This window comes from Streptomyces sp. NPDC052396 (assembly GCF_044593195.1).
In the GTDB taxonomy this organism is placed as follows: Bacteria; Actinomycetota; Actinomycetes; order Streptomycetales; family Streptomycetaceae; genus Streptomyces.
The window spans coordinates 114,609-172,279 of the sequence record NZ_JBIUAW010000010.1; the positions used below are offsets into that span (position 1 = coordinate 114,609).

Annotated in this window: 31 protein-coding genes, 2 pseudogenes and 1 riboswitch (2 of these 34 cut by a window edge); of the genes and pseudogenes, 14 read left to right on the top strand and 19 right to left on the bottom strand. The window is 71.3% G+C overall.

The window, feature by feature from the left end; genetic code table 11:
* The 10 genes from ACIHFE_RS25285 to ACIHFE_RS25330 all read right to left on the bottom strand — a co-directional run.
* Positions 1-476 carry the beginning of an NAD-dependent epimerase/dehydratase family protein gene (locus ACIHFE_RS25285; protein ID WP_400109899.1) on the bottom strand. It extends 502 nt beyond the left edge of the window, so only the first 476 of its 978 coding nucleotides appear in the window; it begins with the start codon at positions 474-476; the stop codon falls past the left edge of the window.
* A complete protein-coding gene (locus tag ACIHFE_RS25290; protein ID WP_400109901.1) occupies positions 473-2,296 on the bottom strand; it encodes a condensation domain-containing protein in 1,824 nt (607 codons plus the stop codon). Before ACIHFE_RS25290 ends, ACIHFE_RS25285 begins: the two co-directional genes overlap by 4 nt.
* The gene (locus ACIHFE_RS25295; RefSeq protein WP_400109903.1) at positions 2,283-10,238 is read right to left on the bottom strand and encodes an amino acid adenylation domain-containing protein; all 7,956 of its coding nucleotides are present in this window, start codon (positions 10,236-10,238) and stop codon (positions 2,283-2,285) included. Before ACIHFE_RS25295 ends, ACIHFE_RS25290 begins: the two co-directional genes overlap by 14 nt.
* Positions 10,220-13,540, bottom strand: coding sequence for an amino acid adenylation domain-containing protein (locus ACIHFE_RS25300; RefSeq protein WP_400109905.1), 3,321 nt, complete (start codon positions 13,538-13,540; stop codon positions 10,220-10,222). Before ACIHFE_RS25300 ends, ACIHFE_RS25295 begins: the two co-directional genes overlap by 19 nt.
* On the bottom strand, positions 13,537-18,912 hold the full coding sequence (locus ACIHFE_RS25305; RefSeq protein ID WP_400109906.1) for an SDR family NAD(P)-dependent oxidoreductase: 5,376 nt from the start codon (positions 18,910-18,912) through the stop codon (positions 13,537-13,539). Before ACIHFE_RS25305 ends, ACIHFE_RS25300 begins: the two co-directional genes overlap by 4 nt.
* Entirely contained in the window at positions 18,909-22,085 is a 3,177-nt protein-coding gene (locus tag ACIHFE_RS25310) for an amino acid adenylation domain-containing protein (RefSeq protein ID WP_400109908.1), read from the bottom strand. Before ACIHFE_RS25310 ends, ACIHFE_RS25305 begins: the two co-directional genes overlap by 4 nt.
* Complete coding sequence (locus tag ACIHFE_RS25315; RefSeq protein ID WP_400109910.1) at positions 22,082-28,501, bottom strand: amino acid adenylation domain-containing protein; 6,420 nt, start codon at positions 28,499-28,501, stop codon at positions 22,082-22,084. The genes ACIHFE_RS25310 and ACIHFE_RS25315 overlap by 4 nt, the downstream gene beginning before the upstream one ends.
* A gap of 313 nt (positions 28,502-28,814) precedes the next feature.
* On the bottom strand, positions 28,815-30,803 hold the full coding sequence (locus ACIHFE_RS25320) for a condensation domain-containing protein (protein ID WP_400109912.1): 1,989 nt from the start codon (positions 30,801-30,803) through the stop codon (positions 28,815-28,817).
* A 39-nt stretch (positions 30,804-30,842) separates the two neighbouring features.
* Positions 30,843-31,565 (bottom strand): phosphatidylserine decarboxylase, encoded by a 723-nt coding sequence (locus ACIHFE_RS25325; RefSeq protein ID WP_400109913.1) that lies wholly within the window; start codon positions 31,563-31,565, stop codon positions 30,843-30,845.
* Between the two features lie 239 nt (positions 31,566-31,804).
* Complete coding sequence (locus ACIHFE_RS25330) at positions 31,805-32,944, bottom strand: PucR family transcriptional regulator (protein WP_400109915.1); 1,140 nt, start codon at positions 32,942-32,944, stop codon at positions 31,805-31,807.
* An 87-nt stretch (positions 32,945-33,031) separates the two neighbouring features.
* Between ACIHFE_RS25330 and ACIHFE_RS25335 the strand changes: the two genes are divergently transcribed.
* From ACIHFE_RS25335 to ACIHFE_RS25360, 6 genes and pseudogenes are all read left to right on the top strand, one after another.
* On the top strand, positions 33,032-34,087 hold the full coding sequence (locus tag ACIHFE_RS25335) for a ferredoxin reductase (protein WP_400109917.1): 1,056 nt from the start codon (positions 33,032-33,034) through the stop codon (positions 34,085-34,087).
* Between the two features lie 7 nt (positions 34,088-34,094).
* Entirely contained in the window at positions 34,095-35,213 is a 1,119-nt protein-coding gene (locus ACIHFE_RS25340; RefSeq protein WP_400109918.1) for a fatty acid desaturase family protein, read from the top strand.
* Positions 35,214-35,337: 124 nt separating this feature from the next.
* Positions 35,338-35,742: pseudogene (locus tag ACIHFE_RS25345) on the top strand (transposase); the annotation flags it as partial.
* Positions 35,743-36,230: 488 nt separating this feature from the next.
* Positions 36,231-36,884: a response regulator transcription factor gene (locus ACIHFE_RS25350; RefSeq protein ID WP_400109919.1), complete on the top strand. Its 654-nt coding sequence runs from the start codon at positions 36,231-36,233 to the stop codon at positions 36,882-36,884.
* The gene (locus ACIHFE_RS25355; RefSeq protein ID WP_400109921.1) at positions 36,875-38,143 is read left to right on the top strand and encodes a sensor histidine kinase; all 1,269 of its coding nucleotides are present in this window, start codon (positions 36,875-36,877) and stop codon (positions 38,141-38,143) included. The genes ACIHFE_RS25350 and ACIHFE_RS25355 overlap by 10 nt, the downstream gene beginning before the upstream one ends.
* Before the next feature lie 38 nt (positions 38,144-38,181).
* On the top strand, positions 38,182-39,456 hold the full coding sequence (locus ACIHFE_RS25360) for a hypothetical protein (protein WP_400109923.1): 1,275 nt from the start codon (positions 38,182-38,184) through the stop codon (positions 39,454-39,456).
* 253 nt (positions 39,457-39,709) lie between these two features.
* Here the strand turns inward: ACIHFE_RS25360 and ACIHFE_RS25365 are convergent, their stop codons facing one another.
* The 4 genes from ACIHFE_RS25365 to ACIHFE_RS25380 all read right to left on the bottom strand — a co-directional run bounded on the left by ACIHFE_RS25365 (position 39,710) and on the right by ACIHFE_RS25380 (position 43,100).
* Complete coding sequence (locus ACIHFE_RS25365) at positions 39,710-41,101, bottom strand: amidase (RefSeq protein ID WP_400109925.1); 1,392 nt, start codon at positions 41,099-41,101, stop codon at positions 39,710-39,712.
* Complete coding sequence (locus ACIHFE_RS25370) at positions 41,088-41,297, bottom strand: hypothetical protein (protein WP_400109927.1); 210 nt, start codon at positions 41,295-41,297, stop codon at positions 41,088-41,090. The genes ACIHFE_RS25365 and ACIHFE_RS25370 overlap by 14 nt, the downstream gene beginning before the upstream one ends.
* Positions 41,298-41,468: 171 nt before the next feature.
* Positions 41,469-42,401 (bottom strand): MBL fold metallo-hydrolase, encoded by a 933-nt coding sequence (locus tag ACIHFE_RS25375; RefSeq protein WP_400109929.1) that lies wholly within the window; start codon positions 42,399-42,401, stop codon positions 41,469-41,471.
* Positions 42,402-42,521: 120 nt separating this feature from the next.
* On the bottom strand, positions 42,522-43,100 hold the full coding sequence (locus ACIHFE_RS25380) for a TetR/AcrR family transcriptional regulator (protein ID WP_400109931.1): 579 nt from the start codon (positions 43,098-43,100) through the stop codon (positions 42,522-42,524).
* 297 nt (positions 43,101-43,397) lie between these two features.
* Positions 43,398-43,574: riboswitch (M-box (ykoK) riboswitch) on the bottom strand.
* 459 nt (positions 43,575-44,033) lie between these two features.
* Here ACIHFE_RS25380 and ACIHFE_RS25385 point away from each other — a divergent pair.
* Entirely contained in the window at positions 44,034-45,719 is a 1,686-nt protein-coding gene (locus ACIHFE_RS25385) for a ribonuclease J (RefSeq protein ID WP_400109932.1), read from the top strand.
* Positions 45,720-46,083: 364 nt separating this feature from the next.
* On the opposite strand, the gene ACIHFE_RS25390 is transcribed toward ACIHFE_RS25385, so the two are convergent.
* The 5 genes and pseudogenes from ACIHFE_RS25390 to ACIHFE_RS25410 form a co-directional block, all read right to left on the bottom strand.
* Complete coding sequence (locus tag ACIHFE_RS25390; protein ID WP_030052720.1) at positions 46,084-46,287, bottom strand: cold-shock protein; 204 nt, start codon at positions 46,285-46,287, stop codon at positions 46,084-46,086.
* A gap of 243 nt (positions 46,288-46,530) precedes the next feature.
* Positions 46,531-46,869 carry a helix-turn-helix domain-containing protein gene (locus ACIHFE_RS25395; RefSeq protein ID WP_400109934.1) on the bottom strand — a complete coding sequence of 113 codons (339 nt, stop codon included), beginning with the start codon at positions 46,867-46,869 and terminating at the stop codon, positions 46,531-46,533.
* Positions 46,870-47,945: 1,076 nt separating this feature from the next.
* A pseudogene (locus tag ACIHFE_RS25400) lies at positions 47,946-49,429 on the bottom strand (DEAD/DEAH box helicase); the annotation flags it as partial.
* 265 nt (positions 49,430-49,694) lie between these two features.
* Entirely contained in the window at positions 49,695-49,898 is a 204-nt protein-coding gene (locus ACIHFE_RS25405) for a cold-shock protein (protein WP_023586116.1), read from the bottom strand.
* A 526-nt stretch (positions 49,899-50,424) separates the two neighbouring features.
* Complete coding sequence (locus ACIHFE_RS25410; protein ID WP_400109937.1) at positions 50,425-50,913, bottom strand: GNAT family N-acetyltransferase; 489 nt, start codon at positions 50,911-50,913, stop codon at positions 50,425-50,427.
* Between the two features lie 574 nt (positions 50,914-51,487).
* Here ACIHFE_RS25410 and ACIHFE_RS25415 point away from each other — a divergent pair.
* The 7 genes from ACIHFE_RS25415 to ACIHFE_RS25445 all read left to right on the top strand — a co-directional run.
* A complete protein-coding gene (locus ACIHFE_RS25415; RefSeq protein ID WP_400110205.1) occupies positions 51,488-51,700 on the top strand; it encodes a cold-shock protein in 213 nt (70 codons plus the stop codon).
* 272 nt (positions 51,701-51,972) lie between these two features.
* The gene (locus ACIHFE_RS25420) at positions 51,973-53,316 is read left to right on the top strand and encodes an endonuclease domain-containing protein (RefSeq protein ID WP_400109939.1); all 1,344 of its coding nucleotides are present in this window, start codon (positions 51,973-51,975) and stop codon (positions 53,314-53,316) included.
* Between the two features lie 793 nt (positions 53,317-54,109).
* On the top strand, positions 54,110-54,427 hold the full coding sequence (locus ACIHFE_RS25425) for a hypothetical protein (protein ID WP_400109941.1): 318 nt from the start codon (positions 54,110-54,112) through the stop codon (positions 54,425-54,427).
* A gap of 2 nt (positions 54,428-54,429) precedes the next feature.
* Positions 54,430-54,666: a hypothetical protein gene (locus ACIHFE_RS25430; RefSeq protein ID WP_400110215.1), complete on the top strand. Its 237-nt coding sequence runs from the start codon at positions 54,430-54,432 to the stop codon at positions 54,664-54,666.
* A complete protein-coding gene (locus tag ACIHFE_RS25435; RefSeq protein WP_400109943.1) occupies positions 54,552-55,781 on the top strand; it encodes a radical SAM protein in 1,230 nt (409 codons plus the stop codon). Before ACIHFE_RS25430 ends, ACIHFE_RS25435 begins: the two co-directional genes overlap by 115 nt.
* Before the next feature lie 22 nt (positions 55,782-55,803).
* Entirely contained in the window at positions 55,804-56,910 is a 1,107-nt protein-coding gene (locus ACIHFE_RS25440; RefSeq protein ID WP_400109945.1) for a radical SAM protein, read from the top strand.
* Positions 56,907-57,671: the 5' portion of a 2OG-Fe(II) oxygenase gene (locus tag ACIHFE_RS25445; RefSeq protein ID WP_400109947.1), read on the top strand. It continues 411 nt past the right edge of the window; only the first 765 of its 1,176 coding nucleotides appear in the window; its start codon is at positions 56,907-56,909; its stop codon lies beyond the right edge, outside the window. Before ACIHFE_RS25440 ends, ACIHFE_RS25445 begins: the two co-directional genes overlap by 4 nt.

Consider the following 57,671-nt stretch of genomic DNA (forward strand, 5'->3'; position numbering starts at 1 on the left):
GCCTTGCACAGGAGTTCGGTGGTGAGCTTCTCCCAGCCGTACTCCATGTCGGGTTCGGCGGGGAAGACCCGGTGCTCGGCCAGTGGCGGGGCGTCGGGTTCGCGCTGGAGATAGCCGGGATAGACGCAGGCCGAGGAGGTGTAGAGGGTGGTGCGGACACCGGCCGCCCGGCAGGCCTCGATGGTGTGGGTGGAGATCAGCAGGTTGTCGTGGAGGATCTCGGCGGGTGCCTGGTGGGTCCAGCCGATGCCGCCCATGTTGGCGGCGAGCGCATAGACGGTGTCGGCTCCGGCGACGGCGCACCGGGCCTGCACCGGGTCACGGAGGTCGACGGTGACGAACTCCTGGGCGGCGGTGGGTTCATGGCGTGGGTGCGCCAGGTCGGCGCCGCGGACCCGGTGCCCCTCGCGGACGAGACGTCGTACGAGGTGGGAGCCGATGAAGCCGCCGGCTCCGGTCACCACGATCAGTGTCACGGTGTCTCTCCCTCAGTCGTCGTGGCTTCGGCCGTCGTGGCGGGCCGGCGTCGTGCCAGGGCCAGCCGGGTGCGGTCCGCCTCCCGGCGGGCGGCGCGGCCGACGTCGTCCCGGCGGGCACGGCCGCGGTCCAGGGCGGCCCGTAGCGCGGGCAGCGGGCGGGCAGGGTCGGCGGTCACCGCGCGGATGCAGTCGTCGAGGGCGGCCAGCCGGTCCCGTACCTGCCCGCCGTCGATGCGGCGGGGGTCGAAGCGGGCGCGCAGCACGGGGCGTTCGCCGGTGGTGGCCTCCAGGACGAGGGGGTAGCCCTCGTCGACGAAGGCCCGCGGTTCCTCCACCCGCAGCCCGCCCGCCTCATGGCCGTCGGCGATACGGGCGGGGAAGTTCTCGACGACCACGATGCTGTCGAAGAGCCCGTCGCCCCAGCCGAGGCCGAGGCCGCGTTCGACGCGGCTGAGCGGGACGTGCGCGTGCGCCGACAGGGTGGTCAGGTCGCGCTGGATGCCGCGCAGCCACTCCACGACGCCCTCGGCCCCGCCACAACGGACGTGCAGCGGAAGGGTGTTGATGAACATGCCCACGCATTCGGCGACGCCGGGCAGGTCGTCGGGGCGTCCGGAGAGGGTGGTGCCGAAGACCACGTCGTCCTGGTCGCAGTGGAGGGAGAGCAGGAGGGCCCAGCCCCCGTGGAGCACGGCGGCCGGGGTCAGCCCATGACGGCGGCAGAACGCGGTCAGTCGCCGCCCCGTGTCGGGGGCGACGTGGTGTTCGCGTTCGCCGCGCCGTACGGCGACGACCTGACCGTCCCGGCAGCCGGGCCCGGCGACGCGGGTGGGCGCGGGCACTCCGGCGAGGTGGCGTCGCCAGAACGTCTCGTCGATGCCTTCCTGTTCGGCCAGGCGCTGCACATGGCCGGAGAAGGGCGGCCGGGCGGGCGGCGCGGGGGTGCCTCCGGCGCGCAGGAGGGCGTAGCAGTCGAGGACATCGCCGAGGACGAGCTGCTGGGACCAGCCGTCGAGGACGAGGTGGTGGTGGGTCCACACGCAGCGGTACGCACGATCGCCGTCCCGGAAGAGCGCGAGCCGCATCAGGGGGGCGCGGGTGAGGTCGAATCCCCGCTCGCGGTCGGTGTCGAGGAAGCTGGTGAACTCCTCGTCCCGTACGGCCTCCGGGGTGCCGCGCCAGTCGTATGTGTCGACGGCGACGCGGGCGGCGGGGTCGGTGACCTGGACGGGCAGGGAGCCGGCGTCCCAGCGGAAGCGGGCGCCGAGCGCGGGGTTGGCGCCGACCACGGCCTGCCAGGCGGCGTCGAAGGCGGGAACGTCCAGGTCCCCGATGAGGCGGCAGCAGACCTGGACGACGTAGGCGCCGGGGGTGCTGCCGCCAACGGAGTGGTAGAGCATGCCCTGTTGCATGGGGGTCAGGGGGTGTTCGGCCGCATTGGGCTCCGGTACCGGATCCGGTGGTGCCACCGGCACGGCGCGTTCGGCGACCGCCGCGAGGGTGCGGGCGTCGAAGAGGTCCTGGGCGGCGACGGCGAACCCGGCGTGCCGGGCCTTGGCGACGACGACGATGGCGTGGACGGAGTCACCGCCGAGCGCGAAGTAGTCGTCGTCGGCGCCCACTTCACGGACTTCCAGCACTTCCTCCCACACAGCGGCGAGGACGCGTTCGGCGTCGGTACGGGGCGGGCGGTGGGGAGGCCGCTCCTCGGCCGGGACGCCGCCGGGGTCGTCGCCGGGGTCGTCGGCGAGCCACTGCGCGAGCAGGGCGCGCCGGTCCTCCGACAGACCGGCGATGCGGTCGTCATGCCCGGACATCGTCACCTCCTGGTGCGGGACGGCTCTCGCGGAGCGCCGAGGCCGCCTCGGCGTCGGTCAACGCCTCGACTCTGTCGAGCAGTTCGGCCAGTCGCTGCTCCCGGGCGGCGGCGTCCAGCCGGTCGTGGTCGACCTTGCCGTGGGGCGTGGTGGGCAGGGCGGGCAGCCGGACGAGCCGGGCGGGGACCGCGTACGGGGGCAGCCGGTCGGCCAGCAGGGCGGTCAGTTCGCGCTCGGGCGGCGGGTCCGCCGGGTCGGCCGGAACCCAGTACGCGACGAGCCGCCGCCCACCCCCCGCCACCGGCCGGTCCACGACGGCCGCCTCGCGCACACCGGCGTGGGCGGCGAGCACATGCTCGGCCTCCCCTGGTTCGACGCGGTGGCCCCGGATCTTCACCTGGCGGTCGGCGCGTCCCGCCAGGAGCAGGACGCCGTCCGGCCGGTGCCGCGCGAGGTCGCCGGTGCGGTAGCGGCGGGCGCCGGGCATGTCGGGGTCGGGGACGTAGGCGGCCGCGGTGGCCGCGGGCCGGCCGAGGTAGCCCCGGGTGACGCCCGCGCCGCCGACGTACAGTTCGCCGGGCACCCCGGGGGGTGCGGCAAGCGCGTCGTCGACCACGCGGGCGGTGAGCCCGGGAAGGGGGATGCCGACGGGGATCGGCTCCTCGCCGGGTACGACGTCGTGGGCGCAGCAGCCGACCGTGGTCTCGGTGGGGCCGTACTCGTTGACGAGCGTCGCGCCGGGGGCGAAGGACCGCAGGGCGCGGACGTGCCCTGCGTGCAGCGGTTCGCCTCCGGCCACGACGGTGCGCAGCGCGGTCGGCGCGGTGAGCCGGTGGCCGAGAGCGGCCAGGTGCGCGGGGGTGATCTTGAGCAGGGTGTGGTGGCCGGCGGCCAGGGCGTCGCCGAGGGCGGACGGGTCGTCGGAGTCGGCCAGTTCGGCCCGCCCGCCCGCGGCGAGGGGCGCCAGCAGCGCGGTGACGGTCAGGTCGAAGGCGAGCGACGAGTGGACGGGCGACACGGTGTCCGGACCGAGACGGTAGCGGTCGACTGCCCAGCGCAGGTAGTGGGCCAGGGCACGCTGAGGGACGCCGATGGTCTTGGGGGTGCCGGTGGAGCCGGACGTGGCCATCACCGCGGCCAGGTTCTCGGGGTGGACGGGCACGGGGGCGGCCAGGGGTGCGCCGAGGTCGTCCGGGTCCACGACGGGCAGGCCGCAGGTGCGCAGCGAGGTGTCCGCGTCGGCGGGCAGGACAAGCAGGCGCGCCCCGGCCTCGGTGAGCACCTGCCGCTGTCGCAGGGGCGGATGGGCCGGGTCGAGCGGGAGGTAGGCGGCTCCGGTGTGGAGCACGGCGAGCAGTGCCACTACGGTGTCGGTCCGGCGGCGGGCCCGGATCCCGACGACGGTGTCCGGTCCCGCGCCGGCGGCCCGGAGCGTCGCGGCCAGCCTGGCGGCCCGGCGGGCGAGGGCGCCGTGGCTGGTCTGCCCGTGCTCGTCGGCGACGGCGATCCGGTCCGGGTGCGCGGTGGCAGGGGCGGTCAGCAGGGCGTGGACGGACGCTTCCCCGCGCCCGGCCGCCGCCGGGGCTGGGCGATGTTCCGTCAACGGGGCATCGCGATAAGCACGGTGCGGGTGTTCGGCGGCTGCCGCGAGCGCCCGCGCGTAGTACGCGGCGTACTCCTCGATCTGGGCGTCGGGGAATTCGCGCGGATCGGACTCCAGCAGCAGCCGCAGTCCGCCGCCGTCCACGGTGTCGACGTTGAAGTGCGCCGTGAGCGGTACGTACGTCTGGTCGGGGGCCTGGAGGCCGGAGACCGTCATACCGTCCAAAGCGGCGAGTTCACGGTAGAGGCGGAAGTGGGTGAACACGAAGAGGGTGTCGAAGAGTTCGGCGGCCCCGGCGTCGCGCTGGGCTTGGACGAGCGGATAGCGGCGGTACTCCCCCGCGCGTGCCTCGGCGGCGTGTGCCGCGCGGGCCAGGTCCGCCCAGGTGCCGCCGTCGACGCGGTGCCGGAGCGGCAGGATGTTGTTGAACACCCCCACGACCCGGTCGCCGTCGTGCCGTTCGGGGCGGCCGTGGGTCTCGACGCCGGTGATGACGTCGGGATCGCCCGACAGCGCCCGCACGATGCGCAGGTGGACGCCGAGCAGAACGTGCTTGAGCCCGATGCCGAGTTCGGCGGCGAGGGCCGACAGCGCCGTGGCGACACTGTCCTCGACCGGCACCACGCGCCGGTGCCGACGGATCCCCTCGCCTGGCGTCGGGAGCGGTCGGCGGGGCAGGGGGTGGGGCCGGGCGCCCGCGAGTTCGCGCCGCCAGAACTCCCGGTGTGCGGGGTCGTGCCGGGCGGCCCGCTCCAGGGCGACGAACGTCCGGTAGCGGGTGACGGGAGCCTCGAGGGGTGCCCCCCAGTAGTCGCGGAGGAGTTCGGTGAGCACGATGGCCACGCACCAGCCGTCCAGGGCGAAGCTGCTGACGGTCAGCCGGAATCCGTCGGCACCCGCGTCATGGGCGGTGAAGCGCACGAGGGGCCCAGTGGTGACATCGAAGGGGCGGGCGCGCTCGTCGTGCAGCCACGCCTCGAAACCGGCCGGGCCAGGGTGGATCAACACCTCGAGCGGCACCGGCAGTTCGCCCCACACCAACTGCGTGGGTTCGGCGTAGGAGACGAGGTCGAAGGAGGAGCGCAGATAGGGGTGGCGCCCCAGCAGCCGCTCCACTCCCGCGGCGAGGAGCTTCCGGTCGAGCGGTGCGGAGACGGCGACGCTGGTGACATAGACCTCGTAGCCGGGGTCCTGTTCGCGGTGGAAGAGCACGGCGCGCTGCGCCATGGACATCGGGTACGCGTCCTCCAGGCCGGGGCGCCCGGCGGCTTCGGGACAGAGCGTGAACGGTGCGGGGTCGGCGGGCACATCACCGTGGTGCGGCCCCTGTTCGTCGAGGTGGCGGGCGAGGGCCCGTACGGTCGGCAGGCGCAGCAGGTCGGTGACGGTCACCGGCAGGCCGGCGTCGCGGCAGGCCGCGACCACGCCGAGGGCCCGGACGGAGTCGCCGCCCAGTGAGTAGAAGTCCTGGTCCACGCCGACGCCCGCGCGGCCGAGGCGGTCGGCCCACACGCGGGCGAGAAGGTGCTCGGTCCCGGTGGCCGGCGGCTCGCCGCCGTCCGCGGCGGGTACGGCCGGGCGGGGCAGGGCGCGGCGGTCGAGCTTGCCGGCGGCGGTGAGGGGCAGCCGGTCCAGCAACGTGACGGTGGCGGGCATGAGATGGTCGGGCAGTCGCTCGCGCAGCGCGTCCCGCAGCGTGTCCGCCGTGATGGCCGTGGATGCCGGTACCGCATAGGCCGCCAGGGTGCCGTCGTGGGCGACGACCGCGGCGTCGGCGACGCCGGGCAGGCCGCGCAGCATCCCTGCGGTCTCCTCGGGTTCGACCCTGATGCCGCCGATCTTCACCTGGTCGTCGGTGCGCCCCCGGAACACCAGCGCCCCGTCGGTCCGGCGCCGGACGAGGTCCCCGGTGCGGTAGCGGCGCCCGCCGCCGGGTGCGGGCAGAAAGCGGACGGCGGTACGGGCGGGGTCGCCGAGGTAGCCGCGAGCGAGGCAGTCGCCGCCGAGGTACAGCTCGCCGGGCACCGGGCGCGGCAGGGGCCGTAGCCGCTCGTCGAGCACGGCGGCGGTGGTGTTGGCGATGGGGAACCCGATGGGGACGGGCCCCGGTTCGGAAGCGCGGCAGTGCCAGGCGGTGACGTCGATGGCGGCCTCGGTGGGCCCGTAGAGATTGTGGACCTCGGCGTCGAGCAGCCGGGCGGCACGGACGACCTCGGGCGCCGGCAGCTCCTCGCCGCTGCACACGACGCGGCGCAGGACGGGCAAGGAGGCGCCGGATCGGGCCAGTTCGGTGAGGAAGGGGGTGAGCACGGATGGCACGAAGTGGACGGTGGTGGCCTCCTCGCGGGCGAGGAGCCGGGCGAGCCGGTCGGGGTCGCGGTGACCGCCGGGCGGGGCGATGACGAGCGTCCCTCCGGCGGTCAGGGGCCACAGCAGTTCCCACATCGAGACGTCGAAGGTCACCGGCGTCTTGTGCAGGACCCGTTCGCCGGGCGTCAGTTGATAGGTGTCCTGCATCCACAGCAGGCGGTTGACGATGGCCCGGTGTGGGACGAGGACGCCCTTGGGGGTGCCGGTGGACCCGGAGGTGTAGATCAGGTATGCGGCCTGCTCGGGGTGCACGGGCGCCGAGAACCGCTCATGGCCGCTGCTCGCTTCCCGGACGGTCAGCGTGCGCACACCGAGCTGTGTCGCCGCGGCTTCGGTGAGGACGAGGCGTGCCCCGGCGGAGGCGACGGTCGCGGCCAGCCGCTGCGGCGGGTCCTGCGGGTCCAGGGGAAGGACGACAGCCCCGGCGTGCAGGATGCCGAGGTAGGCGACGGGCAGCCACGGTCCGCGCTCGACGAGGACGGCCACGGGCTGCTCGGAGCCGACCCCTTCGCGGCGGATCCTGGCGGCGAGGGAGGTGGCCGCACGGTGCAGGGCGGCGTGACTGAGGTGGTGTGCGGTGCCGTCGTCGGCGGGTGCGACGACGGCCGTGCTCCCGGGATGGCGTCGGGCCGCTGCGGCGACCAGGCCGTGCAGGGAGGTGGCGGGGCGCGGAACGCGCGGGCCGGCGAGGGGACGCTCGCCGCCCGTCAACGCGAGGGATTCCACGGGTGCTTCGGGGTGATCGGTCGCCGCCCGCAGCAGGTGAACCAGCGCCTCGCCCAGGGCGTCGATCGTGGCCTCGGTGAACAGATCGGTCCGGTATTCCCAGACCCCTGTGATCCCGTCGCCGGTCCGGGCCATGTGCAGGGAGAGGTCGAGCTGCGACCACCGGCGCGGCAGCGGCAGCGACTCCATGTCGAGGGCGCCGACGCGCAGCCGCCCCGGAACGCCCAGCGCCAGCGCGCGGTATCCGTCGGCCTGGTCGCCGGACTCCCCGTATTCGCGCTGGAACACGAACAGGCTCTGCACGAGCGGCGGACGGTCCGGTGTGCGGTCGGGCGCCAGCCGGGAGACCAGCGTCCCGAAGGGGTGTCCGCCATGCTCGACCGCCCCCAGTACGGTCCGCCGGGTGCGCCGCAGCAGGGCGGTGAATGTCTCGCCGGGCTCCCGGGTGGAGCGCAACGGCACGGGGTTGACCAAGTAGCCGACAGCCCCTGCCGCTTCGACGGTGTCGCGCCGGGCCAGGAGGGTGCCGACGAGGAGGTCGGACTGTCCGGTGAGGCGGTGCAGGAGCAGTTCGTAGCCTGCGAGCAGTGCGGTGAAGAGAGTACAGCGGTGGCGCCGGGCGAGCTCGGTCAGCTGCGCGGTGAGGTCCGGGGGGAGCCGGAGGGTGCGGGTGGCTCCGGCGAAGGCACGTACGGCGGGGCGCGGGGTGTCGGTGGGCAGGTCCAGGGCGGGCGGTACGCCGTCGAGCGCCTGCCGCCAGTACGCCCAGTCGTCGTCCACCGTCGGCTCGCACAGCGGAAGATCTGCGCTGTCGCAGGGGCGGGCGAGGTCGGTGAGCAGTACCACCAGGGACCAGAAGTCGGCGACGAGGTGATGCGCCGCGAGGAGCAGGACGTGGCCGCCGTCCCTGCGGAAGAGCGTGAACCGTACGGGCGGTTCGCCGCCCGGAAGGTCGAAGGGCCGGTCGCCCAGCGCGGCCAGCTGCGCCCGGAACCCGGCGTCCGGCATGCCGGTGGCGTCGCGTATCTCCAGCCGTGGCCCGCCCGGCTCGGTCCGGCACACGGGCTCGCCGTCGCGGACCGCGAAGCGGGTGCGCAGCGCGGGGTGGCGGCGGACGACGCGGTCGAACGCCGCCGTCAACTCCCGCTCGTCGACCGTCCCGTGGAGGGTGAGGGCGCGGACGAGATGATAGGCGGCCGAGTCCGGGGCGAGGGCCTGCTCGTACCACAGGGCGCGCTGCCCGTGGGTGAGCGGCCGCCACTCGCCGGAGTCCGGGCGCCCCGGCTTCCCCGCCCGGGGGGCGGCGAGGACCAGCTCCGCAAGTTGCCGGTAGGTCAGGTCACCGAGGAGGGCGGTGGCGGGCAGGGTCACGCCGTAGGCGGCCTGGATGCGGTGGTGGAGGCGGAGGGCGGCCAGCGAGTCCAGGCCGAGGGCGCTCACCGGCTCGTCGATGCCGGGCAGAGATCCGCTCAGGCCCGCGGCGGCATTGTCCCGCAGCGCGGCGGCCAGGGTCTCCGGGTCGGTGGTGACCGGCAGTTCGGGCTCCGGGCCGTCGCCGGCCGGGAGTCGGACGGCCGTGTGGACGGGCAGGGAGCCGTCGAGGAAGGCGGTGCGGCAGCGGCCGCGACGGACCTTGCCGCTGGTGGTCTTGGCGATGCCGCCCCGGCGGAGCACCACGAGGGTGTGCAGGGCGATGCCGTGCCGGTGCGCGAAGGCGGCGCGGACGGCCTCGGCCACGGCGGCCGGGTCAGCAGTGCGATAGGAAGTCAACTCGCAGCAGAGGACCAGGTGTTCCTCGCCGTCCTCGGGCACGGTGAACGCGGCCGCGCAGGTGGGCCGGATCGCCGGGTGGGCCTCCTCCGCCGTCCGTTCGAGGTCGTGCGGGTGGTGGTTCTGGCCGCGGACGACGACAAGGTCCTTGAGGCGGCCGGTGAGGTACAGCTCGCCCTCGTGCACCGCGCCCAGGTCTCCGGTGCGCAGGAAGGGGCCTTCTTCGCTGCCGGTGAGGCGGGCGGCGAGCAGGGGCCGGGACTCCCGGGGGCGGTTCCAGTAGCCGCGCGCGATGCCCGGTCCGCGTACCCAGACCTCGCCGACCCGGCCGTCCGGGCAGGCGCGGCCGGTGGCGGGGTCGACGACACGGATGCCGGTGTCGAGGCCGGGGGTGCCGTTGCTGACGAGTTCGGCTCCGGGTTCCCCGGAGCCGGCCGGACGGATGTGCCCGGTACGCAAGGCGGCCCGGTCGGCGGTCAGGGTGCGGGGCGGGCGTCCCTTGGTGCCGGAGGCGACGAGCAGGGTGGCCTCGGCGAGCCCGTAGGTGGGGAAGTGCGTGCCAGGTGCAAAGCCGTGCGTGGCGAAGCGGTCATTGAAGCGGCGCAGCGTGTCGGCGCGTATGGGCTCCGCACCGTTGTAGGCGACCTGCCAGCGGGACAGGTCGGCTCCGGCGAGTTCGTCGTCGCCGATGCGGTCGACGCACAGGTCGTAGGCGAAGTTGGGGCCGCCGCTGGTGTGCGCGCCGTAGCGGGAGACGGCCCGCAGCCAGCGGGCGGGGCGCTGGAGGAAGGCCAGGGGCGGCATCAGGACCGACAGGGAACCCAGGTAGAGGGGTTGCAGCAGGTTCGCGACGAGGCCCATGTCGTGGAAGAAGGGTGCCCAGCCGACGAAGACGGAGTCCCGGTCGTGGCCGCAAGCCGCCTCGATGGAGCGCTCGTTGGCGAGCAGGTTGCCGTGGGAGACCATGACGCCGCGCGGCTGCCGGGTCGACCCGGAGGTGTACTGGAGGAAGGCCAGCTCGTCCGGGCCCGCCCCGGGGTCGCGCCAGGCGTCGGCGGCGGAGTCGGGGATGCCGGCAACATCCAGCGTAGCCGGCCCCGTTGGGGCTGAGGCCAGGGCGAGGGCCGGGCGGGCGTCGTCGCGGATGCCCGCCAGCCGTTCGGCGCCCGGTCCGGGGCGCGGCTCGTCGCAGGGCACGGCGACCGCGCCGGCGTACAGGCAGCCGAGGAAGCCCTGGACGTACTCCGCGCACGAGGGGTAGGCGACGAGCACGCGTTCACCGGCGAGTCCGCGGTCCTGGAGGATGGCGGCCACGGCGCGGGCGCGCCGGTCGAGGCCGGCGAAGGTGAGGCGGACGGTCTCCGTCTCGCCGTCGGGCAGGAAGGCGTAGGCGGGCCGGTCCGGGGTCAGCGCGGCATGCCGGCGGGCGACGTCGACGATGCTGCGCGGCGGGCTCATTCGGGACGCGGGCATGCTTCCCCCTCCTGTCCCATTTCCTGGCCCATCGCCTCGGCCTGCTCGAGGGCTTCGAGGATCGCGTCCCGCTCGGCGCGTTCGCGGAAGTCGTCCACGACCGTGGCGAGCGCCGCGATTTCGAGGGCCTGGTAGACCCGGCGCACGGGGAGGTCGACGGCGAACTCCTCGACCACGCGGGAGTGGAACTGGGTGACCATCAGGGAATCGCCGCCGAGGTCGAAGAGGTTGTCGTGCACACCGATGGTCGCCGGCGGCACCTTGAGCAGGGCGGCGAGGAGCCGGGCGAGGGTCCGTTCGGTCGCGGTGCGCGGTTGCTGTCCGGCGGGCGGACGGTGGGCCGCGGGGTCGGGCAGGGCCGCCGTGTCGACCTTGCCGTTGCGGGTCAGGGGGATGGCGGCGAGGGGGACCACGGCGGCCGGTACGAGGTAGCGGGGCAGCCGCTCGGCGAGGTAGGCGCGCAGCCCGGAGGCCTCCGCGTCACCGACCACGTAGGCGGCGAGGTAGGTGCGGTCGCCGTCGGTGCGCGGAACGACCACGCAGTCGCGGACGGCCGGGTGGGTCAGGGCGGCGGCCTCGGTCTCGGCGGGTTCCACCCGGTACCCGCGGATCTTCACCTGTGCGTCGGAGCGGCCCAGATAGCCGAGTTCACCGCCAGGCAGGACGCGTGCAAGGTCGCCGGAGCGGTAGCGCCGGCCCCCCGGAAGATCACCGGTGTCGTCCGGCAGGAAGCGCAGGGCGGTCAGGCCGGGCCGGCCGAGGTAGCCGCGGGCGAGCCCCACGCCGCCGACGAACAGTTCGCCCTGCCCTCCGGTCTCGGCGGGACGGCCATGGGCATCGAGCACGTCGACGTGTTGTCCGGGCAGGGGGACGCCGATGGGGCTGCCGGTCCGGTCGGCGGCCGTGAGGCGCCGGGCGGTGACGTGGACGGTGGTCTCGGTGATGCCGTACATGTTGACCACGGCCGGGCGCCGCTCGCCCATGGCCTCCCACCACGATGCCAGCCGGGCCGGGTCGCACGACTCCCCGCCGAGCACGACGAGTTCGAGCGCGGCCGGCGGGCGGGCAACAGGCAGGAGCTGCCGGAAGGCACCGGGCGTCCGGCTGAGGACGGTGACCTGTTCGTCGCGCAGGAGCGCCCACAGTTCGTCGGGGGCACGGGCGGTGTCCGGTGGCACCATGACGAGCCGGCCGCCGCCGGTGAGCGCACCCCACACCTCCCACACGTGGAAGTCGAAGGCCGCCGGGTGCGTCGCCGACCAGGTCCCGGATGCCGCAGGCAGAACTTCCCGGCAGGCGGCCAGCAGGCCGGTGATGTTGGCGTGGGTGACGAGCACACCCTTGGGGCCGCCGGTGGAACCGGAGGTGTAGACGACGTAGGCGAGGTTGCCGGGCCGGGCCTGAAGGACGGCCGGTACGGGGGTGTCGGCCGGGAGGACAGCACCGACGTCGATGCGCTGGAGCGGCGGGAGTTCGGTGTCGGAGACGACCAGCTTGAGTCCGGCGTCGGCGGCGACGGCGGCGCGGCGGGAAGCCGGGTCGCCGGGGTCGAGGGGCAGGAAGGCCGCACCGGACATAAGCACGGCCAGGGCGCCGATGACCCACTCCGGGCCCGGAGGCAGGCACACACCGACGAGCCGTTCCGGTCCGGCGCCGTGCGCGCGCAGGACGGCCGCAAGCCGACGGGCGTGCCTGACCAGCGCACCGTAACTGAGCTGCACTCCCCCGCAGCCGACCGCGATGGCGTCGGGGTGCCGGGCGGCAGCCTCGGCGACCAACCGGTGCAGGCAGTCGTGCCCTTCGCGCTCCTGGCGCGGAGACGGGGACCTGTGGCGAGCAGGGGTTTCGCGGTCCGCGAGGGCGTCATGGAGCCGGGCGAGGATCTCCTCGGCCACAAAGTCCGTGAGCCGGCCGGGATCGTACTCGAGCTCCAGGGCGATGGAGCCGTCGGGCCGCTCGGTGGCGGTGAGGGCCAGCGGGAATTTGGGCGCCACGGGCGGCGAGGGCAGCGTCTCGGCCTCCAGCCCGGGAAGGTCGACAACGGTCCGCGGAGTGTTCTGGAAGGCGAACGAGGCCGAGAACAGCGGGTGTTCGGCGAGGGACCGTTCCGGCCGCAGCGCCTCGACCAGGCGCTCGAGGGGAACATCCGGCCCGTCGAGGGTGTCCTGCACGTCCTGCTGCACGCGGGCGGCGAGCTGTATGAGAGCGTCGGCGGTCAGACGCAGCGGGACGATACCGGCGAAGCAACCGATCAGCGGCTCCAGTTCGCTGCGGGACCGCCCGGCCACCGGCACCCCCACGACCAGGTCGCGCTGCCCGGACAGACCCGCGAGGGCGAGCCCGTAGGCGGCCAGCAGCAGCGGGAACAGCGTCAGGCGGTGCGAACTGCCCAGCGCACGCAGCTCCTTGACCAGACCGGCCGGCAGTTCCGACCGCCGGACACCCGCCGACACGCAGGGTTCGGCGGTGGGCGGGCCGAGCAGGTCCAGGCCGGGCGGGGCACCGTCCAGTCGCTGCGCCCATGCGGCGAGCCGCTCGGCGCAGGCAGGGTCATCGGCCTGCCGGCGCTGCCAGGCGGCGAAATCAGCGTATTGCAGAGGGAGTTCGGCAGCTCCGCACGGCGTGCCCATGGAGTATGCGCGGTAGTACGTACCCAGTTCGCCGAGCAGGACGCCGAGGGACCAGCCGTCGGCGGCGATGTGGTGGCGGGTCAGCAGCAGCCGGTGCTCCCCGGGCGCCAGCCGGACGAGCCGGGCCCGCAGCACCGGCCCGGTGGCGAGGTCGAAGGGCCGCCGCGCCTCTTCGGTGGCCAGCCGGGCGAGGACGGCCGGACGGTCGCGGTCCGGGATCCCGGAGAGGTCGGTGAGGGGAAACTCCGGGGGGCGGAAGGGGTCGACGACGGGCCGGGGGCGTCCGCGGCTGATGGCGTAGCGGGTGCGCAACACCTCGTGGCGGAGTGTCACTTGGGCGAGGGCGAAACGCAGGGCGGCCGGGTGCAGCGTCCCATGGAGGGCGATCTCCAGGGGGATGGTGTACGCAGTGTCGCCGGGGTGGAACTGGTGCAGCAGCCAGAGCCGTTCCTGGGCGAACGACAGCAACGCCGGTCCGTCATGGCGCGGGATGCGCCGCTCGGCGCGCAGGTGGGCGAGGAGTTCGTCCCGGTGAGCGCGGATCGTCGCGAGCAGGTCGTCGGTCAGGACGCCCTGGGGGGCGCGGCAGCGGAGTTGGTCACCGTCCGCGGTGAGGGTGACCTGCCGGCCGCGGAGTTCGGTGAGGAGGTCTGTGATGGCGGGTGCGGTCACAGGATCACCTCTTCCTGGTCGGACGGTGCGTCGCCGGGCTCGCCGGGCGGCTGTTCGACGGCGGCGGCGAGCGCCGCGACGGTGGGTCCGGCGAACATGCGGGCCATGGGAATCTCCACTCCGTAGGAGTCCCGCAGATGCGACAGCAGACGCAGGGCGAGCAGCGAGTCGCCGCCGAGCTCGAAGAAGTCGTCCTCGGCGCCGACCTGTTCCAGGCCGAGCAGATCGCGGAACCAGTCGGCGATGGCGAGCTGGGCGGGCGTCTTCGGTGCCGCGTACGGTGCGGTGAGGGCGTCGCGGTTGCGGGCGGCGGCCGGGGCGATGCTCAGGCCGCCGATCACGGCGATGTGGTCGTCGGTGGTGTACGCCTCGTGCCGGGCGAGGAGTTCACCGAGGTCGCGGGTGGAGACGAGGACGCCCGGGCCGGTCTCCGCGGCGAGCAGCCGGGCGAAGAGCTCGACGCCCTCCCGTGGAGCGAGCGCGCCGAGGAGGTCCTCCCCGGGCCGTACGGGCAGATCGGCGCCGGTGCCGTACCGCTCGGTCAGGCGGCGCTGGGCGGAGGCCCACATGCCGGACTCCTGCCAGTCGGTCCAGGCGATGGCGAGCGTCCTGCCGGGGCGGCGGGCGGCGCGGTGGGCAGCGAAGGCGTTGAGGAATTCGTTGCCCGCGACATAGCCGACCTCACCGAACTTCAGCTTGTGCAGCACCGTCCCGATCGAGGAGCACAGGACGAGGAAGTCCGGCTCGCGACCGGCGAACACCTCGTCCAGAACGAGCGCGCCGGTCAGTTTGGCGGCGATGGCAGCGTCGGTGGCGGCCCGGTCGCGGCGTTGGATCATGCCGGCGGTGTCGGGCACCCCGGCAGCGTGCACCACGCCGCGTACGGGCCCGTGGGTGCGTTCCACCTCGTCGACGAGGGCCCGCATGGCGTGCCGGTCGGTGAGGTCGGCCCGGCGCAGGACCACGGTGCCGCCCGCGTCGGTGATGCCGCGCAGCCGCCGGACGATCGTCGTGTCCGGGTGGGTGGCGGGGAGAGCATCCCAGCCGGCGGGATCGGGAAAGGGGCGTCGGTGGGTGAGGACGACGGTGGCGGGTGCACGCCCCAGGTACTCCGCGAGGTGCAGCCCGATGCCGCCGAGTCCGCCGCAGACGAGGTGGACGCCACCGGGCGTCAACGGGACGGGCTCGGGCAGTGGTTGACGCGTCCAGGAAGGAACGAAGCGGCGCCGCCCGCGGTGGGCGGTGACCGTGCTCTCGCGTGCCGCCCCGAGTTCCGTGAGGACGAGCGCGGCCAACCGGTCGGCGTCGGTGTCGGGTTCGACGTCGAGGGCGGTGCAGGCGATCCACGGGTACTCGCGGGGGATCACCTTGACCGCGGCGGCGACCGTGGCGTGCTCCGGGTGCGTCAGGTCGTCGCCGAGCACGTCCTGCGCACCGGTGGTGACGGCGACGATGCGGACGGGGTGGCGTACCTCCAACGCGCCGAAGGACCGGGCGAGGTCGAGGAGGGTGTGCATGCCTGCGCCTTGGGCGGCCGGGGCTGTGTCGGGGCCAACGGGTCCGGCCCGGTGCAGGGCGTCCTGGAGGGGGCCGAGGTGGACTGCCAGCCGGGTGGCGGGGCCAGGGGCGTCGGCGACGGTGACCGGGACACCGGCGGCCTCCAGCCGCGCGGCGACGGCCTTGGCGAGATCGCCTTCACCCAGCAGCAGACAGTGACCGGCCAACTCGCTCCGAACCGGCGGTGGTTCATGGCGCCAGCCGGGGGCATAGCACCACGTGCCCACATCACGGGGTCCTGCCCCCGCCCGGGCCAGGATCAGCGCGGCGTCCCGGGGCCCGGCGGGCGGGACGAGCACGTCGGCGTCGGCGAGGCCGAGGTCCGGTGCGGCCAGGAGCGTACGCCAGCCGTCGGCGTCGAGCAGCGGGCCGTGGGTGCGATGGTCGGTGTGGTGCCACCAGCCGTCGGTCAGGCCCCAGATCATGGTCAGCCAGGGGTCGTCGGCGGTGGTCTCGATCAGGGCGAGGGTGCCGTCCGGGGCCAGGAGCGAGCGCAGCCGGGCGAGGGTGATCCTGAGGTCCGGGGTGGCATGGACGACATCGAGGCCGCACACGAGGTCGAAGTGCTCGCCGGAGAAGCCCTGTTCGCCGGGGTCGCGGGAGATGTCCAGGACCCGGGTGCGGACGAAGTCCAGGCCGCGCCGGGCGGCTTCCTCGCCGATCCCGGCCACGAAGTGCCGGGAGACGTCGGTGGCGTGGTAGTCGAGCCTGCCGGGGGCGCGGGTGACCAGGGCCTGGGTGAGGTTGCCCTCCCCCGCGCCGACCTCCAGCACCCGCAACGGCCGGTCCCGGTCGCGGCCGGCGGCGAGCCGGTCGAGCAGGGTGCCGGTCAGCCGGGCCAGCCGCCCGGCCGCGCGATGGTCGGCGGTGCGCTCGCCCAGGGTGCGCCGCAGCAGCGTGCTGTCACCGCCGGGGTAGAGCACGTCCAGTGCGGCGCCCGGGGTGGACAGGGCCTGCGGGTAGCTGTGGGCGCAGTGCACAAGGAGTTCGACGAGCCCAGCGAAGGGCGGGTGGGCTGCTGTCAGTTCTTCTGCGATGGCCGCGGCGGTGTCGCCCGCGGTCGCGTCGGCGGCCAGCGTACGCAGAAAGTCCTGGAACGGGCGGAATTCCGCGAGCACTTCGCGCTCCCCCGACGCGAGGTAGTCGCGGGCCAGGGCCGCGCACAGCCGGTTCAGGCCGTCGCGCAGTCCGGGCCGGTCGTCGATGCCGGCCGGCGGCGGGTCGTAGGCGGCGAGCAGGTCCTTTTCGGGTTCCGTACCCGCGGCAGGTGCGTCCAGCCAGTGCCGGGTGCGCTGGAAGGGGTGGCCGGGCACGGTGGTCCGCCGGGGACGGTGGGGGCGGTGGAAGGCGGCCCAGTCGATGTCGCAGCCGGATTGCCAGAGTTGGGCGACGGCCCGGGCCAGTCCGGTCTCCTCGTCCGTACCGGGCGGCAGACAGCGCACCGCCGGTCCGGCGACGCGGCGGGCGAAAGAGGTCAGCCCGGCGTACGGCCCGGTCTCCGCGAACGCGACGGGGCCGAGGCCCGGGCAGCGCCCCAGCCCGTCGGCGAAGCGGACGGGCCGGCGCATCTGGTCGAGCCAGTACGCGGGCGAGGTGACGGCCTCGTCGGCCCAGTCGCCGGTGAGGCAGGACAGATAACGCAGTTGGGGCGGGTTGAGCCGGACGCACTCCAGAGTTGCCCGGAAGTCGTCCAGCAGCGGTTCGACGGCCGCCGAGTGGAAGGCGTGCGCGGTGGCGAGGGCGGTGGTGGGCACTCCGCGCCCGGCCAGGGCCATGGCCACATCCCGTACGGCCTCCGGCGGGCCGCTGACCACGCAGCGGCCCGGGGCGTTGAGCGCGGCGAGCTCCGCACCCCCGCCCAGCAGCGGTTCGAGGTCCTCGGCGGGCAGCGGGACGGCCAGCATGCGGCCGGGCGGCATCCGGTGCTGCAGCTCGGCCCGCGCGTGGACGAGCGTCAGCGCGTCCGGCAGGGAGAGCACTCCGGCGAGGGTGGCGGCGACGTACTCGCCCAGGCTGTGCCCGAGCAGGGCGGCCGGTTGCAGGCCCCAGTCCATCAGCGTGCGGGCGAGGGCGTACTCGACGGCGAACAAGGCGGGTTGTGCGGTCCTGATGTCATCGGTCGCCCGCAGGTCGACACCGCAGGCATCGACGTGGCTGCGGAACAGCGGCACCCGGCCGTACAGCTCACACCCCATGCCCGGCGCGGCTGCTCCCTGGCCGGGCAGCAGGAACACTGCCTGCCGCCCCACCACGGCCTGTTCGCCCGTGGTCTCGCCCAGCAGCCCGGCGGCCTCGGGGAGGCTGCCGGCGACGACGGCGGCGCGGTACGGGAAGGCACGGCGTCCGGCGAGGGTGGCCGCGAGGTCGGCGAGCGAGGTGTCCGGTTCCGGCGGTGACCAGGCGGCCACGTCCCGGAGGGCGTCCGTCAGGGCGGTGGGGGTACGGGCGGACACGACCAGCGGCATGGCGCCCCCGTCAACGCCCGCGTCCCGCACGGATGCTGGCGGCTGCTCGATGACCACATGAGCATTGGTGCCGCCGATGCCGAAGGAGCTGACCCCGGCGCGGCGGGGGTGCCCGGCCTCGGGCCACTCCACGGTCTCGGCGTTGACGTGGAAGGGCGTGGCGGCGAAGTCGATGGCGGGGTGGGGTGAGTGGTAGTGCGGGCTGCCGGGGATGATGCCCTCGCGGACCGCGAGCACGGCCTTGATCAGCCCGGTGATGCCCGCCGCGGCGTCGAGGTGGCCGACGTTGGCCTTCACCGATCCCAGGGCGCAGAATCCGGTGCGGTCGGTGTGGGCGCGGAAGGCCCGGGTGAGCGCTTCGACCTCGACGGGGTCGCCCAGCCGGGTACCGGTTCCGTGTGCCTCGAGGAGGCCGACGGTGTCGGCGGGGATCCCGGCGACGGCCAGCGCCTCGGCGACGGCGGCGCTCTGGCCGGTGACACCGGGGGCGGTGTAACCGACCTTGTCCGCGCCGTCGTTGTTCACCGCCGAGCCGAGGATGACGGCATGGACGCGGTCGCCGTCGCGCCGGGCATCGGAGAGCCGTTTGAGCAGGACGAGCCCGATGCCGCTGCCGCCCACCGTGCCGTTGGCGTCGGCGCCGAACGGAGCGCAGCGCCCGTCGGGTGCGTAGATGCCGTCCTCGGCGTACACATACCCCTGGCCCTGCGGCACTTGGAGGGAGACGCCTCCCGCCAGGGCCGTGTCGCATTCGTGGGTGAGCAGGCTCTGGCAGGCCAGATGCACGGCGACGAGGGAGGAGGAGCAGGCGGAGCCGACCGCGTAACTGGGGCCGGTGAGGCCGAGCTTGTAGGAGACGGTGGTGGCGAGGAAGTCCTTGTCGTTGTGGACGATCAGCGGGAAGCCGCCGAGCAGGCGCTGTGCGGTGCCGCCGGGCAGGACGTTGCGGAAGAGGTACGAGCTGAGGCTCGCGGAGAGGAAGACGCCGGTCGTGCCCCCGGTCGCCGCCGGGTCGTAGCCGGCGGTGTCGAAGACGTGCCAGGCCTCCTCCAGGCACAGCCGGTGCTGCGGGTCCATGACGGCGGCCTCGCGCGGCGCGTAGCCGAAGAACTCGGCGTCGAAGAGAGCGATGTCGTCGAGGACGCCCTCGGCGCCGACGAACCGGGGGTGGTTCACCTGCTCGGGGTCGCGGCCCCGGGCGAGGAGTTCGGCGGCAGCAAAGTGGGTGATGGAGTCGGTGCGGTCGAGGAGGTTCTGCCAGAAGCGGTCGACTCCGTCGGCGCCGGGGAACCGGCCGCCGAGGGAGATCACGGCGATGCCGTCGTCGCCTGGTAACGCCATGTCGCTCATCGGCGCCCTCCTCCCTTGCGGCGCGCGGCCAGCGCCGTGCGCCGGCGGCCGGCGCGGCGCGCCGCCTCGGCGAGGGCGCTGTCGGCCGTGTCCTTGCCGTCCTTGCCGTCCCGGTGCCGTTCGACGAAGGCGGCCAGGGCGGCGACGGTCGGCAGCCGGAAGACGTCGACGAGCTGGAGCCCGGAGTGGATCTCGCCGGCCAGTCTGCGGTGGAGGCGCAGGAGGCTCAGCGAGGTGCCGCCGAGGTCGAAGAAGGCCTGGTGGATGCCGACTTGTCCGGTGCCGAGCACCTCGCCCCAGATCCGGGCGATCGCCTTCTCCGCCGGTGTGCGCGGCGGGGCGTATGCGCCGTGGTCGGGCCGGTGCCCGTCGGCCTGCCGGATCAGGGCGGCGCGGTCGGTCTTTCCGTTGGCGGTGCGCGGCAGGGTGTCGGCCACGATCAGCGCGGAGGGCACAAAGGCGGCGGGCAGTTGGGTGCGCAGGGCGGCGAGAGCGGCCTGGGGGTCGACGTGCTCGCCGGGCAGGGGGCTGACGAAGCCGACGAGCCGGTGGTTCTCGGGACCGTTCCCGGCGACCACGACGGCGGCCTCGGCAACCGGTGCGCTCTGCCGCAGGGCGGCTTCGACCTCGCCCGGTTCGATGCGGACTCCGCGCAGTTTGATCTGGTGGTCCGCTCGTCCGGCGAAGACGAACGCGCCGTCGGGGCGGCGCACGGCCAGGTCCCCGGTCCGGTAGAGCCGGGAGCCGGGCAAACCGTATGGGTCGGGCCGGAAGGCGTCGGCGGTCGGGCCGGGGCGGCCGAGGTAGCAACGGGCGGGGGCGATACCGCCGATGAGGAGTTCGCCGAGGGCACCGACGGGAACCGGGCGCCCCAGCACATCGGCGGTCCGGACGCGGGCGGGGCCGATCGCGGTGCCGATGGCCGGAGTTCCGGTGCAGCCGGGAGGCAGGAGGGCGGCGGTGGCGTAGGTGGTGGCTTCCGAGGGGCCGTAGAGGTTGCGGACGGCCGCCCGTGGCAGACGGGCGTGGAGGCGTCGTACGAGTTCGGCGGCGAGGGGCTCGCCCGCCAGATTGACCGCCGTGAGGGAGTCGGGCAGTCCGTCGGCGTCCAGCAGGGCGGCTGCGGCGGACGGCACGGTGTTGAGGAGGGTGGCGACCGGGGCCCAGGGCAGGCCGGCCACATGCAGGGCACTGTCGGCGAGGACGACGGTGCCGCCATGGGCGAGCGGCGCGAACATCTCGAAGACGGACAGGTCGAACCCGGTGGAGGTGGTGGCCAGGACGGCCGTCAACTCACCGGAGCCGAAGGCCTGTCCGGCCCAGTGCAGAAAGGCTGCGGCGCTGTCGTGCTGGATGGCCACCGCCTTGGGGCGGCCGGTCGAGCCGGAGGTGTAGAGGAGGTAGGCGAGGCTGCCGGGCAGGTCGGGGCCGTGGTGGTCGGCGTCGTCCCCGGGACGTGCCGGGGGTGCGGGCCCGTCGACGTGGTGGACGGGCAGGCCGTCGGGCACCGGCGGGGTACCGAGCGCGGTCTCGGTGAGCAGGAGCGAGGCCCGGGCGTCGGCGAGCATCAACCGTGCCCGTTCCGGCGGCAGTCCGGGGTCTACCGGCAGATAGGCGGCGCCCGTCTTGAGCACCGCGAGGAGCGAGACGAGGAGTTCGGGCCCGCGCTCCAGCCGTACCCCGGCGACCTGTTCGGGGCCGAGGCCCGCGCGGCGCAGGAGTGCGGCGCGCCGGTTGGCGCGGGCGTTGAGGAAGCGGTAGCTGAGGTGTGCGGTGCCACAGGCCACGGCGAGGGCGTCGGGACATCGCTGTGCGGTGCGTTCCACCAGCCGGTGCAGTGGGGGGTGCGGGGTGTCCGGCGTGGCGGTTCCGGCGAGGCGGCGGGCTTCCTCGTCCATGAGGAGGGGCAGCCGGCTCAGCGGGGTGTCCGGCGCGCGCAGGGCGGCGGTCAGCAGGGTGCCGAAGTTCCGGGCGAACGCGGCGACTTCGTCGGGGTGGCCGTGTCCGTGTTCCGCTTCGACGATCAGCCGCAGTCCGTCGGGCGTCTCGCCGGCGGTGACGCTCAGTTCGTACTTGGCGGCGGGTGCCGCCACGGGCACGACGCGGCAGTGCACGCCCGGCAGGTCCGGGGGTTCCGGGGGGCGTTCATGGGCGAAGAGGATCTGGAAGAGGGGGCTCAGGTCGGGTGTGCGGTCGGCGCCGGTCGCCTCGACGATGTCCTCGAAGGGGGTGGTGCGGTGCTCGAGCGCGCCGAGCAGCGTCTCCCTGGTACGGGCGAGGACAGTGGTGAAGCCGGGATCGCCGTCGAGCCGGATGCGCAGCGGCAGCACATTGAGCAGCGGGCCGACGGTGGCGAGCCCGGTGGTGTCCTCGCGCAGCCCGACGGGTGAGCCGATCACCACGTCCTGCCGGCCGGTGTACCGGCCGACCAGGCAGGCGAGTCCGGCGAGGAGCAGCATAAAGGCCGTAGTACCGGTCCGTTGGCAGAAGGCCGCCGCTTCCTGGGACCCGTAGTGCACGACGCTGCGGGCGGGCGGGCCGCCCGCCGGGTGGCCGGGGCTCCGGAAGACGGTGGTACGGGCCGGGGCTCCGGCCAGCTCGCGACGCCAGAACTCCCGCCCGTCGTCTTCCTGTTGGTGCTCATAAACCGGCGCGGGTGCGCCGAGGCCGTCGGGGCGGCCGGCGAGGGCCGCCGCGTATCCCTCCTCCAGGTCCCGGCAGACCACGGCGAGGGAGCCTCCGTCGAAGACGATGTGGTGGACGGAGAGGACCAGCAGGGCACGGCCGGGGCCGTGGTACAGCAGGGTCCACTCCGCCAGGGGTCCGGTGTCGAGCCGGAACGGACGGGCCGCGATGCGCCGCAGCACTTGCCCGGTTTCCTCTTCCCTTTCGTCTTCGCCGAGATGGCTGAGATCGACCGTCCGCAGGGTCGCCGCCCGGCCCGTGACCAGCTGCCAGGGCCCGTCGTCGGTCTCCACGAACACGGTGCGCAGTGCCTCGTGGCGGAGGCCGATCCGCCGCACCACGTCCCGCAGTGCCGCCGGGCGCGGCGCACCGGTGAGCTCGATGGCGGTGCAGATGTTGTACGCGGGCACCTCGGGCGCGAGCCGGTGCAGGAACCACATCCGGCGCTGGGCCGGGGCAAGGGGGCGTGGTGCGGCGGCAGGGGTCATTCGGCGGCACCTCCGGCCGCCGGTGCGGCGGTGCCGGTGATGCCGTCACCGTGACCCTTGCCTGCGAGCCGGGCCTGGTCGATCTCGTGGGCGAACTCGCGCAGCGAGGGCGCGTCGAAGAGGCGGCGTACGGAGACACGGGTCCGGAACACTTTGTTGGCCGCGGCGGTGGCCTGCATGGCGCGCAGGGATTCGCCGCCGATGTCGAAGAAGCTGTCGGCCGCTCCGATCCGGTCCAGCTTGAGGACGTCGGCCCAGATGGCGGCGAGGGTGCGTTCGGTGTCGGTGCCGGGCTCGATGTACTCCTGTTCCTGGGTGAGTTGGGCGTGGCTGGGGGCGGGGAGCGAGGCGCGGTCGACCTTGCCGGCGGCCGTGAGCGGGACGGCGTCGAGGACGATGACCCCGGTGGGCACCATGTAGCGGGGCAGCCGGTCACGTATGTACGCCTGGATGTCCGCGGGTTCGGGGCGTTTTCCGGGGGCGGGCAGGACGTAGGCGACAAGCACCTGGTCGCTTGGGTTGTCGCCGCGGGCCACGACGATGGCGCGCTGGAGGTCGGCGTGGGTGTCGAGGACGGCCTCGATCTCGCCGAGTTCGACGCGGAAGCCGCGGATCTTGACCTGGTGGTCGGCGCGGCCGAGGAATTCCAGCTGGCCGTCGGCCAGGTAGCGGCCGAGGTCTCCGGTGGCGTAGGCGCGTCCGCCGGGGACGGGCGACTCCGGGTCGGGACGGAAGGCCGCCGCGGTGTCGGCGGGGCGGCCGAGGTAGCCGCGGGCCACTCCGGCTCCGCCGACGACGAGTTCACCGGCGACGCCGAGCGGGGTGGTGCGGTTGCGGTGATCACGGGGGTGCACCCAGGTCCCGGCGACCGGGCGGCCGATGGGCAGGTGCGGGCCCTCGTATGTGTTCTCCCCGTCCCATGCGGCACTCCACACGGTGGCCTCGGTCGGGCCGTACTCGTTGTGGAAGCCGCTGCCGGGCAGCAGTTCGCGGCAGGTGCGTGCCAGCTCTGCCGGGCAGGACTCGCCGGCGGCGATGACGGTGCTCAGCGCGTCGAGGTCGCCGCGTCCGGCCTGGTCCAGGACGGGCGCCAGCAGCGAGGGGATGGCGAGGGTGTGGGTGGGGCGCTGGCGGGCGGCGGTCTCCACGAGGGCGGCGGGGTCGAGCTGTTGGCCCTCGCCGGGCAGGACGAGAGTGCCGCCTTCCGTCAGTGTCCAGAAGATGCCGGCGACCGAGCTGTCGAAGGCGAAGGAGGACAGCAGCAGGAACCGTTCGGGTGCGGCCGGGTAGTGGGCGCGCCGAGCGGCGAGCGAGGCGACGACGTTGCGGTGCTCGACGACGACGCCCTTGGGCTGCCCGGTGGATCCGGAGGTGTACATCACATACGCGGCGTTGCCCGGTGTGGCGACGCCCTCCGGGTTGTGGGTGGCGGTGCTGCCGTCGGCCGCGTCGGCGGCTACCGTCCGTACGCCCGCGGGCAGTTGAGGGGCGAGGCCGGGCTGGTGGACGACTGCGACGGCACCGCTCGCGGCGAGGACGGCGGCGGTGCGCTCCTCGGGCTGGGCCGGGTCGAGCGGCAGATAGGCGGCGCCCGCCTTGAGCACGGCGAGCAGGGCGACGATCTGGACGACGGACCGTTCGGCGTGGACACCCACCACGGTCTCGGCACCGGCGCCGAGGGTGCGCAGGTGGTGGGCGAGGCGGTTGGCGCGCCGGTTGAGTTCACCGTAGCTGAGCACCTCGGTGTCGAGCTGTACGGCGGGGGCGTCGGGGCGCTCGGCGGCTCGTTCCGCGACCAGGTCGTGCAGGCAGCGGTCCGAGGCCGTCGCAGCGGGGCCCCTGGTGAAGGCGGCCAGTGCCTCGAGGTCGGTGTCGGAACGGAACTCGGGCCGGTCGTAACGGCCGTCGGGGTCGGCGGCGATGGCGGCCAGCACACGGGCGTAGCTGTCGCGGATGCTCTCCATGAGGCTGTCGGAGAACTGCAGGCTGTCGTACTCGACGCGGACCTCGAGCGCGCCGGTCTCCCGGTTGAGGCGGAAGATGCCGCAGAAGGGGAAGGTGGACTCGCCGTAGAGCTCGTTGGCCACGTGGCCGACGCCCCGGTCGGTCCAGCGGTCGAGGACGTTGAAGACGTGGTAGTTGGTGAAGAAGAACAGCGTCTCGGCGAGGGGTTCGTTGCCCTGGTGGCGTTTGAGCTCGGCCATGGGCAGCCGCCGGTAGGGCATGGAGGCGCGTTCGGACTCCAGGGTGGCGGTGAACAGTTCGGCCCAGGTGCCGCCGCGCATCCGCAGGCGCAGGGCGAGGCTGTTGACGAACAGGCCGATGGCGGTGCTGCCGTCGGCGGTCTCGGGGCGGCCGTTGGTGACGGTGTAGGTGAGGGTGTCCTCGTGCCCGCCGTAGAGGGACATCACCGTCATATGGGCGGCCATCAGGACCGTCTTGAGCGGGACGGCGTGGGCGGCCGCAACCCGTTTGAGCCCGTCGGACAGCGCGGCGGAGACGGGGACGGCGATGCGGGTGATGTCGCGCTCGCCCTTGTCGGCCCGAGGCCCGGCGCCTGGCCTCGGCAGGCGCATCAGGGTGGCGTCCGCGAGGTAGGAGTCCCAGAACTCGTAATTGCGGCGGTCCTTGAGGGCCTCGAGTTCCAGCGCGACGGCGTCGCGCATGCCGGCGGTGGGCGGTTTGACGGTGATCGGCTCGTCGTAGATCACCGAGAAGTAGTGACTGAACAGCTCGGTGATCATGAGGGCTTCGCTCCAGCCGTCCACGATCTCGTGGTGGAAGCCGTAGGTGAACTGGAAGGCGTCGTCCGCCAGGCGCTGCACCATAAAGCGGATCAGCGGGTACTCGTGCAGTTCGAAGCCGCGTTCCTTCTCCCGCTCGATCCAGCGGTCGACACGGGCGTCCTGCCCGGCGGCGGTCAGGCCGCGCAGGTCCTCGTGGTGCAGCGGGTCGGCGAACTCGCGGTGCACCAGCTGCAGGGGGCGGCTGAAGCGGCTCATGTCGAAGGACGTGCGCAGCATCGGGTGCCGCTCGACGAGCTGGTGGACGACCATGCGCATGACCGCGAGGTCGAAGGGGGCGCGCAGCCGCACCGAGGCGATGGCGTGGTAGACCGCCGACTTGGCGGCGAAGTCCCGGTGGAAGATCATGCCTTCCTGGAGCAGGTTGAGCGGGAAGGCGTCCTCGACGTCCGGCGGCATCATCGCCCGGTCCTCGGCGGAGATCAGCGCGAAGGGCCCGGTGACCGGTGTGCCGGGCAGGTCCTCGTGGGCGTCCAGGTGAGCGGCGCAGCGCCGTACGGTGGGGTGCCGGTGCAGGTCGGCCACGGTGACGTCGACGCCACGGGCCTGGGCACGGCTGGCGATCATGACGCTGCGGATGGAATCGCCGCCGAGGACGAAGTAGTTGTCGTCGACGCCGACGCGCTCCACGCCCAGGACCTTGGCGACGGAGGCGGCGAGGATCTCCTCGGTTGCGGTGCGCGGGGCGATGTACTCGGCGGTCTCCCGGACCCGTTCGTGCGGTGCGGGCAGCGCGGCGCGGTCGACCTTGCCGTGGCCGGTGACGGGCAGGGCGTCCAGGGTGACGAGGGCGGCCGGGACACAGGGTTCAGGCAGTTGCTCGCGGCAGTGCGCGACGAGTTCGGCGTGTGTGGGGGCCGGGACGTCCCGGGCGGGGACGACATAGCCGACGAGCGTCAGCTCGCCCTTCAGCGGCGAGGAGCGGCCCGGGTCGTCGTCCAGCCGGGCCACCACCACGGCCTGGGCGACGCCGGGGTGCGCGGCGAGGACGCTCTCGGTCTCGGCGGGTTCCACCCGCACACCGCGGATCTTGACCTGTGCGTCGGTGCGGCCCAGGTATTCCAGGGTGCCGTCGGGGCGGCGGCGGGCCAGGTCGCCGGTGCGGTGGAGCCGGCCCTCGCCCGGGACGGCGCCGTCGGCGGCGAAGCGCTCGCGGGTGAGCTCCGGCCGTCCGAGATAGCCGTCGGCGACACCGGCCCCGCCGATCCACAGCTCGCCGGGCACCCCGTCGGGGACGGCCTGGCGCCGCGAATCGAGCACATGGACGGTGGTGTTGGCGAGGGGACAGCCGATGGGCACCGGCCCGGTGTGCGGAGTTTCGGCGTCGACGACATGGGCCACGCTGCCGACGGTGGTCTCGGTGGGGCCGTACTCGTTGACGATGCGCGCCCCGGAGGAACGGAACAGCTCCAGGCTCTCCGCGCGCAGCGCCTCGCCGCCGACGACGAGGGTGCGCACCGCGCCGTGCACTTCCTCGGGGGTGAGCAGCTGGTTGATCACGTCGAGGTGGGTCGGGGTGAGCTTGACGAGCGTGAGGTCCTTCTCGGTGCGCAGCGCGGCGATCAGACCGGTGATGCCCGCGCTCTCCGGGAGCATGACGACGCGCCCGCCCGCCAGGAGCGGCCCGAGGAGGGCGGTGAGGGTGAGGTCGAAGCCGATGGAGGTGTGGACGAGGGCGCCGCTGCCGCGGTCGAGTCCGTAGGATTCCCCGCACCAGGTGAGGTAGTTGACGAGTGCGCGGTGTGGGACGCGGACGCCGTTGGGCCGGCCGGTGGTGCCGGAGGTGTAGAGGATGTAGGCCGGGTCGCCGGGGTCAGTCGTGACACCGGTGGGGGTGGCGGGCTGCGCAGCGATGAGCGCCTGGTCGGTGTCCAGGGCGACGGGGACGGCGGTGCCGATGGCGCTGCCGAGCCGGTCCCTTACGTCAGTGGTACAGAGCAGAACGGGCGCGGCGGTCTCCCGGAGCGCGAACTCCAGCCTCCTGGCCGGGAATCCCACGTCCACGGGGACGAACGCCGCGCCCGCCTTGAGCACCCCGAGGAGGGCGACGAGGAGTTCGGCGGAGCGGCCGGCCGAGACGACGACGTGCTGCCCGGGCCCGACACCGAGCCCCGCGAGATGATGTGCCAATTGGTTGGCCCGGTCGTCGAGTTCGGCGTAGGTGAGGTCGTCCTGTCCGTCCGCGCTGACGGCGACGGCCCGCGGGGTCCGGGCGGCCTGCTCGGCGAAGAGCTCGTGTACGGCCCGCCGGGGTACCTCGGTGTGCGGGCCGCGGCCCGCTTCCCGGGTACGTGCCGCGGCCTCGTCCGTCAGTAAGGGGATGTCGCCGACGGGGCGTTCGGGGGCCTCGACGGCGCCGCGCAGCACGCGGAGGAGACATGAGGAGACATTGTCGGGGAAGGCCTCGTCGACGCGGCCCTCGTCGTAACCCAGCTCGATGCGCAGGCTGTTGCCGTCGCGTCGGGCGGTCATCCTGACGGGGACGCCGGTGGCGGCGTCCTGGTGGACGGTGGTGAAGGTGAGGCCCGCCCGCTCGAGCGGAGGTTCGGCCCGCTGCGCGGTGAAGGTGACAAACGGTCCCCGGGCGCTGCCGTCGAGGCTGCCGAGGAGTTCGGGGTCGCAGTGGTCGAGGCGGTCCTCGCTCTCGGCCACGAGCGCGGCAAGGGCGCGGACGTATTCCGCGAACGACGTGTCGTGGCCGATGTCGTGCACTAGGGGGAATTCCCGTTCGAACGCCCCGACGGCTCGCCGGAGTTCGGGGAAGGAGCGGCCGTCGCGGGTGAGGGCGACCGGCAGGTCCCGGTCGCCGGCCAGGCGCCGGACCACGATGCGCAGGGCCGCGTGCAGCACGGTCGCGGCGTCGGTGCCGAGCTTCGCGGCGACGCCGTCCACCCCCGCGACCAGTTCGGCGGGCAGCTCCGACTCCCGCACCCGCCACACGCCCGGGGCGGCGCCAGGCAGGGCGATGCCGGGCAAGGTACCGGGGTCCTCGGCGACGGCGTGGGTGCTCCAGTAGGCACGGTCCGGTGCCGCGTCCTCGGCGGTGAGCAGGTCATGGTGCCAGGCGGCGAAGTCGGCGTACTGCACGGGCGGTTCGCCTTCGGGGCGGTCCTCCTCCGTGCAGGCGGCGAGGATCTCCTCCGCCACGATGCGCAGGGAGGCCCGGTCGGCGACCAGGGCGTGCGCGGTGAGCACCAGGACCTCACGGCCGTCACCGGCGCGCGCGAGCGCGGCACGGAAGACGGAGCCGTCGCGCGGGTCCAGTGCGGTGCGTTCACCGAGGCGTATCTCGTCCAACCCGGATTCTTCCGGCGGAAGTTCGACGACGGTGAGCGGCGGCTCCCCCGGCTCGAGGACGACCTGGACGGGAGCGGTGCGCCCGGCGAGCCCGGTGAAGGCCGTCCGCAGCGGCTCATGGGCGGCCACCACGGCGGCCAGTGCGGTGCGCAGTCGCGTGACGTCCAAGGGACCGCCGGATATCGCCACGGTGGACTGGGTGTACGCGCCCTGCTCGCCCTTCTTCCCTCCCGCGGCCCGCAGTTTCTCTCCTGTGGCCCACAGGTGCCGTTGCTGGGGCGAGACCCGGTAGCCGGCGTTCACCGTCTCCGTCACGTTCCATCTCCCTTGGCGCGTTGGTGGAAGCAGCACTGAGCGCACCCCGGGCATGCCGAGGCGATTTCTCTGACATCTGGTCCGGCCGTCCGGCACCACAACGTGTCCGCCGCGCAGGCATGCAAGTAAAAGGCGACGGAGAAACAGCCCTGGAGAACTTGGAAAGGAGCGTACGCAATCACGCGCACGTCGCCATAAAGGGATCACCGACGCGCACCGGGGGTTTCCGGAACGTGCGCGACCGAAAGGGTCGCTGGTCGGCATCTTTCGTTTCCGACTATACCATCTGCACATTACACATTGCGGGGTTGCTTCACAACCAACCCCCCTTCAGGCCAAGGAGATTGGGTGCCTCGAGGAAGTCGGCGAGGGGGACGACGACCCCCAGGGCGGCGGCCACGCGGTCGAGGAAGACCGCGGCGTCCTTGTCGGAGACGCCGGGGCGGAAGAAGCACTCGGTCATGCTGTCCGGAGGGGCTCCCCGTACCTGGGCCCAGAGCGCGGCGAGTTGCCGATCCACCCCGGGCTCCGGGGGCGGAGCGGTCTCCGGCAGCGGGGTGCATGCCTCGGGCGGCGGCAGCGACTCCGCCGGATCGGCCCCTGCCGCGCGGGCGTCCAGCGCCTTGCGGATCTCCGCGAGCGGGCACTCGATCAGCGCGGCCGGCAGCGGGCTGCCGGGCAGCCGCTCCCGCAGGCGCCGGCGGAGGGCATACGCGTCGGGCGCCGGGCCGACGGTTGCCCGGGCGAGGTGGAGGACCGGCTCGCGGACCACGAGACCGGCACCGGTCCGCCGCTTACGCACCGCCAACAGGGCGGCGGCGATGCCCGGTTCCTCGTCCACCTCGGCCTCGACGCGCCGCAGGTCGGCATCCCGGCCGCCGAGGAGTGCGCCGTACGGCCGCCGTACGGGCTCGGCCGCGCAGTGCGACAGCCGTACGGCCGGGTCGGCGAGGACCGCGCGGAGCACCGAGCGGTAGCCCTCGGCCCAGGCGCGGGCCGTGCCGGGGTCGGTCAGCAGCCCGTCGGCGATCACATCGAAGGGGATGTGCCCGGTGCCGTAGTCGAAGGCCTCGAAGGTCAGGTCCGTGGCGGTGGGCGCGTCCTGCACGTCGTCCCAGCTGCCTTCCCCGTCCTCCAGCTCCGAGACGGCGACGTCGCCGGCGAAGTCCAGGACGGCGGCGGGGATGTTGTGGAGGTTGAATCCGATCTGCTCCAGCGGATGGGGGTGCAGTTCCCGCCCGGGATCCATGAGCGGGATCAACTCCGGGAGCGGCAGCCGCTGGTGGTCGTGGGCGACCAGGCACTCCTCCCGCACGCGGCGCACGGTCTCCGCGAAGTCCGGGTCGCCGGCCAGGTCGCCGACCACGACCAGGTAGTCGGAGAACGGCCCGGTCATCGTCTGCACGGTGCGGCCGTGCCGGGCGGCCACGAGCGAGGTGGTCACAAACCGGTCGGCGCCGGACGACCGGGCGACCAGCCAGTGGAAGGCCGCCAGCAGCACGACATAGGGCGTGACACCGGCGTTTCTGGCGAACTCCCGCACTTTCCCGGCGAGTCCGGCGTCGATCTCCTCTTCCAGCAGGAAGCACTCCCGCCGCCGGCCCGGCGACCGGGGCCGGTCCACGGGCAGTTCCACGGCGGCCAGCCCGTCCAGCCGGTCCCGCCAGCGCTCCGCCTCCCGGGCGATGCGCTCGGGCGTCCACCATGCGCGCTGCCACTGCGCGTAGTCGGCGTACTGCGCGGGCGGCGCCGGGGTCCGTGGCGGCAGGCCGTCGCGCGCGGCCCGATAGCGCACCATGAGCTCGTCGTTGAGCAGGGTGGCGGACCACAGGTCCGCGACGATGTGCGGGATGTCGATGAGAAGGAGGTGTTCCTCGGGCGCCAGCCGGATCAACGCCACGCGGCCGGGAGGACGTTCGTCGAGGACGACCCGCGCGGAGTACGTCTCGTCGACGATCCTGGTGATCTCCCCTTCGCGCAACTCCCCGGGGAGGGCGCTGAGATCGGCCATCGGCAGGCAGTTCCCCGCCGGTTCCCCGATCACCTGCACGGGTTCACCGTCGATGACGGGGAAGCGGGTGCGCAGGCATTCGTGGCGGCGTACGAGTCCGGTGTACGCGCTGCGCAGCGCCGCGGTGCGCAGCGGGCCACGGAGCCGGACGATCGTGGGCTGGTGACTCGGAGCTCCCTCGATGAACCGGTCGAAGGCCCATTCGTCCGTCTGGCTCGCGGACAGAGCCAGTGGGCGGTCTCGGGGTGCGGGGCGGTCAGGCGGGCGAAAGCGTGGACTGCCGAAACTCACGTACGCGTCCCTCCCTGTGCTATCGGTTCCGTGCCCCCGTCATCGGTGCCACCGGATTCTCACCAGTGGGTCGAGCCCTGCTTTGACATGTCTGCCGACCGCCTCGACGGGCAGGTATTCCCTGTCGTCGGTCAGCGGAATCACCAGATCCACCTGTGATCCGTATCGGATCTGCGAGAAGCGGTACCCCTGGGGGAGGTATGTCCCCTGGCGCAGCCGGAACGGTGTGATGGCGTCCACGTCGTAGTCGGCGATCTGCAGCATCCAGTACGGGCCGCCCAGTCTGGGGGCGTCGACCCTGTTGACCACGCGCTCGTTGTAGTGGAGGTAGCCCGCCCGGTCCGGATCGATGCGGAGGCTTTCGAGCAGGCCCCGTTCCATGGCCAGCATGGGCCGGTTGAACGTCCCTATGGGTTCCTTGAGCGCGTACGAGAGCCGGCCGCCGTAGGGCATGCGGTTGATGTGAACATCAAAGAAGGTCATGAAGATGCCGATGACCAGGCACCGCCGGCCGAAGGTCGCGTCGCGGAGCGCCGTGGTGAGCGAGTAGGGCTTGCCCTTGATGTCGACGATCGGTTCGCCGGGGCCCACCGTCTTCTGGTAGACGACGATGCCGTCGGCCGGGGAGAAGAAGTAGTGGTGGTCGATGTAGGCGGCTCGCGCGGGATCACGGAAGAAGTGGTACTGCGATATCCATTCCAGCGGCCTGTCCTCGTAGGGGACGACCTCGTCCTCGATCCAGTCCTTCAGGTCCTGGGCCATGCTCTCCCCCGTCGGTGTGGCGTACCGCGGCCGTGCATATGCACTCGAGCACAAACTGAGGCTCGACTGAAGCACCGGATCCAGCCATCGTTGCGGGCACCGAATTACCGCTCTCCCTAGCTCAGTTGAACGGTCCGTGGCAATGGCGCGGCATCGCGCGGAAATACTGGCCGGGCCGCCCGACGCGCCGTCTTTTCGTCCTGCGTGGCCACCGGCAGGACTGAGGCAGGCGGTACGCGTCAGCTGACCCGAAGACCCACCGCCAGCGTCAGTTCAAGAACCCGGTGTGGCGATGCGAGATCCGGAAACAGCTCCCGCAGCTGCGACATCCGGTACCGGACTGTCTGGGGATGGACGAACAACTCCGCCGCCACCTCGTCCCGCCTGCCCTGGTGCAGCAGCCACGCCCGCAACGTCTCCTCCAGCCGCCGTGCGGTCGCGGCAGGCAAGGTCCGCAATGGTGCGAGGGCTCGGGCACGCAGGTCTGCGAACGCGTCCGCGTCGGCGCTCAGCACCAGCTCGGGCAGGTGGTCCTCGGTGTCGCGAATATCAGAGGAGAGGGAGCGCGCACGTACGGCTCGGGCGTACGAGGCGGACGCACGAGTCCATGGCCGGGCCGGGCCGACCACGGCCATGCGGTCGGTCAGCTGCCGCAAGAGATGTGATCGGTCGGCATCGGGGACGAGCAGCACACCGGTGGCGTCCGGCAGATCGTCCAGGACAAGAGTGCTCGGGTCGAGCGCGCGGTAGGCAGGCCGGGCCTGGGCGGCGGGCAGCAGGACCGCGGTCAGCGAAACCGGAGGCTGCCACCCGGCCCGTTGAGCAGAGGCCAGCAGCACGTCCGGGCTCTCGCCGGCGAGGAGGTCGCGGGCCAGGTGTTCCAGGTGGCGCTCGTGGGCCCTGCCCCGGGCGGCCAGTTCGTCGGCGTGGCCCGCGGCGCTGGCGGCGGAGAGCTCGTCGATGTAGGCGAAGGTCAGCTCGGCGAACTTGGCGACCTCGGCGGCGGGCAGACCTGCGGATACGGCACCCGCTGCCAGGCATCGCCAGGCCACGCGGGCGCCGACGCGGTAGGCACTGAGCAGGGCGTCCATCGAACGGCCGTCGCGCACCTCGCCGCGGCCCAGCTCATAGGCCGCGTCACCGGCGTCGCCGCCTGTGGCGTTCCCGCTCGCGAGGTCCAGGTAGTTCCCCAGGGCGGTGCGGACGGCTCGGCGGATGGTGCCACCCATGCGGCCCGAAAGGGCATTGGCGTAGGGAGGGACCTCGTCGATGATCGCCTGGACGACCTCGTCGGCGGTGGTCTTCAGCGCGGCCCGAAGTGCGGTGACCGTCGTCTCATCCAGGGCCAGTTCGCTGGCCCTCCGGATTGCATGGCTCACGTTTTTATTCCCTGCGAACAATTCAGTCGACGAGATTTACATCCTGCGGTCAGGACTTTACGCCTTGAGGCGCAGCAAGCTGGGGTCATGACGAGTGCAGCCCTCCGCAGCAGGGCGTGGAAACTACTGGAGATGGTCACGACGCCGCTGCTGCCGTCGGACTACCTCGACCTGATCAGCCCGCTGCGGGCGGGCGCCGACCTGCGCGGGCGCATCGAGGCCGTGCACCCCGAGACGGGTGACGCCGCGACCATCGTGATCAGGCCGGGACGGGGCTGGCGCGGCCACACAGCCGGACAGTATGTGCGGATCGGGGTCGATGTCGACGGGAGGCGCCTGTGGCGCGCCTACTCCATCACCTCACCGACAAACCGCCAGGACGGCCGCGTCACGATCACCGTAAAGGCGATCCCGGACGGCAAGGTCAGCAACCACCTGGTCCGCAGGGCGACACCGGGCACGCTGATCCAGCTCGACCAGCCGACCGGTGACTTCGTGCTGCCGCAGACCAAGCCCGCCAAGGTGCTCTACCTGACGGCCGGCAGCGGCATCACGCCCGTGATGGGCATGCTGCGCGACACCGAGTTCGACGACGTCGTCATGGTCCACTGCGCGCCACAGCCGCAAGACGTGATCTTCCGCAACGAACTGCACGACCTGGTCGCGGACAAGAAGCTGCGCCTCACCGAGGTGCACACCGACACAGACGGCATGCTCGACATCGCCCGTCTCGACGAACTCGTGCCCGACTGGGCCGAGCGCGAGACCTGGGCTTGCGGACCCGCGGGCCTGCTCGACGCCGCCGAAGAGCACTGGACCGAGCACGGCGTCCAAGAGCGCCTGCACACCGAACGCTTCCGCCCCAGCATCGTCGTCGCAGGCGACGGCGGCGAGGTCACGTTCAGCGCCACCGGCAAGACCGTCGACGCGGACGGCGCCACGCCGTTGCTGGACATCGGCGAGGAGGCCGGCGTGCTCATGCCCTCCGGGTGCCGCATGGGCATCTGCTTCGGCTGCGTCACGCCGCTCAAGGCGGGCGCCGTCCGCGACCTGCGCACCGGCGAGATCACCGAGGCCGAGCCTGGCGTCCTCATCCAGACCTGCGTGTCCGCCGCGGCGGGCCCCTGCGACATCGAACGGTAGGAGCACCTTGACCGCCATCGACCCCACCGCCCACCTGACCGCGGAACAGATCGAGGAGCTTGGCCGCGAGCTGGACGCGATCCGCGACGAGGTGCTCGCCGGCCGCGGTGAGAAAGACGCCGCCTACATCCGTAAGGTCATCTCGGCGCAGCGCAAGCTCGAGCTGGTCAGCAGGGGCGTGCTGCTGTTCTCGATCTTCCCGCCCGCGTGGCTGCTGGGCACCGCCGGTCTGTCCGTGGCGAAGATCATGGACAACATGGAGATCGGCCACAACGTCCTGCACGGCCAGTGGGACTGGATGCGGGACCCGAAGATCCACTCCACCACCTGGGAGTGGGATCACGTCTCGCCGTCCGATCAGTGGAAGCACTCGCACAACGAGCTGCACCACACGTACACCAACGTGATCGGCAAGGACAACGACCTCGGCTACGGCATCATGCGCGTCGACGAGGACCAGAAGTGGCACCCGTTCCACCTCGGCCAGCCGCTGTGGAACTTCATCAACGCCTGCTTCTTCGAGTACGGCATCGCAGCGTACGACCTGGAGCTCGGCAAGAACCTGCACAAGCGCCGCCGCAAGGACCCGGAGTTCCGCGCGCGGGCCAAGGCCGTGGGCCGCAAGATCCGCAAGCAGGTGCTCAAGGACTATGTGATCCACCCGCTGCTGTCGGGCCCGTCGTTCCTCCCCACGCTCGCCGCCACATTCACCGCGAACCTGGTCCGCAACATCTGGTCCCACTCGGTGATCATGTGCGGGCACTTCCCCAAGGGCGTACAGGTCTTCGAGCGCCGGTCGATCAAGGGCGAGACGCGCGGCCAGTGGTACCTGCGCCAGATGATGGGCTCGGCGAACATCAGCGGCAGCAGGGCCATGCACTTCATGACCGGCAACCTGTCGCACCAGATCGAGCACCACCTGTTCCCGGACCTGCCGAGCAACCGGTATGCCGAGGTCGCGGTGAAGGTGCGCGCACTGTTCGAAAAGTACGAGCTGGAGTACGTCACCGGGCCGCTGCCCAAGCAGGTGTTCTCCGCCTGGCACAAGGTCTTCCGGCTCTCGCTGCCGAACAAGAAGCCCAAGGTCAAGACGCCGGACCGCGAGCAGCAGCTCGTCGCGGCCTGATTCCCGGTATCGGTCCGGATCCGTCGGCTCCCAGTCGGGTCGGACCGTTGAGTCCAGCCACACCCCGGCCGGCAGTGGGCCGAGCGCGGTGGACGGCACTAGTAGGGCTTGGTCAGGTTCGGTTGCCGTGGAGCCGATGGCGGCCCGGCTCGGCGAGGACGGCAACCGGCAGGCCCTCGCGCACTTCGTGACCTCCAGCCCCTGGAACCCGGCACATGTGCGGGCCCGGCTCGCGTGGAAGATGGAACAGGCCATCCAGCCGACCGCTTTGATCATCGACGACACCGGCTTCCTCAAGGACGGTGACGCCTCGGCGTGTGTGACACGGCAGTACACCGGCACGGCAGGCAAGGTCACCAACTGCCAGGCAGGCGTGTCCCTTCACCTGGCCTCCGATCACGCCTCGGCCGCCGTCGACTGGCGTCTGTTCCTCCCGGAGAGCTGGGACCCGGCGTCACCGAAAGCCGATCCGGCCAAGGTGGGCCGCCGCGCGCAGTGCGGCGTCCCCGCCAGCGTCGGCCATGTCGAGACCTGCGCCCAACTCGGCTGTGTCGTCGGCCCGTTGCGCGACCACGGGTGGCCCCGGCCGGGAACGATCCCGGCCCTCGAACGTCTACAGTTCCGCAGGCCGTCTACGGACGCGTAGACAATCGCTCTTCTGCCTTCAATCGTCCGCAGGAATGGGCTTGACCTCATGAACCGCCGCATCGTCGCCAAGCCGGCCGGGCGTGCCGGTCTTGGCGCGTGGACGGCGTTCGGGGTGCTGGCCGGGGTCGTCGCCGCCGGCGCCGGTGGGCCGCTGGGGCCGGACAGCGGCCTCCTGTCGTGGTCGGTGGCTCACCGCCCCGCGATGGCACTGACCCTGGCCCGCGGGGTGACCGACCGTGGACCGCAGCCGAATGGTGGCCTTTCCGGCATGGCAGGGCAGGGCGTGCGGCACCAGCGGCCCGCTCCCGACCACCAGGCAGCTGATCAGGGCAAATGGAGAACTGGGACGGGAGAGTCTAGGGTCAGCACGTGGCTTTCGTCATGGTGTGCGAAGACGACGCGGCGGTCCGCGGCGTCCTCAAGCGCGCCCTGGAGCACGACGGCCACACCGTCTCCGTCGCCGCCACGGCCGACAGCCTGCTGCGGCAGCTCGAACCGGCACCTCAGCTGGTCGTCCTGGACCTCGGGCTCCCGGACGCCGACGGCCGCGACGTCTGCCTGGCCCTTCGGGCTCGCGGCGTCGACGCGCCGGTGTTGATGCTCACCGCCTTGGACGGCCTGCATCACAAGGTGGGCGGCTTCGAGGCCGGCGCCGACGACTACATGACCAAACCCTTCGACATTCCGGAACTGCTGGTCCGCGTCCGAGCGCTGCTGCGCCGGGCCACCGTGGCGCCCGCACCGCGGGAGGTCGTCCTCGATCCGGCGAAGCACGTGGTGACCTACGACTCGGTGAGCAAGAGCCTGACCCCGACCGAGTTCCGGCTGCTGGGCCGCCTCATCGCCTCGCAGGGCGACGCGGTACGCCGCCACGCCCTCATCGCTGCCGGCTGGCCACACGGAGCGCAGGTCAGCGACAACACCCTCGACTCCTTTGTGCGCCGACTGCGGACCAAGCTCGGTCCGCTGGGTGTGGCCGAGCGTCTGGCGACCGTCCGCGGCGTGGGCTACCGATGGCAGTGACAGGATTCCGCAGGAGGGTCGTCGCGCTCACTGTGCTGATCGCCACCGCCGTGGTCGCGGTACTGGTCGTGGTCTCGCATCTGCTGCTGAGCCGGGTGACGGACACCGACGCGCACGATCTGGCGCGCACCCGCGCCGAGGCGGTCGCGGCGAACGTCACCACCGTGGACGGCCGTGTCGTGCTGACGGAGAACAGCAGCGAGGCGCTCGACGAGGTCGCCTGGGTATATGCCGACGGCCGCCTGATCGACGGGAACATACCGAGCAGCATGGTCGAGCGCGTCGAGGCGCTGGCAGGCTCACGGCGATCACAGACCGCCACCGTCGCGCACTACCTCCTGTACGCGCAGGAGATCCCGGTCGACGGCCACCACGTCATGGTGATCGTCCGGGTGGACCTCACGCCCTATGAGACATCCGAGCAGCACAGCCTCACCTTGTCGCTGATACTGGGCGGCCTCGCGATCCTCCTCGCCGGCGGTGTCGCGCACCTGGTGGTGCGCCGCGCGCTGCGGGTCGTGCACGAGATGGCCGCGCTCGCCGACGACTGGGGCCATCATGAACCCGGGCGCCGCTTCGACCTCGGAGTCCCCCGCGACGAGTTCGGGGAACTCGGGCAGACCCTGGACCACCTCCTGGAGCGCGTCGAGACCGCGCTGGCGGACGAACGCCGGCTCACCGACGAGATCGCCCACGAGCTGCGGACACCGCTCACGGTCCTGCGGGGCGAGGCGCAGCTGGCGCAGATGTCCGGCGAGCCGGTGCCGCCGGAGGCGGTGCTGAGCGAGGTCGGCCGCCTCGATGCGGCGATCACGACGATTCTGCGCGCCGCGCGCGCACGGACAGACGCCGGGACACGGTGCGATCTGCGCTCCGCCGCGCGGCAGGCGATCGCCGGCCGCGCGGTCGAGGTCGCCTTTCCCACGAGGATCGAGGTCGCCGTGGCGGCCGACGTCGCCGTGGCGCTGCTGTCGCCCCTGCTGGAGAACGGCCTGCGGCATGCGCGGTCGCGTGTGTGGATCACCGCGCGCATCCAGGGTGAGGCAATCGTGGTCGATGTCCTGGACGACGGCCCCGGGTTCGATCCCGCTGAGGTCGACCGGGTCTTTGAAACGGGTGTGACCGGCGGCGGCGGGTACGGCCTGGGGCTGCCGGTGGTCCGGCGCATCGCCGCCTCGGCCGGGGTGGAGGTCCGCGCGATCGCGGACGGCCGCGGTCACGTCGAGGTGACACTCCCGGCCGCGCGTGCGGCCACGTAGTCAGGTTGCTTGCAGGTTCCCCGCGCAAACCTCCCCACATGACGACGACAGCCGAAGCCCGCGCGCGCAGCGGGCGGCTCATGCTCAACAAGGTCCCTGAGGTCACCATCTGGTTCTGGGTGATCAAGGTCCTGTGCACGACGGTCGGTGAGAGCTTCGCCGACTGGATCAACACCCAGCTGGGCGTCGGCCTGGTGAACACGGCCTGGATCTTCACCGCGGTCCTGGTGGTGGTCCTGGCCGTCCAGCTGCGACTCAAGCGGTACATACCGTTCGCCTACTGGCTGACCGTGGTCATTGTCAGCGTCACGGGCACCTTGTACACCGACATCCTGACCGACCAGCTGAACGTGCCGCTGTGGATCAGCTCCGCGGTCTTCTCGGTACTGCTTGCGGTGGTTTTCGGCGTGTGGTGGCTGCGTGAGCGCACGCTGTCGATCCACTCGGTCACCACGCTCTCGCGGGAGTCGTTCTACTGGCTGACTGTCCTGGTCACCTTCGCGCTCGGCACCGCGACCGGCGACTGGACTCTGGAACTGACCGGCTGGAGCCCGGGCGTCTCGGTGCTGCTGCCGCTCGGCCTCATCGCGGCGATCACGGCGCTGTGGAGGTTCGGCGCGAACCCGGTGCTGTCCTTCTGGCTCGCCTACATCCTGACCCGCCCGCTGGGCGCGAACATCGGCGACTGGCTCGCCTCCCCCAAGGCCGCCCAGAACCCGGGCGACCCGACCGGTCTCGCGCTGGGCACGCTCACCACCAGTCTGATCTTCCTCGGCCTGATCCTGGCGACAGTGGTCTACCTGACCGTGACGCGCTCGGATGTGACCGAGACCCACCAGGCGGCCCACGCCGCACAGATCACCGGCAACCCGCGCAAGGAGCGCACCGCGCTTGGCGGCTTCGGACTGCTGGCCGTCGCCACCGCGGCCCTGCTGGTCTGGGCCCACGGTCAGCCGCACGTCGGCCCGGCGCCGGAGACCGACACCACCTCCGCCGTCCAGCTGCCTCCCGGGCAGGCGGTGAAGAACTTCCCGCCCGCGAAGGTCAGCGCGCTGCGGACCCTCGCATCCACCTCGCTCAAGGACACACGCTCGGGGGACGCGGCCGGGGCCCACGCGGCCGCCCAGTCGCTGCGTGACCTGTGGGATGCCGACCAGTCCTCGCTCCAGCCCCTGGACCAAACCGGCTGGACCTCCATCGACGCCCAGATGGACAACATGCTCAAGACCTTCGGCATCGACCACCCGAACCCGCCCATGCCGCCGGCGCAGCAGGAGAGCGAACTGAACGCCCTCCTGGCGGACCTGGGCTGACAGACCGCACAGCACCCGGCCACCCCACCCGGCCGACGGGCTCAGTGCGCCGGGCTGCGCCGAGAACCGCGCCGCCTCGGCACACGCCGGCGAGCCCCGCCCCCTCCGTTGCGTCGTGTGCCTCCCCCGCGGGGCGGCGACGGTGGTTCTGCGGAGCAGGCGGCGTACTGGACATGGCCGATGTGGACATGCCCGCTCCCCTTCCGGCAGCGCGTCGCGCTGCCGGTACCGGGCCGCGCCGGGGCGAGCGCGCTCAGGCCACCGTGGCGAGTTCCCGGGCCGGCTGCGTCTGCTCGTAGGCGTGACCGACCCGCAGGAGCGTGGGCTCGCCGAGGGGACGGCCGAGCAGCTGCATGCCGATCGGCATGCCGACCGAGTCGTGGCCGACCGGAACGGTCAGGGCGGGCACCCCGGTGATGTTGGCGGGGGCGGAGAGGCGCACGTAGGCGTCGGAGACGCCCTCGACCGTGCCGTCGGGCCAGCTGACCGTCGCCTCGTCGGCGCCGACCGCGGGTATCGGCACGCTCGGGGCGGCGATCACGTCGACCTGATCCAGCAGCCGGGTCCACTCGGCGCGCATGAGCGTGCGGGCGCGTTGCGCGCGGACGTAGTCCCCGGCGCTCATCAACTCGCTTGCCTCCAGGAGGATGCGGACGTCCTCCTGGTACAGCTCGGGGACCGTGCGCAGGCTGTTCTCGTGGTAGGCCCCGGCCTCCGGCACCATCAGACCCCACTGGGTGGCCTGGATGTAGCGGGTCATCGGGATGTCGACCTCGACGAGCCGTGCGCCCAAGGTTTCCAGCTGCCCGATGGCGTGCCGGACGGCGGTCTCCACGCGCGGGTCGACGTTGTCGAAGTAGTAGGTGCGCGGCAGGCCGATGCGCAGCCCCGTCAGGTCCGTGCCGGCACCGGGCCGGTAGTCCGTAGCGGGCACGGACAACGAGGCGGGGTCGCGCGGATCGTGTCCGGCCAGTGCGGTCAGGACCAGGGCGGCGTCCTCGACGGTGCGGGTGATCGGACCGACGTGGTCCAGCGACCAGGACAGGGAGGTGACGCCGTGGCGGGGGACGAGACCGTAGGTCGGTTTGAGCCCGACGACCCCGTTGAGCGCGGCGGGCACCCGGATCGACCCGCCGGTGTCGGTGCCCAGGGCGAAGGTCGCGGTGCCCGATGCGACGGCGACCGCGGAGCCGCCGCTGGAACCACCGGCGACCCGGCCGCGGTCCCAGGCGTTGCGGGTCTGCGGAGTGGTCAGGCCGAACGCGAACTCGTGGGTGTGGGTCTTGCCGAGCAGGACCGCGCCGGCCGCGTTCAGACGCGCAGCGACCGTGCTGTCCGCCGTCGCGCGATGGTCGGCGCGCACCCGGGAGCTGGCCGTGGTGGCCATCCCGCCGACGTCGATCAGGTCCTTGAGTCCCATCGGGATGCCGTGCAGCGGTCCCCGGTAACGGCCGTGCGCCGCTTCGTGTTCGGCCTCGCTCGCCGCCCGGCGTGCCTGCTCCGCGGTGACCGTGACATAGGCGCCGAGGTGCGGTTCCACTTTCTCGATGCGATCGAGGACGGAGTCGACCAGTTCGACGGGGGAGAGTCGCCGGGCACGGATCGCGTCCGCGGCGGCGGCGAGGGACAACTCATACGGCTGCATCGTGCGACTCCTGTCCGGCGCGGTAGGCGGCGGCGGGCGGGACATCCGCGAAGTCCAGCTCGCGCAGGACCGCGACGACGCCGTGGATGTGGTTGGCGACGGCGGCGACCGCGGCGTGGCGTTCGGCGGGCAGCACAACCCCCGCGCGGGCGGCCCAGCGGGCGGCCTCCGGCGGTGTGAGTTCGACAGTGGTCATGGACCTTCTCTTTCCCGGTCGAGGGTGGGGCGGCGGAGTACTTGAAGGCGCTAAAGGCCAAGAATTGGCGTCAGGCGACCGCAGGTGCCACGACTGCTCGGTGGCGCGGCTGTTCGGTGGTCCGCGCGTGGGCCACCGAACACCGCCGTGCGCGGGGCACCGGTCGTGTGGTCAGGCCTCGGCGGCCGGGATCTCGCCGCCGTGCTCGGCGAGCAGCCGGTAGCGGCCGTGCTCCCGGCGGACGGTGCCGGCCGTGGGCCGCGGGAAGTGGGTGCCCAGGAGCAGCGCGTCGGTGTCCGCCACGCCGTCGAGCAGCCGGGCGCGGGTGCGGATCGCCTGGGCGGGGTCGATGTCGACGCAGCTGTGCACGTGGGGGTGGGACAGCTGCACAGGGTGGTGGATGCTGTCGCCGGTGATCAGCGCCCGCCGGTCGCTGCCGCGCAGTTCGACGGCGACCTGCCCCGGAGTGTGGCCCGGGGCGGGGACCAGGAGGACGCCCGGCGCCACCTCGTGTCCCTGCTCGGGCACGTCCACGAGGTCGTACTGTCCGGCGTCGCGGACGGGGTGGACGGAGTCGCGGAACATCTGGGCGCGGGCCTCGTCCAGGTCGGTGGCGGCCCAGTGGTCCCATTCGGTGCGGCTGGTGAGGTAGCGGGCGTTGGGGAAGGCGGGGACCCAGTCCTCGCCGGCCAGGCGGGTGTTCCAGCCGACGTGGTCGGTGTGCAGGTGCGTGGTGATCACCAGGTCCACGGACTCGGGCGGGAAGCCGGCCGTCGCCAACCGCTCCAGGAAGTCGGTGTCGAGACCGTTCCAGGCCGGGTTGGCACGGGTCTTGCCGTTGCCGATGCCGGTGTCCACGACGATCCGCAGTCCGCCGGCCTCCACCGCGAAGCTGTGGCTCGCCAGCCGCGGGACATCGGCGTCGGCGAAGTCGGGCCGCAGCCACGACGCCTCGTCCAGCACCTCCCTGGTGGCGTCCGGCAGCAGCCACGGTCCGGTCTCGCGAGGCAGCTCGATCTCATCGACGCGGCGTACGACGATGTCGCCGAGGCTCCATCCCGTGCTGGTGGCGGGGGTGGCCTGACGGGGGGTGGCGGTGCTCATCGGTGGGACCCTTTCAGGTCAGGCCGCGCGTGGACGGCGCGTGACACGGAAGCCTTAAGGCGAATGCTTTGCATTAAGCATTCTAGGATGGCGCCACCTCAAAACGCAAACCTTTAGCTTTTAGGTGCCCGAAGGGGACCCGCCGCGACCGAGCGCCGCCGCCACCAAGCGGCCGACGTACGCCTGGGACAGCTCCGAGGGGCGGAACAGGATCCGATACATCAGCGGGGCGACCACGACGTCCAGCAGCGTCTCCAGGTCCGGCACGGCCTCCCCGCGCCCGGCTGCGCGTACGCCGATGACCTTCAATTGCTCGGCGGCGTAGTCGGAGCAGCGCGCCGCATTGCCCTGCCCTGGGTCACCCAGCAGGGCATCGCGGATGTACGTGCGACCCGCCGTCGAGGACATCTCCTCAGCGAACTGCACGGTCCACGCCTCCAGGTCCGCTCGCAGGCCACCGCGGTCGGCCGGCGGGGCATCCGGGCGCAGCCGCTCGACAGCCACATCGGACAGCAGTTCCCGCAGGTCTCCCCAGCGGCGGTAGACAGTGGACGGCGTGACCCCCGCGCGGGCCGCGATCAGCGGCACGGTCAGCGCGTCCCGCCCCATCTCCGCCTCAAGATCACGGACCGCCTGGTGCACGGACTGCTGGACGCGGGCACTGCGCCCACCGGGGCGTGTGGTCGCTCGGGCACTCATGGGGACAGCCTAATGCGAAGAAATTGCGTCTGCCGGAACGGTCGGCCGGAAGTGGAGTGGCCCTCCCGCCCTCCCGCACCGCCGGCCGTGGCACGCGGTTCAACCCACGAACCGGCTCGCGGCCATCGCCCGATCTTGAAGAGTCCGCACACCTCGCCAACATCACGCGGCGGCCGTTCTGATTCCCGCCCCCAACGGCCCGATCACGAAGTGCGGGAGCAGACCTCGCCACTGGGGAACGCCGAGCCCCCTGCCAGTACCTAAGACCCCCGGGCAGGGGGAAACCGGCCTTCCTGGACGACGCCCTCCACGTAAGAGCTTCGGCACTGCACGGCGTATCCCCACCCTGCGGACGGGAAGCCACTTGGGGTCACCCCTTAAGCCGAGGAGACCTGTCCTGATCCTGGGCGTCTCTCGACGTCGTCGGGTCAGTGGCCTGTATCCGTGCAGACGCCTCACCGAACGAGGTGCCTATTTTCAGCCACTGCGGACGTTACCTTGCTTGCGTCGACGCGCAAGTGAACGTGGCGCCAAGAACTGGCCATAAAATGCTGGCCACTTGCAGGAGTGTCGGCCATGTCCTTCGTCGGATTCAGGCGATCACGCGGTGGCTGTCACGGCAGGCGGGGCCATGCGGGGCGGAGGAGAGCTTGAGTGCGGATCTTGCCACTGCTTTCGGCAAGGTGCAGCGGGACCACTCGGACAGTGCAGCTACTGGCCCCCGACGCGCGACGCCACCCCGGCACACGCCGCGGCTGCTGCGGTCGCCGCGGCTGCGGTTGCCCTCCTGGCTTGGGGCCGGGGCAGCGGACAGATGAGACGGGCGCCTATCTGAGCCCAGTACGTCCTCCGGCGGCGCGGGTGGTATCGAGCGCTCGTCGGATCGCACAGGCAATGGATCACCCTGTCCCGCTCTCCGGGTACCGTCAGGGTATGAGTCATCCGCACCCCGAGCTGAAAGCCGCCCCACCCCTTCCCGAAGGAGGGCTGCGGGTCATCGCCCTGGGCGGCCTGGGTGAGATCGGCCGCAACATGACCGTCTTCGAGCACGCCGGCAAGCTGCTCATCGTCGACTGCGGCGTGCTGTTCCCCGAGGAGACCCAGCCCGGCGTGGACGTGATCCTGCCGGACTTCACCTCGATCCGGGACCGGCTGGACGACATCGTGGCCGTGGTCCTCACCCACGGCCACGAGGACCACATCGGCGGCGTGCCGTACCTGCTGCGCGAGCGGTCCGACATTCCCCTGGTCGGCTCCAAGCTGACGCTGGCGTTCCTGGAGGCCAAGCTCAAGGAACACGGAATCCGGCCGCGCACGGTGCGGGTGCGGGAGGGCGACCGGCGTGGCTTCGGGCCCTTCGACTGCGAGTTCGTGGCGGTGAACCACTCCATCCCCGACAGCCTCGCGGTCGCTATCCGCACCCGGGCCGGGATGGTGCTGCACACCGGCGACTTCAAGATGGACCAGTTCCCTCTCGACGACCGCATCACCGATCTGCGCGCCTTCGCCCGCCTCGGCGAGGAGGGCGTGGACCTGTTCCTCACCGACTCCACCAACGCCGAAGTACCCGGTTTCACCACCTCCGAGCGAGAGCTGAACCCGGCGATCGAGCAGGTGATGCGCACCGCGCCGCGCCGGGTCATCGTCTCCAGCTTCGCCAGCCATGTGCACCGCATCCAGCAGGTCTTGGATGCCGCCCACCAGCACGGCCGCAAGGTCGCCTTCGTCGGCCGGTCGATGGTCCGCAACATGGGCATCGCCCGTGACCTGGGCTATCTAAAGGTCCCCTCCGGTCTGGTCGTGAGCACGAAGGAGCTGGAGAAGCTCCCGGACCACAAGATCACTCTGGTGTGCACCGGCTCCCAGGGCGAACCGATGGCCGCGCTGTCACGGATGGCCAACCGCGACCACATGATCCGCATCGGCAAGGGCGACACCGTCCTGCTCGCCAGCTCCCTCATCCCCGGCAACGAGAACGCCATCTACCGGGTGATCAACGGACTCACCCGGTGGGGCGCCCACGTGGTCCACAAGGGCAACGCCAAGGTGCACGTCTCCGGGCACGCCAGCGCCGGCGAACTCGTCTACTGCTACAACATCGTCAAACCCCGCAACGTCATGCCCGTGCACGGCGAATGGCGCCACCTGCGGGCCAACGCCGACCTCGCCATCCGTACCGGTGTCGACCCCGACCGGGTCGTCCTCGCCGAGGACGGCGTCGTCGTCGACCTGGTCGACGGACGCGCATCCATCACCGGCAAGGTCCCCGCCGGCAACGTCTACGTGGACGGCATGGAAGTCGGCGGCGCCACCGAAGCGTCCCTCAAGGACCGCCTCACCCTCGCCGCCGAAGGCGTGGTCACGGTAGTGGCGATCGTCGACGCGGACACCGGCGCCCTCGCCGAGGCCCCCGACTTCCTGGCCCGCGGCTTCGTCCACGACGACACCACCTTCGAGCCGGTCATCCCCGTCATCGAGAAGACCCTGGCCACCGCGGCCCAGGAAGGCGTCGGGGACGCGCGCCAACTCGAACAACTCGTCGCCCGCGCTGTGGCGAACTGGGCGTTCCGCACCCACCGCCGCAAGCCCCTCATCATCCCCGTCATCGTCGACGCCTGAGCCACAGCCCGGCACCACGGTTCCCGTTCCGCCCGCGGGCCCGCCGGCATCGAGGTCGGGCACGGGAGTCAGCGGCCGCCCCAGCAGGCCGGGGTGGCAACGCACTCCACGTGATGGGTCATCGGGAACATGTCCCAGGACAGAAGGCGTGAAAACCCGCGGTTCAGCTGCACGGTAGCCGCGCAGGACATGCGGCTCGCGTGCCCGGCGACCATCAGGGGCCGCGCAGCCATTGCTGCGCGGCCCCTGATCTTGTGCCGGCCCGGCACGAGATCAGGCGACTTCGTCCAGGTGGGCGGCAGGGCCCGCGCGGGCGGCGGCCACCGGACGCGGCGTGCGCGATCCCTCGGGCAGGTCTGCGAGGTCAGGCCAGGTTGATGTTCTCGGCCTGCGGGCCCTTCTGACCCTGGGTGACGTCGAACGTCACGGCCTGGCCCTCCTGGAGCTCACGAAAGCCTGTGGAGTTGATCGCGGAGTAGTGCGCGAAGACATCCGGGCCGCCGCCGTCCTGGGCGATGAAGCCGAAGCCCTTCTCCGCGTTGAACCACTTCACAGTTCCCGTAGCCATGGTCATGCCTTCCAGTCGATGAACGCCTCCCACTCCATGTGGCAGACGGAGGTGATCGCCCTGGTCCCTGCGGCACAGCACAGCAAAACGCCCACACCGGAGGCGTGGGCAAGAGGGAATTCCGAACCACGACAGCTGACGCAGACGCTACACGCCCACACGCCGCGTCACCATAGGAAAAGATCACTCCGCACACCGAGGCCGTGCGTGCGATGCCCGCCGGCGCTGACGGGCACGCTCATCTCATTCGGTTGCCGTTGGGTTCGCCGATTCGGCGGCGCGGCGATATTCGGCGTTGATGCGCTGGGCTTCCTCGAGCTGGTCTTCGAGGATGACGATCCGGCAGGCGGCCTCGATGGGGGTGCCCCGATCGACGAGTTCCCGGGCGCGGGCGGCGATGCGCAGCTGGTAGCGGGAGTAGCGGCGGTGGCCGCCTTCGGAGCGCAGGGGGGTGATCAGGCGGGCTTCGCCGAGGGCGCGGAGGAAGGCGGGGGTGGTACCGAGCATCTCGGCCGCCCGGCCCATGGTGTAGGCGGGGTAATCGTCGTCGTCGAGACGGCCGAACGTGTCATCTGCTGTCATTGCACCTCTCTGTGGAACGCGTCGAGGGGCCCTGGCGCCGTCCGGCACCAGGGCCCCGAAGGAACTACTACACCATCTGCCGGCCCTGACCCTGGACCGGCCCTCTGTTTCCGCAGACCCGACCGAGACGCTGTCGGGGGCGCGGGGATCGCGGTTGCTTGACCGGAGACCACCTCACTATCGATGTCCTGCGGTACCCGGGTCCTGGACTTCCACCCGGGCGATCCTGATGGCGCTCGGCTCCTCCGTCCTTCCTTCTTGATCAACTACTCACTGACGAAAACCGCGGACTGCTGGTACTGCAAACTGCTGGCGGCCTCGAACAGCGCCACCTTCGGCAGCCAGCCCCGTCGCCTGTCCTGCGTCTGCTCCGGCTTGGAACCCCACTGCCGAACCTCCCGGTGCGCGCGCCCGCAGCCGACGCCTTCACCGAGGTACCGCTCGCTGACTTCACTGCTGGGTACTGCGAACTTGCACTTACGGGTACTGCCACTGCGGCACTGCTCATGGCGGCCCCTGATCACTGCGGGCCACCCGGTCCGGTCGTCAGTCCCGTCGCCGTCCTGCAACCGCTCTGGCTTCGGAACTCCACCACCGCACCGTCCTGCGAACTGCAACTGCGGTACTGCTGCCCGGCAGTTCATTTCTGCCGAGCCTCGCCCGATCTCGGCTACGAGAGAAACCATAACCACACCGCCACCACATTTCTACTCCGGCTGGCATAGATTTCCGCATGCTCGAAGACAAGGTAATCCGCCTCGACCGGTCCATGGGTGGTTCAAGCAGCTCCGAGGCCCAGTCCGGCGCTCACAGTGACCCACCGCCGCGCAGCACGTCGGGCTGAGCGTGGCGTCGCCGACCGCGCCGCGGCTGCCGTCGGCGGGCACCGGCCAAGACCGCGTCTCTTGAAGGACACCACCGACCGGGACGGACGCTTCCAGCCGTGACGCCCCGCAGGCGGGGCCGTTGACGGGCGCGGCACGAGGGTCGGCGCCGCCCTCGACGATCCCGGGATGATCGAGCAGCTCGTGGAAGTGTGCACGCGGGTGCCGCGATCCGCGATCACGAAGGTTCTGGGCCACCGTGTCGAGGACGGGCCGGCGTACGGGGGCGCGCCGGGTCGCCGAGGAAGGGCGGCGTCGGCCTCGGGAGGAGGCGCTGCGCTTGGGGCCTTCGACCACCGGTGTGGTGATGACGACCGGGATGTTGGACGGGGCTTGGGCGCCGGTGATCCGGCTCAGGGCCTCGTCTTCCGAGCGGATCTGGGTGGTCTGGGGCCTGATTCCGGCGTCTGACATGAGGCGGACCATGTTGCGGCGCTGGTTTGGTGTGACGAGCGTGATGATGCTGTTGGACTCGCCGGCGCGGGCGGTACGGCCGCTGCGGTGGAGGTAGTCCTTGTGGTAGGTCGGAGGATCGACGTTGACGACCAGGCGAGGTTGTCGACGTGGATGCCGCGCGCCGCGACATTGGTTGCCACCAGCACGGTGACGTGCCCCGCCTTGAACTGCGCCAGTGTGCGGGTGCGTTGCGGCTGCGGCTTGCCGCCATGCGGCGCGGCGGCGCGTACCCCGCTGTTGAGCAGGTCCTGGGTCAGCCGGTCGACGGCGTGCTTGGTGTCCAGGAACATGATCACGCGGCCGTCGCGGGCGGCGATCTCGGTCGTGGCGGCGGCTTGTCTGCGCCATGGACGTGCAGGACGTGGTGCTCCATCGTCGTGACCGTACCGGCCGACGGGTCGACCGAATGCACGACGGGGTCGGTCATATAGCGGCGAACCAGCAGGTCGACGTTACGGTCCAAGGTGGCGGAGAACAGCATCCGCTGCCCCTCCGGACGCACCTGGTCGAGCAACGCGGTGACCTGCGGCATGAAACCCATGTCGGCCATCTGGTCGGCCTCGTCCAGCACCGTGATGCCCACGTGGTTCAGCCTGCAGTCGCCACGGTCGATGAGGTCCCTGAGCCGCCCGGGCGTCGCGACGACGACCTCGGCCCCGCCGCGCAGCGCGCCGGCCTGCCGGCCGATCGGCATGCCGCCCACCACCGTTGCCAGCCGCAGCCTGACGGAACGGGCGTACGGTGTGAGCGCGTCGGTCACCTGCCGCGCCAGCTCACGCGTCGGTACGAGGATCAGCCCCAGCGGCTGGCGGGGTTCAGCACGCTGCCCAGCGGTACGGGCGAGCAGGGCGAGGCCGAAGGCGAGGGTCTTGCCGGAACCGGTGCGCCCGCGGCCCAGTACGTCACAGCCCGCCAGGGAGTTCGGCAGCGTCGCTCCCTGGATCGGGAACAGTGCGGTCACACCCTGCTTGCCGAGTTCGGTCAGCAGGTGCTCGGGCATATCGAGATCAGCGAAGCCCGCAACGGGGGGGAGGCAGCGCGGGGGTGATCGTCCTGGGCAGCGCGAACTCACCTTGCGCTGCGGCTGGCCGGCGGGCGTAACCGCCGGAACGGGCGGGGCCGCCGGAACGGCGCGATGCCTGCGAGCCCATGCGACTGCCACCCTTTCCGGCGTCGGCACTGCCGTGACGGGAGCGGTCGTTCGTGCGTGTGCGGTTCATGCGGAACCTTCCTCGATGTGGCGCATATCAAGGAATTCCCGCAGCAATGAGCGGCATGGAGGATTACAGGTATGGACCGGTAGTAAAAGAAAACAGACTTCCGCCGGAAATATCCGGGGCACAGGTACTGAAATGAGTGACGCGACGGGGACGAGACTGCCGATTCCCCCGAGTCGCCCGCAGGTGAAATCACTGCGGGAGATGCGTGCAGCTGGGGCCCGCACCCCGAAGGATGCGGGCCCCAGCTACAAAATGTGCGTCAGCGTCAGGCCGGAACGATGTTCTCGGCCGTCGGGCCCTTCTGGCCCTGCGCGATGTCGAAGGTTACCTTCTGGCCTTCGAGGAGCTCACGGAAGCCCTGCGCGGCAATGTTCGAGTAGTGGGCGAACACGTCGGCGCCGCCACCGTCCTGCTCGATGAAGCCGAAGCCCTTTTCCGCATTGAACCACTTCACGGTGCCAGCAGCCATGTCATATCTCCTTCGGGGCAGTACATCGGGATCCGCACTGCGCGAACGCCGTGTCGCCGCAATGATTACCCCGTCCGGAAATGACCGGAAATTCAGAAGTGCCTCCAACCGACAGAACCCGGTGGGGCACTTGAAGTTTTGGGAACCACAACTGCAACCGAGATCGACAGTAGCACACCGGAACGTCCCGCGTGCATTACGTAATTCCGCTCCGCTCAGCGCGACAAAAACTCTCACCACGCGGTCCGCCAAAGCCTCACTTCGCAAGCACAGATATTGACCCACTCGGAGTGCCGCGTTTCAGGAAGAGCGGTCTCACAAGGTGCAACCCTGACCGCCAGGGGGGCGACGACGTACACGGCTGTCCGTAAGGCGCCTTCAAAAGGCGTCCAGCAGCACCCTCGCCTCGCTCCTGATGCGGGGGAGAGCCGCCGACGCAGGTGGTCCCCCGCCAGGGCAGAGACGACGGCACACACGGAGCGCGCCATGCGGGCGAAGCCGGTGCCCTGCGAACCGGCACACCGCGTCATTCCGAAGGAATGTGGAACTCGAATTCGGGGCGGTCCCACGGCACGGCGGGCGGGTTCGCGAGCGCGGTCCCGGTCCGCACTGCACCGGTGCGGCGGTAGAAGTCCGCGGCGGGACAATGCGACACGACCTTGACGCGGTCGAGCCCGGCGGCACGGGCCTCGGACTGCATGTGCGCGACGAGCAGTCGTCCGATGCCCCGTCCTTGTGCTTCGTCGGCGACGAACAGCAGGTCGAGCTCCGGTGGAGCGAGGACGAGCGAGTAGAACCCGAGGACCCGGTCTGCGTGCTCGTCGGCGCCGACGGCTACAAAGGCGCGGTGGGCCTCGATGTAATCAGGGCCGACTCGGTAGCCTGCGACTGCGGCTGCGTACTTGCCCTCGTAGGCGCCTGAGCCACGCACGAGCCGCGTGAGCCGTTTGGCATCCCGCGCGACGGCCCTCCGTATGGTGACCGGCCGGTTGGTCGGGGACGTGCGTGAGGTCATCGGGAGAGTATTTCGCACCGGAGAGTGCCTTCATGCGGCGGGTCTGCTGCTCGGGCAGGCGTTCCCGCACTGCTCCCGGGTACCGCTCGCCCAGACCCCGACCGACCACGTCACTGCCGCCGGAACAGGTCGCCCGCCAGCAGCAGCTGGACGCCCGAACCGCTGCGGAGGACCCGACACCAGGCGAGACACCACCCGCTCGGAAGCCTCGCCAGCCCGCGCTTTGGGGGCTTCTCGTCGAACTCCGCTGTCACACTGCCCCTATGACGGGGGGCATGACTGTGCGGGTCTGACCAGGTGGAAGACCTCCCGGGCTGCGTAGCGTTTGAGGCACCGGACGACCTCGGTTGCGGGTCTTGCCCTCTTTGATGCGGCGTTCGTAGTAGTCCTGGGTGCGCGGGTAGAAGCGCAGGCGAGTGTGCACGATCCGGTGCAGGACGGCGTTGGCCTGCCGGTCGCCGCCACGGTTGAGGCGACGGCACTGCCGAGGGCCGCGGCCCGATCTCTCTACGTCGGAGTGGCAAGGGTGGTGCGATGGGGGTTGACTACCACCCTCAGAGAGATTGGCGGAAGCGTGGGCAACCGACAGACCGGCACCGTGAAGTGGTTCAACGAGGAGAAGGGGTTCGGCTTCATCACCCCTGACGGTGGGGGTGACGACCTGTTCGTCCACTTCAGGGCCATCGAGGCCGAAGGCTTCAAGAGCCTCACGGAGGGGCAGAGGGTCTCCTTCGTCGCCGAACGAGGCCAGAAGGGCATGCAGGCCGCACAGGTCCGCCCCGAATAGCCCTCGCATCGTGCCATCGCGCCCGAGACTTCCTCTTGGGCGCGATGGCACGCACCAGCTGGCAACCCCGGCAGTGCGTTCAAACATCGATGGCACGCGATCAAATCGTTGGCACAGGACACCGGCCAAGGCGCTGCCCTGCTCCGGGTCAGCCGACGGCTTCCGACGTCGGGTAGCACACCGTTCGCCACTGGCCTGGAATGCCGGTCGGTCTACCCACCCGGCAACAGCTTCCGAGCGCTACCGCTCGGCGGGGACGATAGCCTGGTGGCATGTCAGAACGTGCCGTCCTGGGTCGCACGGGTGACCTGATCTCTCTGGACATTGCGAACGTTCTGTGGGCCGATTTGACGGCTGACAGTGCTGTGCCGACGGCTTCTGGGGTGTTCACCTGCCCTCCTGCCGATGCCCGGGCGGGGTACATCCTGCTCGGCAGCCATGTGGTGACGATGGTGAAGGCAAGCGACGGCCGGTGGAGCGTTCCGGAGAGTGAGGTGCGCCGGGCGGCAGCCGGACTGAACGCTGTGGAGATGCACTACCAGGACCTGGTCCGCATCGGTCCGTTCCGCAGCACACCGCAGCAGGCACGCGACGAGGGGGTGCTGCTGCACTGGCGCCGGCGCGTCACGCGGCAAGTGCAGGAGCCGGGCGACCCCGGGCGGGCAGCACCGCGTGACGACAGCCGCCCCTGCCATCTGGCGGGGATCGACTGGCGGCGGGTACTCGTGGAGCAGACCCGCGAGGGGGCGGTGCGGACGTGGTGGCTGCCGCGCGCCGTGGTCAGGCTGCTGGACGCGGCCGAGCACGCCGAAACGCAGTGGCTGCACGCCGCACGAACCCGCCAGGCAACTGCAGTCGTCACCGAGCAGCCCTGTCACCACCGGCAGGCCCGAGCTGCCGACAGCCGGCAGACGGCGGGCCCCGAGGGCCCGGCCGCCCCACTGCGCCCGTACAACGGGGAGCTGGGAGGCCAGTTGTACTCGGTGCTCAGCAGGAAACCCGGCTTCTCCCGCAAGGTGGCCCAGTGGACGTGCGCCGTCTGCCGCACCGCACCCGCTACCGTGCTCGACCACTGCCACGAACACGGCTACGTCCGCGCCCCCGTCTGCCACTCCTGCAACACGCAAGAACGGCCCGACCACCTGTACAGCAACGACATCCGCGTGGCCAGCCACTACCGGCACCTCTTCCACACCCACACCGACCACTGGCTGCGCCACTGGCACCGCTGCCCCGGCTGCCGCGCCCGCACCACCCTGCCGCTGCCACACCTCGCCGCATGGACCGCATACATAGCCTGCCGGTCGCTGCGCCCGACCCACCGCGCCTCCCGAGGGCGCGAACCCTGCGGTGTGCTGCGCGTGTCCTGGACGGGCAGCCAGAACGCGCCGCGTTCCTGCCTGCTCACTGTCGCCGTCGACTTCTGCCCCTCCGGCGAGCACCGTGTCCTGGCTCAAGTCCCCTACCGCGAAGCCGCCGGGCAGTTCCGCACCTGGCTGGCCGAGACAGCCCCTGCCGTGGCCGCCGCGGCCGGCCCCGACCGCCTGGACGACCTCCCCGCCCGGCCCCGGCCAGTCATCGCGGACACCACCGGCGAGGGCCTGGCGCTGTTCTGACCCGACACCAACGTCAATCCGCAGCCCACCCAGGAAGTGTGCTGGAAATCCCATGGTGACGGGGCGTCACATTACGTCCTTGGTACTGACGAGTCGAAAACTCTGCAGGTCAATGGAGTTGAGTGACATACCAAGCGGGGCGTAAGCGCGGCTACCGGATGTCCACTGCGTTACACCACACCCGCCACTATGCCCACCGCACCGAAGAACTGGGCATCCACGGTGTTGGCTAACATCCGAGATCATCTTATCCCTGCCGGCGGGCGACCTCCGGGTAGCGGGTGAACAGATAGCCCAGCATCACTCCGCCCCGCTTGTCCGCCTCTGAGGCGCCCTTCACCACTGCGCGGGTCTGGTGACCCGGCCCGGGAGCCTTCGGGCCCATCCCAGTCGAGCGTGTCGATGATCCAGGTGCACATGCAGTGGCCCAGCTCCGGGGCGACGCGGGTATCGCGCTCGCCGAAGTCGCCGTACAGCGGGCGCAGCAGCGTGCTGAGGACGCCCTTGGCGATCTGGGTGCGCAGGTCCTGCTCGGGGAGCTGCGGCAGATGGGGTGGGATCGGGTGTGGTTGCCGACGTAACGAGCGTCATACACCACCGGCGCGGTACTGCGCATGGCTGGCAGATTGTAGGGGCAGACCCTCGCACTACTCCCTCGTGCGACCGCGGCGGACTCTTCGGGTTGAACCCGTTCGCCCTATTCCTATGGCGCGCCTCCGGCGGTGGGATCCCTCAGCGCTGAAAGATGTGAAGGGCTGTCTGTCGGATCAGAATCACTGCAGAGAGGCCCGTCATGGATGAGGATCCCACCCGTATCTCGGCCGACGAGGTGGAAGCATTCATGCGAAAGCTCCAGACCTGGGGGGAGGGGCTGGATGAGAAGGAGAAGATGCTCCTGCAGGCGGTCCTGACCCCTCCCGAGGACATTCAGGCCGGCACCCCGACCGTCGAACGACGCGGATTCGAATTCAATGACTTCACCATCGAGGTGCCTCTGGAGACCATTGTGGGCCGGTTCCGATTCGAGCAGCACGGCAAGGAGCGCAGGATCTATATCAAGCAAGGTCCAGTATGGGTGCGCTTCATTCAACGACCACGACCACCGAGATAGAGATGGAGGCGGTTCGGAACATGGTTCCCGACCGAGAGACTGCGATGACGCTTGCGGCCAAAATGGTCAAGTGGGGAAACACGGAGCTCTCTGAGAAGGAACAGGGAATGCTCGTCGATCTCGTATGGCGCCACGCCGACCCGCACGACCATATCCGTGTGAGAAACTTCGACGCACTCGACGACGACGAAGAAACTTTTGTGACGGAACTCGAGTCGGAGTTCCGGCGGTCGGAGTGACCGACGTCGAGCTTATCGTCAAAGCCACGCGGCTATGTAACCTGCGCTGTACCTACTGTTACGATTGGCGTGCCGGAGAGGGCCACACGATGTCCTTCCGGACCCTGGCTCGACTCGTGGCCCGCACACTCGGCCAGCCGGACCACCGGACCGTCGGATTCGACTGGCATGGAGGCGAACCGACGGTCCTTCCGCTCTCTTTCTTCAAGAAAGCGCTGCACCTTCAGGAGAGGTTCCGGAGGCCCGACCAGCTGATCCGGAACGCGATCCAAACCAATGCCACCCGCGTCACGCCGGAGTGGGCCCGATTCTTCGCCGACCACCACATCGACGTGGGCATCAGCATTGATGGACCGGCTGCCATCCACGATCGCTACAGGATCGACCGGGCCGGCCGCCCCACCCTTGCGCGTACGCTCGACGGCCTGCGAGAGCTGCGTGATCACGGCATCGAGCCGGGGGTCGGCGTCGTGGTGGACAGGGCCGCCCTGCAAGCCGGGCCGGCTGCGCTGCTCGACTTTCTCGACGAGCACGAGATCCGCGCCGTCGGTCTCAACTTCGTGATGCCGGATGCGCTGGCCGACAACGTCGGGAATGGGGACGGGCGGCACTACGTCGACCCCGATCAATCGGCCGGGTTCCTGATGAAACTTTACGACTGCTGGCGAAAGCGGGACGGCGCGGAAATCCACATCCGGGAATTGGCTGCTCTCATCGATTCATTGCACGGTACGCGGCCGTCGCCGTGCACACTCGCCGGCCGGTGCTTCGGAATCGTCTTCCGCATCGAGCCGAACGGGGACGTGTACCACTGCGACTACTTCGGCGCAGACCCCCGGTACCGCTGGGGAAACATCACTACGGACAGCTTCTCCGCCATCCGACAGAACGTGAATCTCCAGGAGCGAACTGCGGCCCACGCAAAGGAACGCGATGGGATGCGTTCGTGCGACGAGTTCTCGGTGTGCCACGGCTGGTGCCCTCACATCCGGCACACGTCGCACCGCCATTACGCGGGCCACCATGACGGCTGCTGTGGCCTGCGACCGCTCATCGCGCACATCCGCGAGAATCCGCCGTCCGGGCGGACCACGCCCGCGATGGCACAGATCTGACCCCTCCAAGGAGACAGTGGGAATGCGCAATGTCGGTCTCATCGTCAAAGTGACCCGTCTTTGCAACCTGCGATGTTCTTACTGCTACGACTGGCGGTCCGGTCCGGACCAGAGAATGCCGTTCGGTGTGGCGGCCCGTATGACGGCCGCGGCACTCAGGGATCCTGAGCACGACGCGGTGGAGTTCCTGTGGCACGGCGGTGAGCCGACGCTGATTCCTGTGCAGTACTTCGAAAAGGTGATGGCGGTACAAGCCCGCTTTCGCCGCCCCGGACAGCCGATCGTCAACGCGATCCACACGAACGCCTCCCATATCACCAAGAGGTGGGTGGAGTTCTTCCGGCAGTACCGGTGGCAGGTAGGGATCAGCGTAGACGGGCCGCGAGAAGTCCACGACGCGTCTCGGGTGGACGCGGCCGGGCGGCCGACCCTGGAACGCGTCCTGCGCGGCTATGAGGTGCTCCGGTCCGAGGAGCTGGGCGTTGGGGTCATCTCGGTGGTCGACCGGCGGACGCTGGCCCTTGGTCCGGTGGCACTCTTCGACTTCATGGTCGAGGTCGGCATCCACAACTACGGCATCAATTTCGCGATGCCCGACCCACAGCCCGACGCGGCATCTGGAACGACGGTGGACCACTACATCACGACCCAGGAACGCACCGAATTCCTGATTGGTCTGTACGACCGATGGCGTACGTACAACGACCATCGCATCGAGATCCGGGAGATCGCCACGGTCCTGGATCGACTGGCACGTGTCAAGGGCGGGTCGCTGCCTTGCACATACGGGGGAGACTGCTTCGGCAATCTCTATACAGTCGAGCCGAACGGCGACGTCAACCACTGCTGCTACCTGGTCGGAGACCCCCAGTATCGGTGGGGGAACATCATGCGGCAGGACTTCTCGGCCATCCGGCAGAGCCCGAACATGAACGCCGTCGTGGCAGCACGTGCCCGCGAGGAGGGCGAACTGCAGCAGTGCCCGGAGGTGAGCGTCTGCCGAGGCGGGTGCCCCATGGAGATGTATATGTCGGCGCGTCACGACCCCGAGCCGCTCACGGCATGCTGCGGGCAGGCCGACTTCATCCGTCACGTCCGCGCGCACCCCGTGGTGGAGGCGGTCGTATGACCCTGCATGTCCGGTTGGCCGCCACGGTGAACGAACCGTACCCCCACGCTACCGTTGAGGGGCTCCTAGGCGAATCCACCGCTAACCGTGTACTCGGGTGGCTCGAAAGAGACGCCTTGTGGCTGGTCGAGCAGAGCCCTCTGTACGAGCAGTACCGCTGCGGCAACCTCGTGGACCTGCTCTCCTCCGACGACGGGAGCATGGGCACGCTGCTTCTGCGTATCGCCGAACAGGCGGAGCAGGTGTTCGGCCGGGCGATCGAACGTCGGCGCATCGAGGTGGGCGCGCACAAACATGCACCGGGTCACTACGTGCGCACGCACACCGATGTTCCCCATGGACTCACAGAAACCCATCGCGTCGTCATCACGCTCGCGTCTTCTGCGGCGCCGGTGACGGGAGGAGAGCTGGTCCTGCAGGGGTCGGAACCCTCTTCCGGCAACGACGTCGTCATTCCGCACCGGCATGATCGAGCAGTATTCATGGAACTGTCCCGTCGTTCCTACCACTCAGTGCTGCCTGTACAGGGCGGAGTTCGGTACAGCCTCGTCCTGTCGTACTGGGCAGCGCCCACCGGCTCGTACGAACCGTTGCAGCGCCCCTCGCCGGAGTCCGTTCCAACCGGCCTGCTCCAGGTCCTGGAGCAGCTGGGCGCCCATGAAGTGCCCCATGCCAGTCGTCATGCACGGTCGGGCTGGGCGGCGCGCAAACGGTCGCTGTCCAGCCACCTCGTCGGCACCTACGAGGTCCTACGGGACTGG

What these genes read in the sequence shown, in the direction of transcription:
- ACIHFE_RS25290 (WP_400109901.1), bottom strand. Translation starts at nt 2,296, where the DNA reads ATGTCCGGGCATGACGACCGCATCGCCGGTCTGTCGGAGGACCGGCGC.
- ACIHFE_RS25295 (WP_400109903.1), bottom strand. Translation starts at nt 10,238, where the DNA reads ATGCCCGCGTCCCGAATGAGCCCGCCGCGCAGCATCGTCGACGTCGCC.
- ACIHFE_RS25305 (WP_400109906.1), bottom strand. Translation starts at nt 18,912, where the DNA reads ATGAGCGACATGGCGTTACCAGGCGACGACGGCATCGCCGTGATCTCC.
- ACIHFE_RS25310 (WP_400109908.1), bottom strand. Translation starts at nt 22,085, where the DNA reads ATGACCCCTGCCGCCGCACCACGCCCCCTTGCCCCGGCCCAGCGCCGG.
- ACIHFE_RS25325 (WP_400109913.1), bottom strand. Translation starts at nt 31,565, where the DNA reads ATGGCCCAGGACCTGAAGGACTGGATCGAGGACGAGGTCGTCCCCTAC.
- ACIHFE_RS25335 (WP_400109917.1), top strand. Translation starts at nt 33,032, where the DNA reads ATGACGAGTGCAGCCCTCCGCAGCAGGGCGTGGAAACTACTGGAGATG.
- ACIHFE_RS25355 (WP_400109921.1), top strand. Translation starts at nt 36,875, where the DNA reads ATGGCAGTGACAGGATTCCGCAGGAGGGTCGTCGCGCTCACTGTGCTG.
- ACIHFE_RS25360 (WP_400109923.1), top strand. Translation starts at nt 38,182, where the DNA reads ATGACGACGACAGCCGAAGCCCGCGCGCGCAGCGGGCGGCTCATGCTC.
- ACIHFE_RS25365 (WP_400109925.1), bottom strand. Translation starts at nt 41,101, where the DNA reads ATGCAGCCGTATGAGTTGTCCCTCGCCGCCGCCGCGGACGCGATCCGT.
- ACIHFE_RS25370 (WP_400109927.1), bottom strand. Translation starts at nt 41,297, where the DNA reads ATGACCACTGTCGAACTCACACCGCCGGAGGCCGCCCGCTGGGCCGCC.
- ACIHFE_RS25375 (WP_400109929.1), bottom strand. Translation starts at nt 42,401, where the DNA reads ATGAGCACCGCCACCCCCCGTCAGGCCACCCCCGCCACCAGCACGGGA.
- ACIHFE_RS25380 (WP_400109931.1), bottom strand. Translation starts at nt 43,100, where the DNA reads ATGAGTGCCCGAGCGACCACACGCCCCGGTGGGCGCAGTGCCCGCGTC.
- ACIHFE_RS25385 (WP_400109932.1), top strand. Translation starts at nt 44,034, where the DNA reads ATGAGTCATCCGCACCCCGAGCTGAAAGCCGCCCCACCCCTTCCCGAA.
- ACIHFE_RS25390 (WP_030052720.1), bottom strand. Translation starts at nt 46,287, where the DNA reads ATGGCTACGGGAACTGTGAAGTGGTTCAACGCGGAGAAGGGCTTCGGC.
- ACIHFE_RS25395 (WP_400109934.1), bottom strand. Translation starts at nt 46,869, where the DNA reads ATGACAGCAGATGACACGTTCGGCCGTCTCGACGACGACGATTACCCC.
- ACIHFE_RS25405 (WP_023586116.1), bottom strand. Translation starts at nt 49,898, where the DNA reads ATGGCTGCTGGCACCGTGAAGTGGTTCAATGCGGAAAAGGGCTTCGGC.
- ACIHFE_RS25410 (WP_400109937.1), bottom strand. Translation starts at nt 50,913, where the DNA reads ATGACCTCACGCACGTCCCCGACCAACCGGCCGGTCACCATACGGAGG.
- ACIHFE_RS25420 (WP_400109939.1), top strand. Translation starts at nt 51,973, where the DNA reads ATGTCAGAACGTGCCGTCCTGGGTCGCACGGGTGACCTGATCTCTCTG.
- ACIHFE_RS25425 (WP_400109941.1), top strand. Translation starts at nt 54,110, where the DNA reads ATGGATGAGGATCCCACCCGTATCTCGGCCGACGAGGTGGAAGCATTC.
- ACIHFE_RS25430 (WP_400110215.1), top strand. Translation starts at nt 54,430, where the DNA reads ATGGAGGCGGTTCGGAACATGGTTCCCGACCGAGAGACTGCGATGACG.
- ACIHFE_RS25435 (WP_400109943.1), top strand. Translation starts at nt 54,552, where the DNA reads ATGGCGCCACGCCGACCCGCACGACCATATCCGTGTGAGAAACTTCGA.
- ACIHFE_RS25440 (WP_400109945.1), top strand. Translation starts at nt 55,804, where the DNA reads ATGCGCAATGTCGGTCTCATCGTCAAAGTGACCCGTCTTTGCAACCTG.